The sequence below is a fragment of the Pseudomonas sp. PVC-3-1 genome (genome assembly GCF_057444315.1).
On the sequence record NZ_CM172023.1, the window covers coordinates 4,067,562 to 4,125,232 of the forward strand.

Genomic DNA, 57,671 nt, shown 5'->3' on the forward strand with positions numbered 1-57,671 from the left:
CACTGGTGCCATTGACGCGGAACCATTCGTCCTCGCCCATGACCTTCTGCAGGCCTAGATAGAAGGTGTTCGCACCGTTTTTGGCCGAGAACAATCCGGAGAAGGTGCGGTTGTCCAGGTCACCGGCGCGGGCGCTGCCGTCCTCCTTGCCCCAGAAGTAGCCGATATTCGCACCGAGCACCCAATCACCCAGTGGCTGGCTGTGTTGGAGCTGCAGATACTGCTGTTGGTAGATGTCTTTCAGCTGCGCATTCCACAGCCCGAGCAGGGTGCGGTCGCCATTGAGGCGGTATTCGCCGCCGACGAAATTGAAGCGATCGGAGGTGAAGGCCGGACGGTTGAACAGCGACATGTCTTCCATGCTGGCGTCATTGCGCGGGCTGTTCTGGCGGAACTGGCCGCCGTAGAGGGTCAGGCCGTCGATTTCCCTCGAGGTGACCTGGGCGCCCTGGAAGGTCTGTGGCAGCGAGCGGCCGTCGTCGGAACGCAGGATCGGCAGCACCACCATCCATTCGCCGGCCTTGAGCTCGGTCTTCGACACCTTGGCCTTGCCGGCCACCGCCAGGCGGCCGAAATCATCGGCGGGGCGACCGTCGTCGTGGGTTGGCAGCAGCTGGGTGCCGGCAGTGCCCTTGCCGCCGTCGAGCTTCAGGCTGTACAGCCCGAGAACGTCCAGGCCGAGTCCGACGGTGCCCTGGGTGTAGCCGGAACGGGCATCGAGGATGAAGCTCTGGGTCCATTCCTCCGCCTTGTTCTGCCGGGCTTCGCCGACGTAATTGCGGTTCATGTAGAAGTTGCGCAGCAGCAGGCTGGCCTTGGCGTCTTCGAGGAAGCCGGCATCGTCGGCGTTGGCCATAACGGGCAGGGCAGGCAGGAGGCAGGCGGTGATGGTGAGATGGGGCAGGCGGCAGATCATGGGTGTTCCCTCGGCATTCTTGTCGTTGTTCGGGGCGAACGAAGTCCTTCCGCGCGGCTCTTTTTTGGAGCGGCGGATGAAGGTTGAAGCGATCAGGGCGCTCGGAGCAGGCGATCAGCCTGGGGCGACAGGAATGTGGGCGGGGAATGTGCGAGCGATGCACGCGCGCAGGCGTGCCAGGGAGAGCGTGAGCATGTGAACGGACCTTTCTTATAGTTGTTGGCGCCACATCGAGGTGGCGGCTGGAGCCATAGTGGTGCTCCCTGACGGCCCGCCGCAATTCGCCCGAGGCATAAGCGTTCGCTGTTCGAACAGCAATTAACCAAATGGAACATTCCTACGCGAGCATTGCGCGTAGGATGCGTGACACAACGCCGTGCGGGACGCTTATCGCCCGGCCTTCCAGCGGACCCGCGAGGTGCTCCCGGCGCGGCGTGGCGGATTCTTTCTCCGGTGCGTCCTGCTAGGCTGTCCTGCTTTTCCTGTTGGCCTCGCGCCTGCCGCATCTGCCTAGTGAATCCGTGAGTCGATGAGTACCAGCCAATCGCCGTTGTCCGGCGTCCACCAGCCCTTCAAGGGCATCCTGCTCATCGTCCTGGCGACCTTCCTGTTCTCCAGTCACGACGCGCTGTCGAAGTACCTGGCGAGCATCTACCCCATCGTCATGGTCGTGTGGGCGCGCTATGTGGTGCACACGCTGCTGATGGCGGGCATCTTCCTGCCGCGCGCCGGTCTTGCGGTGCTGCGCACCCGTCATCCCTTCCTGCAGACGATCCGCGCGCTATGCCTGCTGGGCACCAGCTTCCTGTTCACCACCGGCTTGCAGTACATCCCGCTGGCCGAGGCGACCTCGGTGAACTTCCTCGCGCCGCTGCTGGTGACGGCGTTGTCGGTACCGTTGCTGGGCGAGCGGGTCAGTGCCGGGCAGTGGGCGGCGGTGCTGGTGGGATTTGCCGGTGTACTGATCATTGTCCACCCCGGTGGCGATCTGTTCACCCCGGCGGTGCTGCTGCCGTTCGGCTCGGCGCTGTGCTTCAGCTTCTACCAGTTGCTGACCCGCAAGCTCAGCCAGGTGGATAGCCCGACCACCAGCAACTTCTTCGCCGGGTTGTGCAATACCCTGATCGTCAGCGCGCTGGTGCCGTTCTTCTGGCAATGGCCGGGGCTGGTGCACGGTTTGATGATGCTGGCCCTGGGAACCTGCGGGATGACCGCGCACCTGTTCCTCACCCAGGCGTTCAAGCATGCCGCGCCGGCGCTATTGGCGCCGTTCAGCTATTGCCAGATCGTCTTCGCCGGGTTGCTGGGCTTCGTGATCTTCGGCCATACGCCGGAGCCGTCGGCGCTGCTGGGCATCGCGGTGATCTGTGGCAGCGGGCTGGCCGCGGCGTGGTTGCAGAGCCGCAAGAAGTAGGGCCGGAGAGCTTTGCCCTTGTAGGAGCGAGCTTGCTCGCGAACGGATTCACCGGCCGCTCCGGCGAGGGGTGGGTTCGCGAGCAAGCTCGCTCCTACAGAAAAGCAATAGCGCCGAGCGCGCTCACTCGATCTCGAACAGGCCGTGCCGAATCGGCCCGACCTGCAGGCGCTGGCGCACGTCGTCATCGATGCGCGGGTCGTCCGGCTGGTACAGCTTCACCTGGCGATAGGCGCTGATGCGGTTGATCTCCGGGCCCAGGTATTCCCAGACCACGCGGGTGCAGGCCGGGGTGCGGCGGTCGCCGCTGGAAACGCCGGTCTTCAGGCCGTTGAGGCGGGTGATGCGGCTCTTGAAGCTGGGGATGAGGATGGTCTGGCTCATCTCGTTGACGGTGAGCGACTCGTAGTCCATCAGAAAAACCCGGTCCTGCAGCTGGAAGGCCGCGCCCAGGTAGCGGCAGCGCACCCAGTCCTCGGCCTGTACGTCGGTACTGCTGGAGCGCTCCTGGCGTTCCTGGCGTTCGAAGAGGAAATTGCCGTCCTCTTCGTACAGGTGCACCAGCGACAACAGGATCGAGCCGGGGACCGACATGCAGTTGGAGTATTCGAAGTAGTAGCCGCAATAGCGCGACAGGTTGCCGGCATGCTCGCGCAGCGGGCGGAGCATCTCCAGCACCGGGTCATTACGCTGCACATTGCTGGGCGAGGCGCCGCGCGCGCCGATCAGCCGGGCGAACTGCTCGGGCGGCAATTGCAGCTCGTAGTCCTCGACGCCGAAGAAATCTCCAATCCGTTTGAGGTTGTACGCGGTGGGCTGGCTCTGCCCGCCCAGGTACTTGTTGAACTGTGCACGGTTGATCGAAAGCTTGCGGCAAACCTCCGAGATAGAGCGGTAGTGGGCGCACAGTAGCTTGAGGTTGGGGCCGAGGTTTTCGGACATTCGTGCCAGTTCCGGGTGATGCGACTGGCGCAATTATAGCGTCAGGTAGCATCAATTCGTAGCAAGCCGCGAAATTGTATCGAGAGGCTTCGGGCGCAACCATGCGCCCCCAGTGAGCGGGCCAGCCCCAGGCCCGTGCTCCCACAATAACAATCGAGGCCCCAGCACATGCTCGACGCGATCAACGATTTCCTCTCCGGGAAAGTCCTCATCGTCCTCATCGTAGGACTCGGTGCGTATTTCACCATCCGCTCCCGTTTCGTCCAGTTCCGCCACTTCGGCCACATGTTCGGCGTGTTCAAGGAGTCGATCCGCGGCCAGTCCGGCCAGCTGAGTTCGTTCCAGGCGCTGATGCTGAGCCTCGCCGGCCGCGTGGGCGCCGGTAACATTGCCGGTGTCGGCATCGCCGTGACCCTGGGCGGCCCCGGCGCCGTGTTCTGGATGTGGGTGACCGCGCTGGTGGGCATGTCCAGCAGCTTCTTCGAGTGCACCCTGGCCCAGGTCTACAAGCGCAGCGACGGCAACGGCCTGTACCGTGGCGGCCCGGCCTACTACATCCAGCACGGCCTGAAGCTGCGCTGGATGGCGCTGACCTTCGCGGTCCTGCTGCTGGTCACCTATGGCTTCGCGTTCAACGGCCTGCAAGCCTTCACCGTGACTCACTCGCTGCAGAACGCCTTCGACATCCCGGTGCTGTACTCGGGCATCGCCCTGGCCGTACTGCTGGCCATCGTGTTCTTCGGTGGCATCCAGCGCATCGCCGCCGTGTCCGACCTGCTGGTGCCGGTCAAGACTCTGGCCTACATCGCCGTGACCCTGTACGTGATTGTCACCCAGATCGAGCTGGTGCCGGGCATGCTGACCACCATCGTGAAGAGCGCCTTCGGCCTGGAACCGGCCTTCGCCGGCCTGTTGGGCAGCGCCATCGTGATGGGCGTGAAACGTGGCGTGTTCGCCAACGAAGCGGGCCTGGGCAGTGCGCCGAACGTGGCCGCCGTCGCCGCCGTGCGTCACCCGGCGTCCCAGGGTGTGGTCCAGGCGTTCAGCGTGTTCCTTGACACCTTCGTCATCTGCACCTGCACCGCACTGCTGATCCTGCTCTCGGGCTTCTACACCCCTGGCTTCGAAGGCGACGGCATCACCCTGACCCAGAACTCGCTGGCCGCCGTGGTCGGTGACTGGGGCCGGATCTTCGTCAGCGTCGCGCTGTCGCTGTTCGTGTTCACCTGCATCACCTACAACTACTACCTCGGCGAAAACGCCCTGCAGTTCATCGTCGGCCGCAGCCGTTCCGCGCTGATCGCTTTCCGCATCCTGGTGCTGGGCCTGATCCTCTGGGGCTCGATGCAGAACCTGGGCACCGTGTTCGCCTTCGCCGACATCACTATGACCTGCCTGGCCTTCGTCAACCTGGTGGCCCTGGCCATGCTGATCAAGACCGGCCTGCGTGTGATGCGCGACTACGACGAGCAGCGCCGCGCCGGTATCGAGCGCCCGGTGTTCGACGCCAGCAAGTTCGCCGACCTGGACATCGACCACGATGCCTGGCGCGATGCCCACAAGATCAACGCTACCGCTCCGGCCCACGGCAGCCTGCCTGCCCAGGGTTGATCCTTCCTCGGACCAAGGTCTGACATGCAAGGCCGGGACTTGTCCCGGCCTTGCGGTTTATCCTGTGAACTTTCCTATAAGAGCACTGGCATGCGTCGCGTGAAGAATCTCTTCGTCCTCTATACCGGCGGCACCATCGGCATGCTGCAGACCGCCGAGGGCCTGGCGCCGGCTGGCGGTTTCGAAGCGCGCATGCGCGAACAACTGCAAGGCCACGACGAGGTAAGCCTCGACTGGTCCTTCAGTGAACTGCAACCGCTGCTCGACAGCGCCAACATGACCCAGGCCAACTGGCTGGCCATGCGCGATGCCATCGTCCATGCGGTAGAGCAGGGCGGCCATGACGGCGTACTGGTGCTGCACGGCACCGACACCCTGGCCTACAGCGCCGCCGCGCTGTCCTTCCTGCTGCTGGGCCTGGATGTTCCGGTGGTGCTGACCGGCTCCATGCAACCCATGGGGGCGCCGGGCAGCGATGCACCGGGCAACCTGCTGGGTGCGCTGACGGCGCTGCAGCGCGGCGTCGCGCCGGGCGTCTGGCTGTTCTTCGATGGTGAGCTGATGCATGGCGCGCGCGTGACCAAGCTGCGCAGCGAAGCGTTTGATGCCTTCGCCGTGTTGCCGCGCGAGCGCACAGGTGAACGCGCGCAATCACTGCCCGCTGAACTGAGTTACCGTCAGCCGCGCCAACCGGTGAATCTGGCGGTGCTGCCACTGTTCCCCGGCCTGCGCGCGGAGCATTTGCGAGCACTGCTGAGTAGCGGCGTTCAGGCGGTGATACTGGAGTGTTTCGGTAGCGGCACGGGCCCGTCGGACAACGAAGACCTGCTGGCCGCGCTGCGCGAAGCCCACGCCCGCGGCGTGGTGCTGGCGGCGATCAGCCAGTGCCCGCAGGGGCATGTGGCCTTCGACGTCTACGCCGCCGGTAGTCGCCTGCGCGATGCGGGTCTGGTGTCGGGTGGCGGGATGACCCGCGAAGCGGCGCTGGGCAAGCTGTTCAGCCTGCTGGGTTGCGGTCTGCCGGCTGCGGAGGTGGAGCGCCTGTTCGCCCTCGACCTGTGTGGCGAGCGCGTCGACGGATCGACAGATTGATTTACCGATAAGAAGCGCGCCCCGCTCAGGGGCGTGATTCTTCCACCGGCACGTTGAGCACTTCGCGCACCAGCATGGCAATGCTGCTCACGCCCATCTTTTCCTTGATCTTGGTGCGGTGCACATCGACCGTCTTGACGCTGATATTCAGCTCACGGGCGATGACCTTGCTGGCCTTGCCGTCCACCACCATCATCAGGATTTCCCGCTCGCGCCCAGTCAGCAGGTCGAGCTTGTGCTGCAGGTTCTGCTTCTGCTCCTGCCCCGCGTGCACCTGCACCGCGCTTTTCAGCGCTGCCTGGATGCGATCGAGCATCTGCTGCGGGTTGTAGGGCTTCTCGACGAAGTCCAGCGCACCGTTCTTCATCGCCTTCACCGACATCGGGATATCGCCGTGGGCAGTGACGAAGATGGTCGGCAGGTTGATGCCCTTGTCATTGAGCATCTCCTGCAGCTGGAAGCCGCTGGTCTCAGGCATACGCACATCGAGCACCAGACAGGCGGGGAGCTTGGGGTCGTATTCGCGCAGGAATTCCTCGGCGCCGCCATAGCAAAGCGATTCGATGCTGACCGACTCGAGCAGCCAGGCGAGGGAGGTGCGCAGGTCCTTGTCGTCGTCGACGATGTAGACCACGGGTTTTCTAGCTTCCATCAGGCGTTGCCACTTTCTTTCTTATCGTTGTGAAGCTGCACGTAGGCCGCGTACGCCGGGCTTTTGCCACGGTCGCCGCAATGGCATGCCCGGAGCATACCCATAGTCGCTGATGCTGACGATAAAGAAACCACCTACATGACTAGCGGCCATCACCCTCTGGCGTGGTGATCGTCTGAATATTACGGCCTTCTGAGCTGCCCTACGCTGGCCCCATACAAGAAAGGCCGGGCGTGCCGGCCACTCCAGCACAAGGGGCGAAGAAATGGCCAATACCCTCAGCCAGACCCAGATCGACTTCCGCAATGCCATGGCGCAGCTGCCGGCGGCGGTGAACATCATCACCACCAACGGCCCGGAAGGGCGCTGCGGCATCACCGCCAGCGCGGTCTGCTCGGTCACCGATTCGCCGCCCACCGTGCTCGTGTGCGTGAATCGCGGCAGCGCTACCCATGATGTGTTCCGCAGCAACGGCCACCTGTGCGTCAACGTGCTGTGCGGCGAGCAGGAAGAGCTGGCCAAGCACTTCGCCGGGATGACCAAGGTGTCCATGGAGGAGCGTTTCGCCTGGGACCTCTGGGACGACGGCTACGCCGGCCTGCCGGTGCTGCGCCAGGCGCTGGTCAGCCTGGAAGGGCGCATCAGCGACTGCAAGGAGGTTGGCTCCCACACCGTGATGTTCGTAGAGCTGGAAAAGGTCGCCGTGCGCGAGCGCCAGGACAGCCTGGTGTATTTCAACCGCGTGTTCCACCGCGTCGACCGCGAGGCCGTGCGCTGCGCCAGCTGATGCCCGACTGATTTTCAAAACAACAAGAACGAGGTGATCGACCGTGACCCTGAAGATTTCCCAGACTGCCGATATTCAGAAGTTCTTCCAGGAAGCCAGCGGCGCGTTCAACGACGCCGGCAGTCCGCGCGTGAAGCAGCTGATTCTGCGAGTGTTGCAGGACACTGCCAGGCTGATCGAAGACATGAACGTCACCCCCGACGAGTTCTGGAAGGCGGTGGACTACCTCAACCGCCTCGGCGCCCGCCAGGAAGCCGGGCTGGTCGTGGCCGGCCTGGGCATCGAGCACTACCTCGACCTGCTGCTGGACGCCCAGGACGCGGCAGCCGGCATCGGCGGCGGCACCCCACGCACCATCGAAGGGCCGCTGTACGTGGCCGGCGCGCCGCTGTCCGAAGGTGAAGCGCGGATGGATGACGGCCAGGACGCGGGCACCGTGATGTTCCTTTCCGGCCGCGTGTTCGACCCGCAGGGCAAGCCGCTGGCCGGCGCCGTGGTCGATCTTTGGCACGCGAACACCAAGGGCACCTATTCGTACTTCGACAGCACCCAGTCCGAGTTCAACCTGCGCCGACGCATCGTCACCGACGCTGAGGGCCGCTACAAAGCGCGCAGCATCGTGCCCAGCGGCTACGGCTGCCCGCCGGATGGCCCGACGCAGGAACTGCTGAACCAGCTCGGCCGCCACGGGCAGCGTCCCGCACACATCCACTTCTTCATTTCCGCACCGGGGCACCGCCACCTGACCACCCAGATCAACCTGGCTGGCGATCAGTACCTGTGGGATGACTTTGCCTATGCGACCCGTGACGGTCTGATCGGCGAGGTGCGTTTTGTCGAGGATGCGGCTGCCGCCAAGGCGCGCGGTGTCGAACGGCGCTTCGCCGAGATCGAGTTCGATTTCCAGCTGCAGCACGCTGTTTCCGCCGACGCCGAAGACCGCAGCAATCGCCCACGCGCGTTGCAGGAGGCCTGATCCCCACGGTACCGACCTTGTAGGAGCGAGCTTGCTCGCGAACCCGCCCGGCACCAGAGCGGCCGGGTAATCTGGTTCGCGAGCAAGCTCGCTCCTACAGAGGACTCCGGTGATTGCCGGCAGAGTTGGATCCTGCGGGTATCTCCGCCGTGGGATGGGGTGGAGCGAAGCGATACTCGTCGCCCCGCTGCCGGCAGGTAGACATCGCGGACAGAGTTCGCTCCTACGCCTGGCTGTTGGCTTGGGTAGGAGCGGACTTCGTCCGCGATTACTTTCCACTCATGCCGAAGCATCGGCGCGTGCAGTTCGCGAGCAAGCTCGCTCCTACAGAGGACTCCAGAGATTGCCGGCAGAGTTGGATCCTGCTGCTAACCCCGCCGTAGGATGGGGTGGAGCGAAGCAATACTCGTCGATCCATGTACCGCCGCTGCGCGCCACCCATCCTGCGTGGGGCGATTCGTTGCGTTTGGCCTGCCTCAGCCCCGCCGTTCCCGATGCATCAGCCAGAGGAAGTACGGGCAACCGATGAACGCCGCCAGCAGGCCTGCCGACACCGGCCAGGGATAGGCAATGTTCCGTCCCAGCCAGTCCGCCACCACCATGATCAACGCCCCGGCCACGGCGCTCAGCAATATCTGCGGCGCGGCGCGGCGCACGCCCAGATGGCGGGCGATATGCGGGCCGATCAGGCCGACGAAGCTCAGTGGCCCAACGATGATGGTCGCAGTGGCGGTCAGCACCGCGGCAGTCAGCAGGATGGTCAGGTGGCTCAGGCGCAGCCGAAGGCCCAGCGCGGTGGCGGTGCCATTGCCCAGGGTCAGCAGGTCCAGCGGCCGTGCGAGCAGAACGCTGACCCCGATCATCACCGCGCCGACAACCATTCCGCTACTCGCCGACAGCACATCTACCTGATAGGTCGAGCCGGTCATCCAGCTCATCATCGCCGTCATGCGCGGATCGCCGCTGGCCAGCAGCAGGGTGCTCAGCGAGTGCAGCAGGGTGGTCAGGCACACGCCGGTCAGCAGCAGTCGCTCGGCATTGAAGGTCTTGCGCCAGGCGAACCGCAGCAGCAGGCCGAGGGTGAGCAGTGCGCCGATGCTGGCGGCCGGGACCATGTAGGCCTGCGGCTGCGGCATCACCAGGAACAGCACCAGTACGGCGATCGCCGAGCCGGAGGTTGCACCCAGCACTTCCGGGCTGGCCATGGGATTGCCGGTCAGGCGCTGCACCAGCAGGCCGGCGACGGCAAGCATGGCGCCGGCAGCCAGAGAGCCGAGCACGCGCGGCAGCCGCCATTGCAGGATCGCGTCGCTCAGGTCGGCGTCACCCCAGTGCCAGCCGTTGGCGTCCACCGCGAAGTAGATCGCCGGCAAGGTCAGCAGAGCGAGCAGGACCGCTGCTGCGATGATCAGCCGCCACGGATGCTCGCGCTGCGGTTTGGCCGGTGCCGGACGCGGGACGATGCCGCCGCTGCGCTGGCGACTGAGCAGCCACAGCAGCAGTGGCACGCTGAAGACGCCGGTGAGGATGCCAGCGGGGATTTCCCCGGCGAAGCGCGACAGCTCACGGGCGATCTGGTCCACCACGCACAGAAGTGCGGCACCAAGCAGCGGCGCCCAGATCAACCGTTGCTTGAGCGTGCGTGCCCCACACAACCGGGCAATGGCCGGCGCAGCAAGGCCGACGAAAGCCAGCATGCCCACGGCGCTGGTGACGAACGCGCTTAGCGCCACGGCCACAGCCAGGCCCATTACGCGGGTGCGCAGCAGGTTCACGCCCACCGCGGCTGCGCCTTCACCTTCCAGCCCCAGTGCCGCCAGCGGACGCACCATCAGCAGCGCCATGACCATGGCCACCGCCAGGCGCGGAGCAAGGTAAAGCACGCCGTCCCAGCCGCTCTGGTTCAGCGAGCCGGCCTGCCAGAGCAGAAGGTCGATCAGATAGTCGTGGTTGAACAGCACCAGCAGCGCGTTGAGCGACACGCAGTACAGGCTGATGACCATCCCGGCGAGGATGAAGCGCAGCGGCGACAGGGTGCGACCCCAGGCGAAAGCGAACAGCAGGCACGCCGCCAACGCAGCGCCTGTCAGGGTCACGGCTTCCAGACCGTTCACCAGCAGCGCCGGGGCAAAAATGGTTGCCGCAGAAAGGGCCAGGTTGGCGCCGGCCGAAACACCCAATGTCACCGGTTCCGCCAGGGGATTGCGCAATATCTGCTGGAACAGCGTGCCGGCCAGGGCCAGCGCGGCGCCGGCCATCAGGCTCACCGCCAGGCGCGGGTAGAAGCTGAAGTGCAGCAACACCTGGCGCACGTCATCCAGATTGGGCGACCACAGTGCCTGCCACCAGAGTTCGCGGGGCAGGGCGCCTTGCAGGCCATGGAACACCAGCAGGCCAGCGAGAATCGTCAGCACCAGCGTACAGAGCGCCGGTCCGATCGGCAGGCCGCTGCGGGGTGCGCTGAGGCCGAGAGTCGATTCAGACATGGGTGGTCTCCATGGCGCTATCGAGGTAGTCGGCGATACGCTCGGCGAGGTCCAGCACCGAAGCGGCGCCAGCGTAGGGGTAGAAGCGTTGCAGCGTCAGGGTGTGACCCTGGCGCACGGCAGGCAGGTTGGCCCAGAGATCGTTGGGTTGCCGCAGGCTCTGCAGGCGCGCCGAGGTGGTGGGGATGTCGACGTAGACCAGATGCGCATCCGGGCGCTCGGCCAGGCGTTCGATGCTGACCATGGCCAGCCCCACGGGGCCGACGGGACCTTGCCAGGCATTTTCGATGCCAAGGCGATCGAGCACGTCCTGCACCATGCTGTTCTTGCCGTACACGGCGGCGTGACGGCCGTCCTGGTTGAGCACGGCGACGCACACAGGCGGCAGGCTGCGATTCGCCAGCTTCGCGTGCAGTTCGGCCAGGCGCTGCTCGCCGGCGGCGATGTAATCGGCGGCGACCTGCACAACGTCGAGGCGCCGTGCCAGGTCGTACATGAAGTCGGTTGTGGCTTTCCAGGCGCCCTCGGGAGCGGGGTAGATCGCGACTTTCTCGGTGGGGGCAATGCCGTTGAGTCGTCGCTGCAAGGTCGGGGTCATCGGATCGCTGAGGATCAGTTGCGGCTGCAACTGCTGGATCAGTTCGAGGTTCGGTTCCCAGTACGGACCCACGTCACGCACGCTCTCGGGCAAGGCCATGGTCGGCATGCGCACCCGATAGTAGCGGTCGTCGGAGATCGCCAGGGGCGGCACGCCCAGGGTCAGCAGTGTCTCGGCGGCCACCCAGTTGAGCGCAACGATTCGCGTCAGGCGCTCGCCGGCGAATACCGGCAGCCCGGATGCGCAAGCCAGCCCGCCGATGGCGAGGCCCTGCAGCAGGTGGCGACGGGTGAGGGACATGCACTACTCCTCGCTTGAAACGACGGGCTCTTGAAGCAACAGGCTTCTGAAACCTCAGTCTTCCGAAACAACAAAGGGCTCCCTGCGAACAGGGAGCCCGGCAAAGCGGATGGCGACGGTTGCGGCCGCCGCCATCGACCGGCTTACCAGCTGTACTTCACGCTGGTCATGACGGTGCGGCGCAGGCCCGGGTAGCAGGAGATCGGACTGTCGCAGGTCGCGGCATATTCCTCGTCCAGCAGGTTCTGAGCGTTCACCGAGAGGGTCACGTTCTTGTTCAGCGGGTAGCTCACGCCGGCGTCGAACAGGGTGTAGTTGTCGACGTGGTAGGTGTTGGCGTTGTTGCCGTAGAGCGAGCCGGTGTAGCGCACGCCGCCGCCGATGGAGAGACCATCGACCGCACCTTCGTGGAAGGTGTAATTCAGCCAGCCGTTGGCCATGTGCTCGGGCACGTTGGCCGGACGGTTGCCTTCGTTGGCGTCGTTGCTCTTGGTGATCTTGGCCTTGGTGTAGGTATACGAGGCCAACAGGTCCCAGTTCTGGTCCAGCTTGGCTTTCAGCTCGGCCTCGATGCCGCGCGAGCGCTGCTCGCCGGTGGCCTCGCTGAAGCCGGTCGGAACGCCGTTGGCGTTCAGCTGGTTGGTGAGGATGTTTTCCTTGGTCAGCTCGTAGGCCGCCAGGGTGATCAGCAGGGTTTCGTCCGGCTGGAACTTCACGCCCGCTTCGTACTGGTGCGCTTCGCTGGCCTTGAAGGCGCTGCCGTCGGAGCTGATGCCGGTGTTGGGCACGAAGGATTCGGAGTAGCTGACGTAGGGTGCCAGGCCGAAGTCGGTCAGGTAGGTCAGGCCGACGCGGCCGGTGAAGGCGTTGTCCTTCTGCATGCTGTGGGCGCCGACGTGGTTGTCCAGGTCATTGCGCACGTAGTCGTAGCGGCCGCCGGCAGTGAGGATCCAGTGATCGTCGAACTTGACCTGATCCTGCAGGTAGGCGCCGATCTGCTCGATGTTCTGGTCGTAGTCGATGGACTGGATGCTGTTGCCTTTGCTCGGACGCGGCACGCTCTGGCCGTAGACCGGGTTATCCAGGTTCAGCGACGGGCCGAGGGTGCGCCAGCGGGCGATATTGGCGTCCTGCCAGCTGTAGTCCGCGCCCATCAGCAGGGTGTGCTTGAAGGCGCCGGTGTCGAAGTTGGCCTGCAACTGGTTGTCCAGGTTGAAGGTGTCCATGTGCTGGTCGAAGCGGTCCGCGGTACGGATGATGTTCCGGCCCACCTGCAGTTGCGGCAGCAGGTTATTGAAGATCAGGTCGACCTGGCCGTAACGCGCGTTCTGGCGGAATTCCCAGGTGTCGTTGAGGCGATGGCGAAACTCATAGCCCAGGGTGTACTGGTCCTGGTCGAAGTGGTTGTAGTTGTGGTCGCCCAGCAAGGTGCCGGTGGGGTGGCCGTTGACGCTGTAGTCGAAGATCGAGCCGGAGTTCCGGTCACGCAGGAAGTCGGTGAGGATGGTCAGGCTGGTGTCTTCGTCCGGCGCCCAGGTGAAGGACGGGGCGATGTAGTAGCGGTTGTCCTCGACCTCGTGGCCGTCGTCGTACTCGGCCTGGGTGTTCGAGTCGCGGGCCAGGCCCACCACGCGGTAGAGGAACTGGTTCTGCTCGTCCAGCGCGCCGCCGAGGTCGAACTGGCCCTGCTTGCGGTCATGGTTGCCGCCAGTGAGTTCGACTTCGTTGATGTGGTTGGCGGTGGGCTTCTTGCTCACGCGGTTGACGATGCCGCCGGCGTCGCCCAGGCCGAACAGGCTGGAAGACGGGCCGCGGACCACGTCGATGCGCTCGAAGGCGTAGGGCTCGCTGCGAAAGAAGGCGTAGCTGTTGTTCTGCTGACGCAGGCCGTTGAGGTAGTCGCTGGTGGCCTGGGCGTTGAAGCCGCGGATGTACAGCCAGTCGAAGCCTTTCGGATCGAGGCCATAGGCTTCTACCTTGACGCCGGGCACGTAGCGCAGCGCTTCGGTCACGGTCTGGGCGCCCTGGGCGTCCATCTGCTTGCGGGTGATCACCGAGATCGACTGGGGGATTTCCAGCAGCGGGGTATCGGTCTTGCTGCCGCTGTTGGAGGTGCGCGGCACGTAGCTGTCTTCACCTTCGACAGCGCCGGTGATGACCTGGGCAGACATGTTCAGGGTGTCGCCGCTGGCGGAGTCGGCGCCCAGCAGGGTCACGCGGCTGCCTTCGACCTGGTACTTGATGCCGGTGCCCTGCAGCAGGCGTTCCAGCGCCTGGGCTGGCTCCATCTCGCCGCGCACGCCAGGGGCGCGCAGGTTCTGCACCTGGCTCTGGTTGAAGACGATCTGCAGGTTCGACTGCGCGCCCAGGCTGGTCAAGGCGGACGCCAGGGACTGGGCCGGGATGTCGATGCGGACCGGCGTGGCATGCACGGTCGTGGCAGTCAGTACCATCCCCAGGGCTGTGGCGCGAACCAGGCGGGCCAGAGGCTTCACCTTGTGCTGGGATTGCAGCGCAGTGCGGGTGCGACTCACTTTGTTAGCTCCTATGATCTTAATGCAGTTTCTAATAAGAATGATTCAGCTTTATGTGACGCGCCGGCTGGAAAAAACCGGAAAAATCCGTTCGATCTTTTTTGTTGCTGAGTGACGACCTGGTGAAAAGCGGCCATCCGGGCCGCGCAGCCGTCAATGCATCGCTACGCCGGAGCCACCGCGAGGCGGCGTGGCGCGGTGGTCTGCAATCTCCACGATCTGCCCGGCGCGCAGGCGCAGCAGGCGATCGGCAACGCCGAAATAGCGGTCGTCGTGGGAGATCACGATGAGCGTCTTGCCCTGGGCGCGCAGCTCGGGCAGCAGCTCGGTGTAGAAGATCCGGCGGAACTCCGGGTCCTGGTCTGCCGCCCACTCGTCGAACACCAGCACCGGGCGTTTCTCCAGCCAGGCTTGTACCAGGGCCAGGCGCTTGCGCTGGCCGGTGGAGAGATCGGTGGTGGAGAACTCCTGGCCCTGCAGGCTGACCTTGTGGGCGATTTCCAGGCGCTCCAGGTAACGGCTGGCTTCGGCCGGGATGTCCTGGCTGCCCTTGAGCAGGTCCTCGAAGAGGAAGTAGTCGGCGAAGATGGTGGTGAACAGTTGCCGGTAGTCATCGCGGTTAGCGTCGCCCACCGCTTCGCCGTTGAGCAGCAACTCGCCCTCACACGGGGCGTAGAGGCCGAGCAGCAGCTTGATCATGGTCGTCTTGCCACAACCGTTCTCACCGGCGATGAAGAGGATCTCGCCTCGACTGACCTTCAGGCTCAGCGGGCCGACACCGAAGCCTCGCGCCCCGTCATCAGTGGCGTAGTGGTAGGCCAGCTCGCGCAGCTCGATGGACTGGAAGTCCAGCGACGTTCGGCCATCGTCGGCCAGTAGCAGGTTCGGCTCAGGCGAGGAGAAACGTACCGACAGCTCGGCAATCCGGCGGAACGCGACCTGGGCGCGGGTCACCACCGGCAGTTGGCCGATCAGCCCCTCCAGCGGGCCCTTCATGTACAGCAGGACCAGGATGAAGCCGGACAGCGTCGCCTGGTCGGTGCTGGGCCACAACGATTGATAGGCCAGCGCCACGCCGATGACGATGAAGAACAGAGTCGAGCCAAAGCCCTTGGCGACATTGAACAGGTTGATCGAGCGCAGCTGGATATCGCAGATTTCGTCCGCGGTGCCCTGCAGGCGTTCGCTGTAGTGCTGGAAGCGGCGAGGGCGGCTGATGCGCAGCTCCTTGGCGCCCTCGGCGATGGCGCGGTAGTGCTTCTGCAGTTCGTCTTCCTTGTCCCGCGCCTCGAAGAAGCCCTTGATGCCTTTTGCCCGGGCCACGTACTGGATCGCACTGCCGATGACGATGGCGATGGCTGTGGCGAGGAACATCGGCGGCGACAGCCAGGCCAGGTAACCCAGGCAGCCGAGCGTGGTGGTCAAAGCGACCGCCAGCGGCGCGAAGGCGAAGGCGAAATCGCTGATGGTATCGATGTCGTGGGTCAGCACCGGGATCAGCCGGTGGCTGCGGTAGCGCTCGATCTGCTCGATGGGCGCGGAAATGATCTTGCTGCCCAGGTCCTTGCGCAACCGCGCGATCACGTGCTGGCCGACGTAGTTGGTGCCCATGTCGGAAATGATCGAGCCCAGCAACGCCAGCACGCACAACCCGGTGAAGCCCAGTAGCAGGCCAGCGGGCATGCCGCCGTCGGAGTGCAGGCTGTAGTTGATGGTGGCGAGCAGCGCCGTGATCGCGGTGCCGCCGAGAATCCCCAGCAGGGTGGCGGCAGTCAGCGGCAGCCAGTGCGGCCGCAGCAGTTTGAGCATCTCGCGCAAGGCGCTTGGAGCGGGTGATTGCATCGTCTTTTCCTGAACCCGGCCTGCCGGAGGGCAGCCCGCACAACGGGGCGAGACGGCGCGCGAATCAGCAGATCATCGGCGAATCCGAATCGTTGCTATCAAGACGAATGAGCAGAAAGAAAACTGAAGAGAATTTGCGAAAAGTTCGCAAATAAGAAGATATATCCGAGTAGGGCGCTTCAGTGTCGAACTCAGTAGGCGCGGGCGCTGCCCCGTAGTGTTTGCCGGGAAAGCCAGATTCCGTCGCTCAGGGTTTTCGCGAGCAAGCTCGCTCCTACAGTCCGGGACCTGGGTGCTCCTTGTAGGAGCGAGCTTGCTCGCGAACCCGCACGGCACGCCGCTACCCGTCATGCCCGCATGGCGAGTATCAGAGCTGAACGTAACGGCTGGCGAGAACCATGCGGCCCTGATTGTCTTTGCGCAGCTCCAGCGGCAGAACCTTGGGCAGCGAATCCACCAGCGCCTGCAAATCATCGGTGCGATAGATGCCGCCGATACGCATGGCGGCGACAGTGGCATCGTCAAGGAACACCGGCTGCTTGAGGTAGCGGTTGATCAGCGGGATGGCCGACTGCAGGGTCAGGTCATCGATCACCAGCTTGCCTTCGATCCAGGCGATGGCGCCGGCGGGGGCGACCTGGGCGAGCTCGATGCGCTGGCTGCCCTGGCTGTAGCGCGCCTGCATGCCCGGAGTGAGCTGGGCGCTATTGCCGTCGACGCTGTCGGGCGGGCTGACCACCACCGAGCCTTCGAGCAGGGTGACCAGCATCTGGTGCTGGTCGGTCCAGACATTGAAGCGCGTGCCGGTTACCCGCACGTTACCGTTGTCGGTGTAGACCGAGAAGGGCTGCAGGGTGTCGTGGGCCACCCGGAAGTACGCCTCGCCGCCGCTTTTCAGCCAGGCACTGCGGCGGTCGCGGAAATCGGCGAAGAAGAGTTGGGAGTTGCTGTTCAGCTCGACTTTCGAGCCGTCCGCCAGCTCCACTTCCCGTGCTCCAGGCTGCGCCGCGTAGTAGCCGACCTTCGAGGGTAGCCAGCCGGCGGACCAACCTGCCGACCATACCGCGCCGATGGCCACCAGCACGCCAGCGGCCACGGCGGCGATGCGCTTGCCGCTGCGTGGGCGGCGGGTGCTGCGTGGGCGAATACCGCCCAGCGGCGTGGGTGCAGTCGGCGCAGGCAACTTACGCGGAGTCGGCGGCAGCAATTCCGAGAGTTGCCAGATATCCAGCATCGCCTGGTATTCCACCTCGTGCCGCGGGTCGAGCGCGAGCCATTGCGCGAACTCGGCGCGCTCGGCATCGCTGCACTCTTCGTCGTGCAGACGCGCGCACCAGTGCGCGGCTTCGGCGCTGATACGGTCATCGTCGAACGGGGCGGGGGAGCTGGTCATCAGGGATCTCGGTAAGGCCGTTTGCGGCCGATATCACACTTTCTTTTCGCGTTGATGCGAGTGATTATAAATAAGCCTGACTCGGACTGTCAGCAGGCGCCTGCAGCCTCGACTGTTTTTCATAGGATGCCCGACGGGGTGGAAAGCGCGTTCATCCGGTATTACAAGGAACTGGTCCTGTACCTCAATCGCAGCCTCGGCGACCGCCAGGCGGCTGCCGATGTGACCCAGGAGGCCTTCCTGCGCCTGCTCGACCGCAAGGGTGACGAGCATATCGAACAACCTCGGGCATTTCTCTATCGCACGGCAGTCAACCTCAGCATCGACCTGCACCGGCGCGGCCGAGTGCGTCGCACCGAAGAGTTGGAAACCCTCGACCGCGAAGGCTGCCTCGACGAGCGCTGCCCGCAAGAGGAAGCCAGCCGCGAGCAGCAACTGCAACTGCTGCAGCGTGCCCTGGGCGAACTGCCCGAGACTTGTCGCCGCGCTTTCGTGCTGCGCAAGGTCGAAGGCTGCAGCCATGTCGAAATCGCCGAAACCATGGGCATCTCCCGCGACATGGTGGAGAAGCACATCGTCAACGCAATGAAGCATTGCCGGGCGCGGCTCAGGGCCTGGAGCGGGCAGGGCTGATACCGGTCGTTGCCTATCGCCTTTGGTTCGCGAGCAAGCTCGCTCCTACGGGAAGAGCCTGGCTGCTGTTTGTAGGAGCGAGCTTGCGCGCGAACCGCATTTACATACACAGACGCATGGGCTGCGTCGGGATTTAGTCCCACGCGGCTTGCGCTCGAATTTCTGTCTCTGATGCCCGCTCGTCATTCTGAAATTTTCATGACTTAGTGAGAATCATTCTAAATTTCCCCATGCCTGTCTCGTCTCTCCAGATAACGCGCTATCGACAGCGCAAATCATGGGCGACACGCAGGATCGAGTGCCGGCCGCCAAGCGGCGGGGTGCTCCTGGCAGGGCTGAGCAGTAAGCCGCCGACTCCCGCGTGGTCACGCCCCACGGCCATCGCGATACAGGACATTGGCACCATGACCCAGATGATCACCCCGACCTACGACGTGCTCGGCATCGGTTTCGGCCCCTCCAACCTGGCGCTGGCGATCGCCCTGCAGGAGCAGGCGCGACGCGAGGGCCGCCACTACCACGCCCTGTTCCTCGACAAGCAGGCCGACTATCGCTGGCACGGCAACACCCTGGTGGCGCAGAGCGAGTTGCAGATTTCCTTCCTCAAGGACCTGGTGACCCTGCGCAACCCCACCAGCCCGTACAGCTTCGTCAACTACCTGCATGCCATGGGGCGGCTGATCGACTTCACCAACCTGGGCACCTTCTACCCGTGCCGCATGGAGTACAACGATTACCTGCGCTGGGTCAGCGAGCAGTTCGCCGAGCAGCGCGTCTGCGGCGAGACGGTCAGCCGCGTAGAGCCGGTGCAGGGCCCGGACGGCATCGAGCTGGTCAAGGTGCTGTCCACCGACGCTCGTGGTCACGAACGCTTCCGGCTGGCGCGTAGCGTCGTGGTGAGCACCGGCGGCACGCCGCGCTTCCCGTCCGCCTTCAGCCATCTGCGCGACGATCCGCGCGTGTTCCACCACGCCCGTTATCTGGAGTGCATGGCCAAGCAGCGCTGCAACCAGAACGAGCCGATGCGCATCGCAGTGATCGGCGGCGGACAGAGCGCGGCCGAAGCCTTCATCGACCTGAACGACAGCTTCCCCTCGGTGAAGGTCGACATGGTTCTGCGCGCAGCAGTGCTCAAGCCCGCCGACGACAGTCCCTTCGTCAACGAAATCTTCGCCCCGCGGTACACCGACCTGGTGTTCAACGAGCCCAAGGCCGAGCGCGAGAAGCTGATCCAGGAGTTCCACAACACCAACTACTCGGTGGTGGACCTGGACCTGATCGAACGCATCTACGGCATCTTCTATCGCCAGAAAGTGGCCGGCGTGGATCGCCACGCCTTCCTCTGCCGCCGCAATGTAGAGGCCGCCAAGGCCGACGCCGATGGCATTGAGCTGACCCTGCGCGACAGCGCCACCGGTGCGGTGGAAACCCACCGCTATGACGCGGTGATCCTCGCCACCGGCTACGAGCGCAAGTCGCACCGCGAACTGCTCGCACCGCTGCAGGACTACCTGGGCGACTTCGAAGTGGGCCGCGATTACCGCGTACTGGCGGACGAGCACCTGCACGCCGGCATCTACCTGCAGGGCTTCACCCAGGACAGCCACGGCCTGAGCGACACGCTGCTGTCGGTGCTGCCGATGCGCGCGCAGGAAATCGCCGCATCGATGTTCGAGCACCTGCCGCCGCACGAGACCGCGCACAAGCCGGCGCGCCCGCTGACCGCGGAAAGCGCCTGACCCGCAGGCCCGGACTCAATCTCCGGGCCGACTAAATTTCTGCCGACCCTGCTCGTCATACGGGCGGGGTCGTTGCATTCACGAAAGGGAACCCACCATGACGCCCAGTTTCTCGCTGCCGCTGCCTGACGGCCGCAAGCTCTCCGCCGACCACGGAACCCAACGCCTGACCTTGCTGCTCGACGGCCAACCGCTGCTGAGTGCGCAGCGCGAAGGCGAGTGCTGGCAGCTGAGTTCCGCGCCATCCCTGGAGGCGTTGTGGGCGTTGGCCTACTGGACCTTCGCTGGCGATGCGCAGAGCGAGCGGGTGCAGTTCACCGCCGCCAACCTGCCCGCCGAGGCGCTCGAAAAAGGCCTGGTGAGCCGCGATGAAGTCGGCGGTCGCCTGCAGATCGAGCGCGCCGCTTTCTGGCAACTGGGGAGTGCCTGGCACAAGGGTATAGCCAGTGCGGACTTCCCGCAGGTCTACCGCATGAGCGGTGGTCGTCGCCATCCGCTGCGCGCACCCAAGCCACAGGGCGAGGTCTATCGCCGCTTCGACGCGAAGCTCGGCCAGTGGATTTCCCTGCGCACCCTGGCTATCGACCTGGACCTCGAACGCTTCAACCGCTGGCAGAACAGCCCGCGTGTGCTGGAGTTCTGGCAGGAAGGCGGCACCCTGGAGCAGCACCGGGCCTACCTGGAAAAAGCCGCCGCCGACCCGCACACCACCACCCTGATCGGCTGCATCGACGACGAGCCCTTCGCCTACTACGAAGCCTACTGGGCCAAGGAAGACCGGATCGCGCCGTTCTACGAAGTGGGCGATTACGACCGTGGCATCCACATGCTGGTGGGCGAGGAAAGCCATCGCGGGCCGCACAAGGTAGAAAGCTGGATGACTGCCCTGGTGCATTACCTGCTGCTGGACGACCCGCGTACCCAGCGCATCGTCGCCGAGCCGCGCGCCGACAACGCGAAGATGATCGGCCACATGCAACGCCTGGGCTTCTGGCGCGAGAAGGAATTCAACTTCCCGCACAAGCGCGCCGCGCTGATGGTGCAGAGCCGGGAAACCTTCTTCGAGCGTTGCGGCCTGTGCTGACAGCGGCTCCCCGTGTGAGCGAGGGCTGCCGGTGATCGCAGCCCTCGCGCCGCTGTATTTCGGCGAGTTCGCCAGCTACCGCGAAGTGTTGGTGACCCGCGACGATCGCCGTCCTTCGATTCCGGCACGCGCCCTGCTGGAACGGGAAATGCTCGACAGCGTGCTGCGCTGCTTCGACCCGCCGCACGCCGATGGCGACCGACGCGCGCTGGCTTCGCAGTGGTCCAAGTGGTACCTGGTGCGCCTCATTCCTCCGGTAGTCGCCGCCGCGCTCGTGCTCGGCCGCACGCTGCCGCTGGCGTTCGATGACGTGGAGGTGGTACTGGACGGCCAGGGCATTCCCCAGGCTTTCAAGTTGCCGGGGGAGGGCGGGACTTTCGCCGCGCCGCCGGGCGATCCTTTCCAGCGCTTCGGCCATCTGCTGGAAGGCCACCTGCAACCCTTCATCCAGGCCCTCGCCGCCGAGGCGCGCCTGTCACCCAAGGTGCTCTGGAGCAACGCCGGCAACTACTTCGAATGGTTCATCGGCGAGATGGCCAAGCTGCCGCCGCTGGCCCCGATGCTCGGCCACGGCCGCGAACTGCTGGAGATCGAGCGCCGTCCGGACGGCACGCGCAACCCGCTTTACAAGCCGATCCAGTATGTCGAGGTGTCCTGCGAGCAACGCCCGGATGGGCTCTGGCGGCAGCGGCGGACCTGCTGCATTCGCTACCGGCTGGGGGAAATGGGCAACTGCGATAATTGCCCGCTGATCGATGAGCCGCCGCCGGAAGCGAGCGACCTCTGACGTTGCTCTTTTCCAGGAACGGAGCTTCACCGCAATCGCGGATGAAGTTTGCGTCCATTTAGTACGGATGTAGCTGCAACGGAATTCGCGGATTGGGTCCAGCCCCGCGCTCGGCCCCCCTCACCCCAGCCCCCCTCTTTCCGGGAGAGGGCTGGGGTGAGGGGGAAATCAGTGACACGGACTCTAGCAAAGCAGACAGGCGCTCCTACGGAAGCAATGTCGTGGTCAGTTGCTGTACGCCGGCGTTTGGACTTTGACCTCCTGCGGCCGGCTCAGTACATCGCGGCCCGGCAGGAACCGCCCGAATACCCGCTCCTTGCCCAGCGCCTCGGGGAAGCCGCCTTCGCGGCGATAGGCCACGCGGCCGTTGATCAGCGTCGCATCGACTGCATCGTCGTTGCGCTTCACCAGGCGCGTCAGGCCAATCACTTCCATCGGCGCCTCGCAGACCTCGTCCAGCTCGTCGGTCAGCCCGGTTGGGTTGACCACTACCAGGTCGGCGCGGTCGCCGACGCGGATATAGCCGGCGTCGATCCCGGCGAAGTCGGCGAGTTCGCCAGTCAGGCGGTGTACCGCGCGGCCTGTGTCCATGAAGCTTTCGCCGGCCAGTTGGGCATCGCGCACGTACTTGAGCATGCGCAGCGGGAAGTTGTACTGCGCGTGGGATGCCAGGTGTGCGCCGGAGTCGGCGAAGCCCGGCTGGGTCCAGGGGCTGGCCAGCAGTTTGCCCATGATCTGCGGGCGGTGGTTGCCGTAGCAGGTGGTCCATTTGAGGTTGTTGCGGTACTGGCCGGCCAGCTCGAAGAAGGCGTCCACCGGGTCCAGCCCACGCTCGCGGCCGATGTCCTCGAAGTTGCGTCCGACCAGGGACGCGTCAGGGCATTCGCGCACCCAGCAGTCGGACAGGTTGCGGTGCCACAGGCCGAGGCTGAGGGTGGCCTTGATGTCTTTCTTGAAGCGCTCGCGGAAGGCCGGGTCCTGGATGCGCGTGTAGAGCTCATCCGGGTCCTTGATGTCGCGCAGCACTTCGCCGGCGCCGAACTCCTCGAAGCCGTTCATGTTCAAGCCTTCGATACGCACGACGAAGGGCGCGGGCAGGGTCTGCCAGCGGTAGCGGCCGCGCAGCAGGCGGTTGGCGACCCAGCCGGAGGCGCGGGTGATGCGGTGCATGAAGGGCTGGGATTTCAGGTCCAGCGCGGTGAGCATCGAGCACTTCAGCGGTCGGCGGAACCAGCCGTGGGCCTGGTAGAGGAAGGCGAACACGTTGATCTTGGTGACCGCGTTGGGCGCGCCCTGCATCAGCGCGTTGCGCCGACGCAGCACGGCGAACAGGCGGGAGAATTCCTTCCAGCTGGCGAAGGTGGAGGGCAGCGGGCTGGACCAAGCGCGGTCGCCGTCCATCTTGTCCAGGCGCGTGGTCATTACCGAGAGGCCGAAGCAGCCGGCGTCCAGTGCCTGTTCCAGCAGCTCCTCCATGCGTTGCAGTTCGGTTTCGGTGGGCTTGGCGCCACTGATGGCGCGCTCCAGGCCCATCACCGTCACGCGCAGCTCGGAATGGCCGAGGAAGGAGCAGAGGTTCGGTCCCAGCGGTTGCTGGTCGTAGAAGGCGCGATAGCCCTTGGCGTCCTTCCAGGTGCGCTTGTCGCGCAGGATCGGCAGGACCTGCTCGCGGGGCACGGCTTCGACGCGGGTGAACAGGTCAGAGCAGTCCTCGGCCTCGCCCAGCACCATGCTGATCGAGCAGGAACCCACCGACACGGTGGTCACGCCATGCCGCACCGATTCTTTCAACGCCGGCGCGGCAATGGCTTCGGCGTCGTAGTGCGAGTGAATTTCCAGGAAGCCCGGCGTCACCCAGCGGCCGCTGGCGTCGATGATTTCCGGGCAGCCGCTCTCGTCCAGAGGGCTGACGCTCAGGGTGTCGATGCGACCGTCCTTGATGCCGACGTGGCGCAGGCTGCCGGGGGCATCGCTGCCGTCGAAGTACAGGCCGTTCTTGATGATGATGTCGTAGCTCACAGGAGGCTCCAGGGCGACAGCAGCAGGACGCCGCTGACCAGCAGCAGGCAGTGGATGGCGAGGCGGAAATGGCGTTCCTCGAAACGGTGGTGCAGGCGCTCGCCCAACCACACGCCGAGCAGCAGGGGCGCGTAGGCGAGCACCTGGGGCAGTGCCGGGCGCAGGCGGCCGTCGAGCAGGAAGGCGAGGGTCAGCAGGCCGTTGAGGGTGAACCAGACGCAGACCAGCGTGGCGCGCAGGCGGGTCTTGTCCAGCGGGCGCGTGGCGAGCGCATAGACCAACAATGGCCCGCCAGAGGCGAACAGGCCGTGGCAGACGCCCGCAGCGCCGGTGGCCAGGCGAACCACCCAGTTCGGCGTACGGCCGCGCTCCGGTGCACTGGCACGCAGGCGCCACAGTTCGCGGCCGGCGAACCAGAGGATCAGCACGCCGAGGCCGCGCTTGAGCGGCTGCGGGTCCAGGTGCGGCAGCAGCAGGTAGCCGACCAGCATGCCGATGAGCATTCCCGGCAGCACGGTGCGCAGCAGCAGACGGGTGTCGATCAGCCGATGGTGGCGCCAGCAAAGGTAGCCGGTCATGCCGATGTTCAGCGGCACGAGGATCGGCAGCAATGTCTCGATGGGCATCAGCAGCGCGCCGAGGGACAGGGCGATCACCACGCTGCCAAAGCCGGTGATGGCTTCCAGGGTGTAGGCCAGCAGGATGAAGCCACCCAGGGCGATGGCGGGTGCGTTCATGGTGCCGCCACAACGGCTGCGCGAGGTTCGCGGCGCGCCCAGAGTTGCGCCAGGACCAGCCCGGAGAACAGTTGCCAGCAACCCCAGAACGCCGCGATCAGCAGCATGCCGCCAGCCTGCGGAAAGAAGGTAAGGATCAGCGCCATGCCCAGCGCGGAGTTGTGGATGCCGCTTTCCAGGGTCACGGCGCGCACGTCAGCGTCCGGCAGCTTCCACAGGCGCGCGCAGGTGTAGCCCAGCAGCAGCGCCGTACCATTGAGCAGCAGCACGAGCCAGAAGAACAGGTGGAAGTAGGCCATGAACTGCTGGAAGTTCTTGGCGAAGGCCATGCCGATGAAGCCTAGCATCACCAGCAGCGACAGCTGCCGCATGGGCTTCTCCAGGCGCCGCGCCAGCTGGGGCCTGTGCCGACCAAGGGCCATGCCCAGCAGCATCGGCAGGATAAGCACCAGCACCACCACGCCGATCAGTTCCAGCGGGTCGATGTGGATCTGCGTGAGACGGTCACGCGTTGCCGGGTTAAGCCCCGCGTAGAGGGCGAAGTTCAGCGGCGTGAAGATGCCCGCGCTCAGCCCCGACACAGCGGTGACGCTGGCCGATACCGCGACGTTGCCGCGGGCCATCCAGGTCATGATGTTGGAGAACGTGCCGCTGGGGCAGGTGGCGACCAGGATCATCCCCAGCGCCAGCTCCGGGTCGATGGGCAGGAGAATGGTCAGCAGGCAGGTGGCGGCGGGCAGCAGCAGGAACTGCACCAGCATGCCGATCACCGGCGCCTTGGGCTGGCGCAGGATGCGGGTGAAGTCGTCGCGGCGCAGTTCCAGCGATACGCCGAACATCATCAGGGCGATGATGGCGTTGAGCGCGATCATCGAACTGCCGGAGAACTCGAGATGGACCTCAGGCATAGCCGTTCTCCCGCCGGATCACGGGGAATGGCGAACGGACTGCAGCCGGCGGCACGGGCGCGGCTCCGGTGGGATTAGGCATGCAAGGCGACTCTTGTTTGAATTTATCGTTGTAATTGGCAAGCATAGGGGAGCCTTGCCGCCCGGTAACGGCTCAATCGGGACCTTCACCGGTTAATTCGGGACCATGCCGCACACCATTACCGTCCATTACGCCCAGGGTATCCTGCAGGCTGCCCAGCGCCTGGGGCTGCCGGTGCCTGCCGATCTGCAGGCAGCCAGCCTGGAGCCGCGCATTCCCCTGCAACGCCAGGACGCCTTCTGGGAAGCCATCTGCGCCGCGTCAGGCGACCCGCTGCTGGGCCTGCGCCTGGGCAGTGCGCTGCAGGTCGGCCATCTGGATATGGTCGGCGCGTTGTTGATGAGCTGCGAACACTATGGCGAGGCGCTGGACGCCTTGCTCGAGTACTACCCGATCATCGCCGAGGGCAGTGAGTTCCAGCGCCAGCAGAGCGCAACGCAGGTGCGCCTGGTCTATCGGCCAAGCTATGCCGTGCGGCGCGAGGAGCGTGTGGAGGCAGCGCTGGCCAGCCTCGTTCATCTGACCCGCTGGATCACCGGTGATCGCGTCAAACCGCAGGAACTGACACTCAGTCATCGGCCACGGGGCGAGCGCGCGCGCTATGTCGAGGTGCTGCAGTGCCCGGTGACCTTCGAGAGTGCCGAGAACGCCTTGAGCTTCTCCGTGGTCGATCTCGAGGTGCCGCTGATCCAGGCCAATGCCCTGATGCGCGAGCATTTGCGCGCGCTGGCCGACGCTCAACTCGAACGGCTCGGCGCGCAAAGCCTGGCCGCTCGCGTGCAGCAGCTGTTGCGGCAGAACCCGCGATGGGGCAAGGAAAAGGTGGCCGAGCAACTGGAGCTCAGTGGGCGCCACCTCAACCGCAAATTGGCCGACGAGGGCACCAGCTTCAAGCTGCTGCGCGAGCAGGTTCTGCACGGCATGGCCGAGCAGCTGCTGCGCGAGTCCTCACGCCTGGGTGAGGTGGCCGAGCGCCTGGGGTTCTCGGACGAGAGCGCCTTCGCCAAGGCTTTCCGCCGCTGGAGCGGGATGACACCGGGGCAGTTCCGCCAGGGCCAGACCGGCCTGTAGGAGCGAGCTTGCTCGCGAACGCGTCCGCTGCGAAGTCATTCGCGAGCAAGCTCGCTCCTACAGAAAGCAGACTCCAGTGATCAGGACGCCCCCGGCAGCTTCGCGCCTTTGGGCCACAGCAGCCAGAGCTGGCCATCCTGTTTCATGTGGCCGGCCAGTTCGCCCGCTGCGTCACCGGTGCCCCAGAACAGGTCCGCGCGCACTTCCCCGACGATGGCGCCGCCGGTGTCCTGGGCGGCCACCGGGCGTACCACCGGCGCGCCGTCCGGGCGGGTGGTGGAGAGCCACATCAGGCTGCCCAGCGGGATCACCTTGCGGTCGATGGCCACGCTGTAGCCGGGCGTCAGCGGCACGTTCAGCGAGCCGCGCGGGCCCTCGTTGCTGTCCGGGCGCTGGCTGAAGAACACGTAGCTGGGGTTGCTCGCCAGCAGTTCGTCGACGCGCTGCGGGTGGGCGCGGGCCCAGTCGCGGATGCGCGCCATGCTGACTTCTTCCTTGTTCAGCTCACCCTGTTCCACCAGCCAGCGGCCCACCGGCTTGTACGGCCGGCCATTCTGGTCGGCGTAGCCCAGGCGCAGCTGGCGACCGGAGGCAAGCTGCACGCGGCCGGAACCCTGGATCTGCAGGAATTGCAGGTCCATCTGATCGGGCAGCCAGGCCAGCACGGGCGCATTGACCCCATCGCGGCGGATGCCGGCGGCATCGGCGTAGGGCACCAGGGTATTGCCCTCGAGCTTGCCGCGCAGGCGCTTGCCCTTGAGTTCGGGGTAGACGCTGTCCAGCGCCACGGTCACCAGGTCCTTGGGCAAGCCATAGACCGGCACGGTGTGCGTGGCGTCGCGCTGCTGGCTGCCGCGGTAGACCGGCTCGTAGTAACCGGTGATCAAGCCATTCTTGCTGCCCTCGCCAGAGCGCAGCTGGAAGGGCTGCAGGTGGTCCTGCAGGAACTGACGGACCGCCGGGGCCGAAGCCGGCACGCTCGCCGCGGCGGCGCAGGGTTCTGCCCAGATGTCATCCTTCTTCAGGCGCACTGTGCAGGCCGAACGCCAGGCGCTGAAGCCTTGCAGCACGTCGCTGTCGGCGGTCTGCGGCAGGTCCGACCAGTCGGCCTTGGAATAGGTGGGCGTCTGCGCCTCTTCGGGCTTCTTGCCGAACAGGCCGCAGCCGGAAAGCAGGGTGGTGAAACACAGGGTGGCGAGGAGAGGGCGGGTCCAGTGGCGGGACAAATCGGTCACGGGCGAGTCCTGGCAGGCAAACGAAAGCCCGCTAGCTTGGGCAGACGCGGGGCGTGCGTCAAACGCATCGGTCGGATTTACATGCCTTGCGACGAATCCTGAGGCGGACCGGTAGAATGTCGGCATGAATCGACTGACGGGTGGTTAGAGCGTGGAGGCAAGGCAGGGTTTCGTCCTGACGCGACATTGGCGGGATACGCCCGAAGGCACCGAGGTGGGTTTCTGGCTGGCCACCGATGGCGGGCCGCGGCATGTGCTGTTGCCGCCGCAGACCTCGGTGGCCTTCGTGCCGGCCGAACAGCGCGCCCGTGCCGAGAAGCTGCTGGCCGGCGAGCGCGGCGCCGAACTGCGCCCGCTGGGCCTGCGCGACTTCCAGAAACGCCCGGTGCTGGGCCTCTACTGCCAGCAGCATCGCCAATTGATGAACGTGGAGAAGCGCCTGCGCGAGGCCGGCGTCGAGGTCTTCGAAGCGGATATTCGCCCGCCCGAGCGCTACCTGATGGAGCGCTTCATCACTGCGCCGGTAGTCTTCAGCGGTGATTCGGATGCTGCCGGCAACGTGCTGAATGCCCAGCTGCGCCCGGCGCCGGACTATCGGCCGAAGCTCAAGCTGGTGTCGCTGGACATCGAAACCAACATCCGTGGCGACCTCTATTCCATCGCCCTGGAGGGCTGCGGGCAGCGCCAGGTCTACATGCTCGGCCCGGCCAATGGTGTCGATGGCGAGCGGGATTTCGACCTTGAGTACTGCGACAGCCGGGCCCAGATTCTCGAACGCCTCAATCAGTGGCTGGCCGAGCACGACCCCGACGCCATCATCGGCTGGAACCTGGTGCAGTTCGACCTGCGTGTGCTGCAGGAACACTCCAAGCGCCTGGAAATCCCGTTACGCCTTGGGCGTGGCGGCGACGAGATGGGGTGGCGGCAGCACGCATCGTCCAATCACTACTTTGCGGCTGCAGCGGGGCGGCTGATCATCGACGGCATCGAAGCGCTGCGTTCGGCGTTCTGGAGCTTCCCGTCGTTCAGCCTGGAAAGCGTCTCCCAGCAACTGCTGGGCGAGGGCAAGTCCATCGACAACCCCTACGACCGCATGGCCGAGATCGACCGTCGCTTCGCCGAGGACAAGCCGGCACTGGCGAAATACAACCTCAAGGACTGCGAGCTGGTCACGCGCATCTTCGACAAGACCCGCATCCTCGACTTCCTGCTGGAGCGCGCCAGCGTCACCGGGCTGCCGGCCGATCGCAGCGGCGGCTCGGTGGCGGCCTTCACGCACCTGTACCTGCCGCCGATGCACCGGCTGGGCTATGTCGCCCCTAACCTCGGCGGCAAGGCACCGGAAGCCAGCCCCGGCGGCTTCGTCATGGATTCGCGGCCAGGGCTCTACGAGTCGGTGCTGGTGCTGGATTACAAGAGCCTGTACCCGTCGATCATCCGCACCTTCCTGATCGACCCGGTGGGTCTGGTCGAGGGGTTGAACGACCCGTCCGACGAAGCGTCGATTCCAGGCTTCCGCGGAGGGCGCTTTTCGCGCACCCAGCACTGCCTGCCGGCGATCGTCGAGCGCGTCTGGCAGGGCCGCGACGCCGCCAAGCGCGACGGCAACGCGCCGCTGTCCCAGGCGTTGAAGATCATCATGAACGCCTTCTATGGCGTGCTGGGCTCCAGCGGCTGCCGCTTCTTCGATCCGCGCCTGGCCTCGTCCATCACCATGCGCGGCCACGAGATCATGCGGCGCACTCGCGAACTGATAGAAGCGCAGGGCCACCGGGTGATCTACGGCGACACCGACTCCACCTTTGTCTGGCTCGGCCGTGCCCACGACGAGGATGCAGCCGCCGAAATCGGCCGCTCATTGGTGAGCCACGTCAACCAGTGGTGGGTCGAGCACCTGCGCGGTGAATACGGCCTGGAAAGCGCGCTGGAAATTCAGTTCGAGCGGCACTTCCGGCGCTTTCTGATGCCGACCATCCGTGGTGCGGAAGAGGGCAGCAAGAAGCGCTACGCGGGCCTTGTGCGGCGCGCCGACGGCAGTGACGAAATGGTCTTCAAGGGCCTGGAAACCGTGCGCACCGACTGGTCGCCGCTGGCCCAGCAGTTCCAGCAGGAGCTGTATCTGCGCATCTTCCAGCGCCAGCCGTATCGCGATTACGTTCGCGACTACGTGAACCGCACGTTGGCCGGCGAGCAGGATGACCTGCTGATCTTCCGCAAGCGCTTGCGCCGCCAGCTCGGCGACTACGAGCGCAACGTGCCGCCCCATGTGCGCGCCGCTCGGATCGCCGACGACTACAACGAGCGCCAGGGACGCCCGCGCCAGTACCAGCGCGGTGGCTGGATCAGCTACGTGATCACGGTCAACGGCCCGGAACCGCTGGAAACGCTCGCTTCGCCGATCGACTACGACCACTACGTCAGCCGCCAGCTTCAGCCGATTGCCGACGCCATCCTGCCTTTCGTGGAGGATGACTTCAGCGCGCTGGTCGACCGGCAGATGGGGCTGTTCTGAATGAAAAAAGCCGGCGTCAGCCGGCTTTTTTCATTCACTACGCATTAGTCGCCGCGGTATTCGCAGCCGCTGGTGCAGGTCTCATGTACGCGCACCTTGGACAGCTCCGGCAGCAGCGGCTTGAGCTGTTGCCAGATCCAGCGGCAGAGGTTCTCGCTGGTGGGGTTTTCCAGGCCGGGGATGTCGTTCAGGTAGTTGTGATCGAGCTGGTCGTAGATTGGCTTGAAGATCTGCTTGATCTCGGCGAAATCGCGAATCCAGCCGGTATGCGGGTCGACCTCGCCCTCGATGTAGATGGCGGCCCGGAAGGAGTGGCCATGCAGACGACCGCACTGGTGCCCGGCGGGAACGTGGGGCAGGCGGTGGGCGGATTCGAAGGTGAATTCCTTGAACAATTCCAAAGTAGCGTGCTCTGTGACGATTGCCGGTCCTGGAGCGGGCCGGCCGGAAAATGGGCGCCTAGTCTATCACTATCGTCCCCGGCGGGCCGGCCGATCCGGCCAGCGGCTCACTTGATCGCCAGGCGCTTCGCCAGGCGGTTGAGGTTGGCTCGGTCTAGGCCCATCTCTCTCGCCACGGCCGCCCAGTTGCCCTGGTGGCGTTCCAGACTCTGGCTGATCAGGCGGCGCTGGAAGGCGTCCGTTGCCGGGCGCAGTTCGCCACTCAGCGCGGTGTCTTCGTTGTTCTCGACCTCGCTGGCGCCGGCATCGGACGTGCCGTTATGCAGGGCGTTCAGGGTGAGATCCTCGATGCCCAGGCTGAGGATGCGCGAACGCTGCGAGTGATTCGCCAGAGCCTTGAGCGAGGCCCGGCCGATCAGGTGTTCCAGCTCGCGTACATTCCCAGGCCAGGCGTAGCCGATCAGTGCCGCCTGGGCTTCGCGGGTCAGGCGCAGGCTACGCAGGCCCAGGCGTGGGCGGTTCTGCTCGAGGAAGTAGCCCGCCAGCAGCAACACGTCGTTGCCTCGCTCGCGCAGGGGCGGAACGCGCAGGGGATAGACGCTCAGGCGATGGTAGAGGTCGGCACGGAAGCGGCCAGCGCGGACTTCCTCGGCGAGGTCGCGGTTGGTGGCGGCGATCAGGCGCACGTCGACGTGGTGTTCGCGGTCCGAGCCCAGGCGCTGCAACTGACCGCTCTGCAGTACGCGCAGCAGCTTGGCCTGGATCGCCAGTGGCAGCTCGCCCACTTCGTCGAGGAACAGGGTTCCGCCATCGGCCAGCTCGAACTTGCCACGGCGTTCGCCCACGGCGCCGGAGAAGGCGCCGCGCACGTGACCGAAGAGTTCGCTTTCCACCAGCGTTTCCGGCAACGCCGCGCAGTTCAGGCTGATCAGCGGCTGGGTGCGGCGCGGCGAGTTGGCATGAATCGATTGGGCGACCAGTTCCTTGCCGACGCCGGTCTCACCAGTAATCAGCACGCTCAGGTCGCTGCCGGCCACCACCTGGATTTCATCCATCAACGCCTGGTGCGCCTTGCTCTGGCCTATCAATTCCCTGGGCTGGTCGCCGGAGGCACGCTGGTAGGCGTCGGCGCGCTGCTGCTCTTGCTCGGCACGCAGGGCCAGGTCGGTCATGCGCTGGCTGGCCTTCACTGTGGCGGCGGCGAGGCTGGCGAAGGCTTCGAGGTTGTCCAGGTCGCCGGTGGAGAATCGTTCCGGGTCCAGCGCATCCAGGGTCAGCAGGCCCCAGGGCTGTTCGTCCACCAGCAGCGGGCAGCCCAGGCAGTCATGGACTTCCAGATGGCCGTGTAAACCCTCCACCAAGCCGTCATACGGGTCCGGCAGGCCACAGTCGGCGGCGAAATGCGTCGGGCCGGGATGTTCGATGAGCGCGCGCAAACGCGGATGCTCGCTGATCTTGAAGCGGCGGCCGAGGGTGTCTGGGCTCAGGCCATCGACAGCCAGTGGCACCAGTTGGTCGCCCTCCAGGCGCAGCAGGGCGGTAGCGTCGCACGGCAGCAGGCCGCGCAGGGCTTCGAGCAGGCGGCGGTAGCGTTCGCTTTCCGGCAGCTCGCGAGACAGGTCGGCGACCAGCGGAAGGAGGGTGGCCAATAGTGGGTTGCGAGTCATATTGACCTCGATGGAGTCGTTTTGACCAGAATGGTTAAGGGTCATTATGACTCATGTTCTCTCGAAGGGCCCGTAAATACTGGATTCCCGGTTTGGCACGCTTTCTGAAGTATCTCTCGTAACAAGCACAGGCAGCCCCACTCACTGTCTGGCAAGCCCGAGGAGATCCACATGCTGTCCAACGAACACCGTACCCTGGTCAAGGCCACTGTCCCGCTGCTGGAGACCGGCGGAGAGACCCTGACCCAGCACTTCTACAAGATGATGCTCAGCGAGTACCCGGAAGTTCGTCCGCTGTTCAACCAGGCGCACCAGGCATCCGGCGACCAGCCCCGCGCGCTGGCCAATGGCGTGCTGATGTATGCGCGCCATATCGATGAGCTGGAGCAGCTCGGCCCGCTGGTGGCGAAGATCGTCAACAAGCACGTCGCCCTGCAGATCCAGCCGGAACACTACCCGATCGTTGGCAGTTGCCTGCTGCGTGCGATCCGCGAAGTCCTCGGCGAGGAGATTGCCACCCAGGCAGTCATCGATGCCTGGGCCGCCGCCTACGGCCAACTGGCCGATATCCTGATCGGCGCCGAGGAGTCGGTGTACCAGCAGAATGCCGAGCAGCACGGCGGCTGGCGTGGCGCGCGGCGCTTCCGCATTGCGCGCAAGGACGTCGAGAGTGAGGAAATCACTTCCTTCTACTTCCAGCCGCTGGATGGCGAGCCGCTGTTGGACTTCCAGCCTGGCCAGTACATCGGTCTGTCGCTGGAAATCGGCGGTGAGGAAGTGCGCCGCACCTATTCGCTGTCAGACGCGCCAAACGGCCGTGAGTACCGCATCAGCGTGAAGCGCGAACCCGAAGGCAAGGTTTCCAACTACCTGCACGATCGCCTGAACGTGGGCAATGAGCTGGACCTGTTCCCGCCGGCGGGCGATTTCGTCCTGCGCGCCGGCGACAAGCCGCTGGCGCTGATTACTGCCGGCGTCGGCATCACCCCGGCGCTGGCGATGCTCAAGCCGGCACTGGAGTCCGGTCGCGAGGTGCACTTCATCCACTGCGCCCGTCACGGCGGTGTGCACGCGTTCCGCGAGTGGGTCGAGGCGCAGTCCGACGCGCATCCGCAGCTCAAGCACTACTTCTGCTACAGCGAGCCGCGCGTGCAGGACGAGTCCCACGTCGAAGGCTTCCTCAGCCGCGAGCTGCTGGCCGACTGGCTGCCGCAGGACCGCGACCTGGAAGCCTACTTCCTGGGTCCCAAGCCGTTCATGGCCCAGGTAAAGCGTCACTTGCGCGAGATCGGTGTGCCCGAGCAACAGTCCTACTACGAGTTCTTTGGCCCGGCCAGCGCGCTGGAGGCCTGAACCTGAGCGCCGGCCCGGTGGCGGGTCGGCGCAACCCGAGGAGGTGTGTGATGGAAAGTCTTTTCGCTTGCCCGCAACGCAATCTGTCGATGTCCTGGTCGCTGTTGACCGGCGGTCTCGTGTTACTGCTGCTGGGAATCGTGGGAGCCTATTTCGTCGATGGCCAGTTGAACCTGCAAAGCGTTGTCGCAGCGCATGCCTTCACCATCCTCGGCCCGACACTATTGAAGCTGGGCTATGTGCTGCGGTTGGTAGCCCAACATCAGATGCGCAAGGAAGGCTGGGAGGCTTGCTGTGTTGCTGGTTGATCGAAAGGCTCTGCTGACGATTCCGCCCCTGTGGCGGCTGGGCTTCCGCCCGTTCTTCCTCGGCGGCGCGATGTTCGCGCTGATCGCCATCGCGGCCTGGGCGGCCGTGCTGCTCGGCGTGCTGCCGGCCTGGCAACCGCTGGGTGGCTGGCTGGCCTGGCACCGCCATGAAATGCTCTTCGGCTTTGCCGCGGCGATCATCGCCGGCTTCCTGCTGACTGCGGTGCAGACCTGGACCGGGCGCCCCGGCGTCAGCGGCAAGCCGTTGATGGTGTTGTCGCTGGTCTGGCTGGCGGCGCGGGTTGGCTGGCTCGTCGGCGCGCCGCTATGGCTGGTTACCGCGCTGGAGCTGGCGTTCATGCCAGCGCTGGCTTTCTTCATTGGCCGCAGCCTGTGGCAGGTTCGCCAGAAGCGTAACTACCCGATCATTGCGGTACTGAGCCTGCTCACGCTCGCCGATGCGCTGGTGATGGCAGGCGTGTGGACCGGCAACGATGGCTGGCAGCGCGGTGGTGCACTGGGTGCGCTGTGGCTGGTGGCGGCGTTGATGGGCCTGATCGGTGGTCGTGTGATTCCCTTCTTCACCCAGCGTGGGCTGGGCCGCACCGCCCAGGTGCCGGCCTGGAACTGGCTGGACAATTCGTTGCTCGGCGGCACCATGCTGGTGGCAGTGCTGAGCGCTGCCGGTTTCGGCCTGAACCCGCACCCACTGATGGGCATGCTGTTCGCCGCGCTGGCGGCGGGGCACCTGATCCGCCTGTGGCGCTGGTACGACAAGGACTACTGGGGTGTGCCGCTGCTCTGGTCGCTCCACCTGGCCTACCTGTGGATGCTACTGGCCCCGGCGGGCATGGCGCTGTGGAACTTCGCGCCGACCTTCAACGTCAGCCTGGCGATCCACATGCTTACCGTGGGCGGCGTCGGCGGCCTGATTCTGGCGATGATCGCTCGAGTAAGCCTTGGCCATACCGGCCGGCCGCTGCAACCGCCGAAAGTGATGTCCTGGGCTTTCGCGCTGCTCAACCTGGGTGTTGTCGCGCGGGTGTTGCTGGTGATCTGGTGGCCGCTGGAAGGCTTGAGCATCGCGGCGGCGTGCTGGGTGGTGGCGTTCCTGCTGTTCGCCTGGCACTACGGCCCGATGTTCTGGAAGCCGCGCCTGGATGGGCAGCCGGGGTAGGGCTGCCGCTGTTGGCGGCGCCGGGTAGACCAACGCTCAGGGTTGGCAACGGAGCCGCCGATCAAGATCGCGGACGCAGTCCGCTCCTACGCGCGCCGGTAACTGCGGAACGCTCTGGTAGGAGCGAGCTTGCTCGCGAACTTCCGGTGGCGGGATATGCCTAGAGCGGCTGCAGGCGCTCGCCCAGCTTGCCGCTGTCCGCCAGTTCAAGGAACTCGTCGCCCATCCGCCGGCTTTCGTCCATTGCCTTGCGCCAGTAGCGCTCGCGGCCGGCGTCGTCGCCGACGTAGCGGTGGAAGTCCTTGCGGTCCGGCAACTTGTTGTGCGGCAGGCGCGCCAGGTAGTCCTTGGACGGGGCGAGTAACAGCACATCCTGCAGGCGACCGGCATCGCCACGGCGCCAGGGCAGGCCCTTGTCGAACCAGCCGGGGATGACCTTGTCGGTGAAGTGCGGGTAGAGCACTACACCCTCGGGCTGGTAGGGCAGGTCCAGGTGATAGTCCAGCAGCCCACCGTCGCGATAGGTGCCGGGGCCGGCGCCGGGAATGTCGCGCACGCCTTCCATGACCATGGGAATGGAGCCGGAAGCGAGCAGGGCATGGCGCAGGTTGGCCAGGTCCAGGTGCAGGTAGCGCGAGGGGAAGTCCGACAGCGCCTCCAGCGGTGGCGCGCGTCGGGCGTCGTGGATGATCAGCCGTTCGAAGTGCCGGTGCAGGTGGCGGCGGCCGACCAGATTGTCGCGGATCACTGCGCCCAGCCCGAGGCCGAGGCTGGTCTTGCCGTCCTGCGCAAGGCGGCCATGGCTCTTCACCACCACCACGTTGAGGCGGTACCAGGGGTTGTCCAGCACGCTGGCGTCGTGGCCATCGAGCAGGTCGTCGAGCATCTTCGCGCAGCTTTTCGATACGTCGCTGATGCCCGCATTACGGGCGAAGCGTTGCTGGGTGTAGAGCTCGCCCAGGCGGCGAATGCCTTCGGCCGGGTCGGGCAGGCAGGCGCTGGCGAAGCGCCAGGAGCCGATGGAAGCACCGATCAGCGAGCGTTCGCGCGGTGCGCGCGGCAGCCACTCACCGAACAGGGCGAGGTCCAGGCCCTGGATGCCGAGCGCCTTCGGGCCGCCAGCGGCACCGGGAAGGATTCCTACATCGGCAGGGACCAACCCCCGTTCGCGAATGCGCTGGAGCGCGCGGCTTCCGGCCTTGAGGGTGAGGGCGGATGTCTTGATCAGGATGGCGGTCATGCGGATCTCGCTGTGGCAGGCCGCGATTATAGAGCCTGTATGCCAGGAACAAGGATACTTCACCGGGTGAATGATCTTTGCTGATTCAGCTTCAATTAAGTCCTTCACCTTAATCTGACAGCAGTGAAATTCTGACGAGGTAAGCTCATGAAATGGCTGCTGATCCTGACAACGCTCTCCGCGCTGCTGCTGGGCGCCGGCGTCGCTACAGCCCACGACATCGGCCCGGACGAAGCGCTGCGTCTGCGCGATGCGGGCACCATCCGCAACTTCGAGGAGCTCAACCGCACCGCGCTGGCCAAGCATGCCGGTGGTTCGGTGTACGATAGCGAGCTCGAGCTGGAACATGGCCGCTATCTGTACAAGGTCGACATCAAGGACGCCCAGGGCGTGAAGTGGGATGTCGAGCTGGATGCGGTCACCGGCGAAGTCCTCACCGATCACCAGGATGACTGATGAAGACCGTTCTGCCGCGCGTGGCGCTGCTCGGCCTGGCGCTCGCCGCCATTGCCGGCGTCGCGCAGGCCCATGACCTCAGCCAGGACGAAGCCCTGCGCCTGAGCAAGGAAGGGGTAATCCGCCCCTTCGAGGAAATCCTCCCCGCTGCGCTGAGCCGCTACCCCGGCTCGCGACTGCTCGAAGCCGAGCTGGAAAAGGAGCACGGCAACTACATTTATGAAGTGGAGTTGCTGACCGTTGACGGTGTGGTGCGCGAACTGGAACTGGATGCCCGCGATGGCCGCATCCTCAAGGATAAGGAAGACGACTGATGCGCCTGCTGCTGGTGGAAGACCATGTACCCCTGGCCGATGAACTGTTGGCGACCCTCACCCGGCAGGGCTACGCGGTGGACTGGCTGGCCGACGGTCGTGATGCCGCCGTGCAGGGCGCCAGCGAGCCTTACGACCTGGTGATCCTAGACCTCGGCCTGCCGGGCCGCCCAGGGCTGGACGTGTTGCAGGAGTGGCGCGGCATGGGGCTTTCGATTCCGGTACTGATTCTCACCGCGCGCGGCTCCTGGGCTGAACGCATAGATGGACTCAAAGCCGGTGCCGACGATTACCTGACCAAGCCGTTCCATCCTGAGGAACTGTTGCTGCGCATCCAGGCGCTGCTGCGCCGCGCCCGCGGGCTGGCCAACCAGAGCCAGCTGGAAGTGGCCGGCCTGAGCCTGGACGAATCGCGCCAGTGCGTGCAGCAGGGCGGCAAGGAAGTTGACCTGACCTCCGCCGAGTTCCGCCTGCTGCGTTACTTCATGCTGCACCCCGGCCAGTTGCTGTCGAAGTCGCACCTGGCCGAGCACCTGTATGACGGCGAGACCGAGCGTGACTCCAATGTCATCGAAGTGCACATCAACCACCTGCGCCGCAAGCTGGGCCGCGAGATCATCGAGACCCGTCGTGGCCAAGGTTATCGCTTCACCGGCAATGGTATTGCCCGTTGATGTCGATCCAGCGCCGACTCGGACTCGGGCTCGGCGTAGTGCTGGTGGTGGTTGGCCTGGTGCTGGCCCAGGCGGGGCTCTGGCTGTTCGACCAGGGCTTGCGTCGCTACCTGGTGAATGGGCTGCAGGACGAGGCGGAAAGCCTGCTGGTGGGAATCACCCGAGGTCCGGCTGGGTTGCAGTTGGACGGCCAGCGCGTCGATGCGGCCTATGAGCGGCTGTTCTCCGGGCGCTACTTCGTCATCCGCTTCGACGACCAGACCTGGCGTTCGCGCTCGCTGTGGGACAACGAACTGAAGCTGCCCTCGCACAAGGGCCTGGCCAAGTCGCTGGAGAAAGGCCCGGAAGGCCAGCGCCTGCTGGTCTATCGCGGCGATTACAAGCGCTACGGCAAGAGGCTCAGCATTGTCGTTGCGCAGGATTACACGCCCGTTCTCAAGAGTTTCAATCGCCTGCGCAACATCGGCCTGGGCGCCGGCGCGCTTGCCTTGTTGCTGGTCCTGGTGTTCCAGGGCTTCACCGTGCGCCGCGCCTTGCGTCCGCTGGAGCGCGTGCGCCAGCAGATCGCCCAGCTACAGGAAGGTCAGCGCAGCCAGCTGGACAGCCAGGCGCCGCGCGAGCTCGAGCCGCTGGTGGAGCAGATCAACCATTTGCTCCAGCACACCGAGGACACCCTGCGCCGTTCGCGCAATGCGCTGGGCAACCTCGGCCACGCGCTGAAGACGCCGCTGGCTGTACTGATCAGCCTCGCAGACCGCGAGGAGCTGCGCGACCACCCCGAGTTGCGCCGGGTCCTGCAGGAACAGTTGGAGCAGATCGAGCAGCGCCTGGCCCGCGAGCTGGGGCGTGCGCGGCTGGTGGGCGAGGCGCTGCCCGGCGCGCACTTCGATTGCGACGCCGAACTGCCTAGCCTGTGCGACATGCTCAAGCTCATCCATGGCGAGCACCTCGCCATCCACTGGCAGGCGCCACCTGCCACGCGCTTGCCGTATGACCGGGAGGACCTGCTGGAGATGCTCGGCAACCTGCTGGACAACGCCTGCAAATGGGCCGACGCCCAGGTGCGGTTGACCGTGGAGAAGGGCGCGGATACTTACCGGCTTTGCGTGGACGACGATGGCCCCGGTATCGCCGAGGATCAACGTGACAGCGTTCTGGAGCGCGGCACGCGCTTGGATGAGCAGGTCGCCGGGCACGGCTTGGGCCTGGGCATCGCACGGGATATCGCGGCGGCCTGCGGTGGCAGTCTGAAGCTGGACGGCAGTGAGCTGGGCGGGTTGCGCGTGGTGGTGGAGCTGCCGCGGCGCGCGGTGTGACTATCAGCTGCACCCGGCTTTCGTAGGAGCGGACTCCGTCCGCGATTGGCTCCGTGCCGTGCCGTGCCGTGCTGCCGTGCGGTTCGCGAGCAAGCTCGCTCCTACAAGGAAACACCGGCGCCTCTCTGTAGGAGCGAGCTTGCTCGCGAACCTGATCTGGCGCCGGCCTTGCCGGCGGATCGCGGAGAAGCTCCGCTCCTACGAGAGCATACGTGCGGACGTCAAACGCGGAACTGATCCATCAACCCCTGCTGATGGTTCGCCAGCTTGTTCAGCGACTGGCTGACCTGCGCCGATTCCTGCGCCTGGCTCGACAGCGACTCGGTGACATCCCGGATGCCAGCGACGTTACGGTTGATCTCCTCGGCCACCGCGCTCTGTTCCTCGGCGGCGCTGGCGATCTGCAGGTTCATGTCGGTGATCACGCCTACCGCGTCACCAATGCGCTTCAGCGCCGCCACGGCCTGTTCGACCTGATTCACGCTGTCCTGCGCCTGGCGGTGGCTGTTGCTCATCGCGCCGACCACATCGCGGGTGCCGTTCTGCAGGCCTTCGATGACCTGGCGGATTTCCTCCACCGAATCCTGGGTGCGCTTGGCGAGGTTGCGCACCTCGTCGGCAACCACCGCGAAGCCACGACCCGCTTCACCGGCACGGGCCGCTTCGATGGCGGCGTTGAGTGCCAGCAGGTTGGTCTGTTCGGCGATGCCACGGATCACTTCCAGCACCGAGCCGATCTGCTCGCTGCTCGCCGCCAAACCTTCCACCTGGCTCATCGCGCTGCTCATGTCGCTGGCCAGTTCGTCGATCAGGCGGGTGGTGTTGTCGATCACGCTGAGGCCGTCGCGGGTCGCACCGTCGGCGCCGCGCGCGGCGTCGGCGGCCATGGCGGCGCTGTTGGCGACGTCATGGGCGGTGGCGCTCATCTCCTGGGAGGCGGTGGCGACCTGGTCGACTTCGCGGAATTGCTGCTGCATGCCGGCGCTGGTCTGGCTGGCGATCTCCGAAGACTGGTCGGCGGTGGCGCGGGCGTCATGCACCGAGGATTTCACGTCGCGGATGATTGGCTGCAGCTTGTCGAGGAAGCGGTTGAACCAGCCGGCCAGCTCGCCGAGCTCATCCTTGCCGGCGTAATCCAGGCGTTTGGTCAGGTCGCCCTCGCCGCTGGCGATGTTGCGCAGCATGGCGGCGACGCCGAGGATCGGGCGGGTCACGCCGCGCGCGGTGAGCCACATGGCGAACAGCCCGATCAGGATGGCGATGAGACCGAAGCCGAGCTGCGAGACGGTGCCCTGCACGCGCTGGTTATCCAGCTCGTTCTGCAACTCGATGGCCGGGCCGAGCAGGACATTCTGCGGGACTTCCAGCAGCACGCCCCAGGGCTTGGAGCCGGGAATCGGTTGCAGCGGCTCGACGACGCGCAGTTGGTCGTCGTGGCGGAACACCTGCTCATGGTTGGCAGCAATAGCCTGCAGCAGCTCCGCACCTTGTTTCGGGTAGACCTCCTGTAGCTTCTTGCTCAGTTTGGAGACATCGGCGCTATGGCCGGCGAGCAGGCCGGCGGCGCTGACGATGCTGACGCGGCCCTGGCCGTCATAGAGTTCCTGGCTGCCCTCTACGGCGATTTCCTGGAGCTTCTCCATGCTGATGTCCAGGCCCATGACGCCGATGACCTTGCCGTCGAGTTCCAGCGGGAAGGCGATGCTGGTCATCAGCATCTTCTTCTTGCCCACTTCATCGAAGTACGGGTCGAGCACGCAGGGCTGTCCGGTCGTCTTGGGGCAGGTGAACCAGGCGTTGTAGGCGCTGCCGCTGGGACCGGGGCTGGTGTCCTGCAGCAGCGACTCGGCCATGGCCTCGGATTCCAGGTGGCCCGGCGTTGCCTGGGACCAGTAGATGGAGAAACGACCGGCATCGTTGCTGCCCAGCTCGCTCTGGCCGGCGAAGAGCTTGTCCTTGCCATCCAGCGCGTCGGGTTCGAAGGCGACGTAGAGGCCCAGCAGTTCCGGGTTGCCTTCCAGTGCGGTCTTCACCTGGCGGGTCAGGTCTTCGCGCAGGTCATAGGCATCGAGGAAGCGCTTCTGCGCCTGGTCGCGCAGGAACAGCACCTGACGGGAGAAACCCTTGCCGTACTGGTAGGCATCCATGATGTAGCGCTGGATGCGCATGGCCTGGACTTCGCCACGCGACTGCAGGCGTGCCTTGGCCGCTTCATCGAGCATTTCCGTGCTCGATTGCTTGACCAGTGCGGTGCTGGTTTGTGTGCGGTAGACGGACAGGCCGCAGAGCAGCGAGACGACGCCGAGCAGGCAGAGCCCGGCAAGCAACGTGATCTTCCACTGGATGGAGAGACGGCGCAGCAACATGGAGAGGGGTCCTTGTTTTAACGAAACCTCGGGAATGCCAGGTATATCGGCCTTTCCCGCATCTTCTTGACCCGTGACGGGGCGAAACGCCGGAAAACAGGCGATTCTGGCGTGCCGTTACGACGGGCGGCAGAAAGCCAGGCAAAAAGCGTGCGCACTGCGCAGAAATTCTCGCCAGGCGATTTCGGAAACGTCTTGATTCGACAAGGGTTTTGACACCCCCGCAAGGGTTTGGCAGAGTGCGCGCCTTTTGCCCGCGCGCTGGCGCGGCGATCCGTGAGAGGAGTGGAGTAGATGAATGCGGTGCTGATCGCCATTGGCCTGATGCTGGTGCTGAGCCTGTGTCGCGTGCATGTGGTGGTCGCACTGATCGCCGGGGCCGTTGCTGGTGGCCTGCTCGGCGGCCTGGGCATGGACGGCACGCTCAAGGCGTTCAACGAAGGGCTGGGGGCCGGCGCGACGGTGGCACTGTCCTACGCCATGCTGGGTGCCTTCGCCGTGGCCATCGCGCGCTCCGGAATGGCGCACGCCCTGGCCGATCGCGCCCTGTCGATGCTCGGCCGGCACGAGGCGAACGGTTCCAATGGCTTCAAGTGGATGATGGTCGGCCTGCTGCTGGTGGTGGCGATCTCCTCGCAGAATGTCCTGCCGATCCACATCGCCTTCATTCCGCTGCTGGTGCCGCCGCTGCTCTACGTGCTGACGCGCTTGCAGATCGACCGCCGGCTGATCGCCTGCGTCATCACCTTCGGCCTGATCACGCCCTACATGTTCCTGCCGGTGGGCTTTGGCAATATCTTCCTGAACCAGATCCTGCTGGCCAACGTGGCTCGCGCGGGTGTCGACGTGCAGGGCATCAACGTCACCCACGCCATGCTGATCCCCGCGCTGGGCATGGTCTGCGGCCTGCTGGTCGCGGTGCTCTTCAGCTACCGGCGCAAGCGCGAGTACGACCTGGAGCGCATCGAACAGGCTGAGCGGGTCGACACGCCCTACAGCAAGATGAGCCTGCTGGTGGCTGGCGTCGCGGTGGCAGCGGCCTTTGCCGTGCAACTGCTGCTGGACTCGATGATTCTCGGTGCGCTGGTGGGCTTTCTGGTGTTTTCGCTGTCCGGCGTGGTGCGCTGGAAGGAAGCGGATGATCTGTTCACCGAAGGCATGAAGATGATGGCCATGATCGGCTTCATCATGATCGCCGCCCAGGGCTTTGCGGCGGTGATGACCGCCACCGGGCAGGTCGCCAGCCTGGTGGACAGCGCCGCTGGCTGGATTGGCAGCAGCAAGGCGCTGGGCGCCTTCATGATGCTGCTGGTGGGCCTGCTGGTGACCATGGGCATCGGCTCGTCCTTTTCCACGGTGCCGATCATCGCCGCGATCTTCGTGCCGCTGGCGGTGCACCTGGGCTTCAGCCCGCTGGCCATTGTCAGCATCGTGGGTACGGCGGGCGCACTGGGCGATGCGGGCTCTCCGGCGTCGGATTCCACCCTTGGCCCGACCTCCGGCCTGAACGTCGATGGCCAGCACAACCACATCTGGGACACCGTGGTGCCGACCTTCCTGCACTACAACCTGCCGCTGCTGGCGTTCGGCTGGGTGGCCGCCATGGTGCTCTGAAAAACGGCCAGCAAGGCTTTGGCGCGCGGCAATCGCGCGCTGAAAGTTGCACTTGGCGGGTCAACTGCTGACTAATGAGCAGGTTTATCCATCCTTGGACCCGCTCATGTTCGAATCGAAACTGGAATACCGGACGTTCCTCGCCCTGCTGCTGGTGGTGACACTCGCCTTCGGCTGGATCCTGCTGCCGTTCTACGGGGCAGTCTTCTGGGGCACCATTCTGGCGATCATCTTTGCCCCGTTGCAGCGCCGCCTGCGGGTGAAACTCAACGGGCGCAACAATCTCGCCGCGCTGATTTCCCTCGCCGTGTGCTTCCTGATCGTGATCCTGCCGGTGACCTTCATCGCCGGCGCGCTGGTGCAGGAAGGCGCAACCGTCTACCAGCGACTGAAGTCGGGTGAGCTGAATTTCATCTCTTACTACCAGCAGGCGGTCGCCGCGCTGCCGGGCTGGGCCCACCAGTTGCTGGAACGCTTCGATCTGGCTGACCTCTCCAGCCTGCAGGAAAAACTCTCGGCAGGGGCGATGCAGGCCAGCCAACTGGTCGCCACCAAGGCGTTCAGCATCGGCCAGAACACCTTCGAGTTCGTCATCAGCTTCGGCATCATGCTCTACCTGTTGTTCTTCCTCCTGCGCGATGGGCCGACCCTGGGCAAGCGGATCAAGCAGGCTGTGCCGCTGAGTGGGGAACACAAGCAGCACCTGTTCACCAAATTCACCACGGTGATCCGCGCCACGGTAAAGGGCAACATCGCCGTCGCTGCGACCCAGGGCGCGCTGGGTGGGCTGATTTTCTGGTTCCTCGGCATCCAGGGTTCGCTGCTCTGGGGCACGCTGATGGCCTTCCTCTCGCTGCTGCCAGCCATCGGTGCCGGATTGATCTGGGTACCGGTGGCGGCCTACTTCCTGCTCACCGGTGCGATCTGGCAAGGCGTGGTGCTGACGCTGTTCTGCGTCGTGGTGATCGGCCTGGTGGACAACATCCTGCGCCCGATCCTGGTTGGCAAGGACACCAAGATGCCCGACTACGTGGTGCTGATTTCCACCCTTGGTGGCATGTCGCTGTTTGGCCTCAACGGCTTCGTCATCGGGCCGTTGATCGCGGCACTGTTCATGGCGTCGTGGGACCTCTTCACCGGGCGTGAAGGCGAAGCGCCCAAGCCGGCGGAGTAAGGCGCCGGATCTGTAGGAGCGAGCTTGCTCGCGAACCGGGCCCCGCAGCGGGTTCTGTTCGCGAGCAAGCTCGCTCCTACGAAAAGCCGAGCCGCGCTAGGAGGAACTCCGGCCAATAAAAAACCCCGCCGAAGCGGGGTTTTTATTGCCTGTCGATCTTAGCCGGCGATGGCTACCAGCCCGCTGTGCTGGAGGATGTCCAGCAGCGGTTGCGGGTAGACGCCGAGGAAGAAGGCGAGCAGGGCGATGGCTACCAGCATGATGCCGCCGGCGCGCTGGGCCCAGTCCAGGGGCGCGTCGTGGCGCTTCATGTTCGGCTCGACCAGGAACATGGTCACCATTACGCGCAGGTAGTAGAACAGGCCGATGGCGCTGCCCAGTACCAGGGCGCCGACCAGCCACCAGTGCTGGGACTCGACGCCGGTTGCGACGATGTAGAACTTGCCGATGAAGCCGGCGGTCAGCGGGATGCCGGCCAGGGACAGCATCATCACGGTCATCACCGCGGTCAGCACCGGACGGCGCCAGAACAGGCCGCGGTACTCGAACAGTGCGTCGGCGTCGCGGCCGCTGTACGGGGTGGACATCAGGGTGACCACGCCGAAGGCGCCCAGGGTGGTGACGACGTAGGTGGTCAGGTAGACGCCGACTGCTTCCACGGCCAGGCCCTTGCTCGCCACCAGGGCGATCAGCAGGTAGCCGAAGTGGGCGATGGACGAGTAGCCCAGCAGGCGCTTGATGTTGCTCTGGGTCAGCGCCAGCAGGTTGCCGATCAGGATCGAGGCGATGGCAATGACCGCGATGGCGTCATGCAGCAGACCGTTGTTCAGGGCCGCCGGAGCGATCTGGAACAGGCGCAGCAGCACGGCGAACACGGCGACCTTGGCGGTAGTGGCCAGGAAGGTGGCAACCGGGGCCGGGGCGCCTTCGTAGACGTCCGGGGTCCACAGATGGAACGGCGCGAGGGACAGCTTGAAGCCCAGGCCGACGACCATCATGCCGACGCCGATGGACAGCAGCGGGCCATGGCTGGTGCCTTCCGCCAGCGATGCACCGATAGCCGAGAAGCCCAGGCTGCCGGATTCGGCATAAAGCAGGGCCATGCCAAACAGCAGGAACGCGGAACCAGCGGCGGACAGTACGGTGTACTTGATGCCCGCTTCCAGGGTGCGCTTGTTGAAGAAGGCGTAGGCCACCATGCCGTAGACCGGCACCGACAGCAGTTCCAGGCCGATGAACAGACCGGCCAGGTTCTGCGCGCTGACCAGTACCAGGCCGCCCGCGGTAGAGAGCAGCAGGAGCAGGTACAGTTCCTCGCGGTTGCCCGGGAAGCTTTCCATATAGGCGTGGGCGAGGGTGGTGCAGGCCAGGGCGCCGATCAGGATCAGGGCCATGTAGAAGCAGGCGAAGTTGTCGACCACCATGAGCGGGGTGACTTCGATCGGGGTGACTTTCAGCACCGGGATGATCGACAGCAGGGCCAGGTTCAGACCGATCACCGAGAGGGTGGCGGTCATCGAGTGGTTACGCTTCCAGGCTACCGCGAGCATCACCACCACCAGGGTGGCGCTGGTGATGAGCAGTGGCAGGAGCGCGATGAAGTGTTGAATCGTGAAGGTCATTTCGCGCTTACCGTGCTGCCAGAGTGGAGAGGGCGGCACCCAGCCATTGCTGGACGCCGTGCATGGTTGCCGCGGAGGTGTCGAGGACCGGCTGCGGGTAGACGCCGAGCACGATCAGCAGCACCGCCAGGCCGAGCACCATGAGCAGCTCGCGGGCGTTCAGGCCGGCGATGGCGGTGTCGGACTTGGCCGGGCCGAAGTAGGCGCGGTGGATCATGATCAGCGAGTAGACCGAGCCGAACACCAGGCCGAAGGTGGCGATCACGGTGATCACCGGAACGACCTTGAAGCTGCCCAGCAGGATCAGGAATTCGCCGACGAAGTTGCCGGTGCCCGGCAGACCCAGCGACGCGGTGGCGAAGAACAGGGCCACGGCTGGCAGGTACGGGATGCGCGACCACAGGCCGCCCATCTTGCGCATGTCACGGGTGTGCAGGCGCTCGTACAGTTGGCCACACAGGATGAACAGCGCAGCGGCGGAGAGGCCGTGGGCGATCATCTGCACGACTACACCCTGCAGCGCCTGGGGGCTGCCGGAGTAGATGCCGATCATCACGAAGCCCATGTGCGACACGGAGGAGTAGGCCACCAGACGCTTGATGTCGGTCTGCGCGAACGACAGGAAGGCGCCGTAGAATATGCCGATCAGACCCAGGGTCATGGCGATCGGGGCAAACTCGGCCGAGGCATTGGGGAACAGCGGCAGGGCAAAGCGGATCAGGCCGTAGGCGGCGGTCTTCAGCAGGATGCCGGCCAGGTCCACGGAGCCAGCGGTCGGCGCCTGGGCGTGGGCATCGGGCAGCCAGGAGTGCACCGGCACAACCGGCATTTTCACCGCGAAGGCGACGAAGAAGCCGAGCATCAGGATCCACTCGGTGTGCGGCGGCAACTGGGTCTTCAGCAGGTCGGCGTAGTTGAAGGTCAGCACGCCGGTGCTGTTGTAGTGCACGAATACCAGACCCAGGATCGCCACCAGCATCACCAGGCCGCTGGCCTGGGTGAAGATGAAGAACTTGGTGGCGGCGTAGATGCGGGTCTTCTTGCCATCGTCCGAGCTATGACCCCAGAGCGCGATGAGGAAGTACATCGGCACCAGCATCATTTCCCAGAAGAAGAAGAACAGGAACAGGTCGACGGCGAGGAACACGCCGATCACACCGCCCAGAATCCACAGCAGGTTCAGGTGGAAGAAGCCGATGCGGCGCTGGATCTCGTTCCACGAGCAGAGGACGGACAGCACGCCGAGCAGGCCGGTCAGCGCGACCATCAGCAGGGACAGGCCGTCCATTGCCAGGTGGAAGCTGATGCCGAAACGCTCGATCCAGGACAGCTTGAATTCCAGTGTCCACTGCGGCTCGCCACCCGGCGCCGGGGCCAGCTGGAAGTCGCCGGTGTGCCACACCCACAGGCTCAGGGCCAGGGTGAGGACCATCGATCCCAGGGCGACCCAGCGAGGCAGGGTCTTGCTGGTGTACTCGGCGATCCAGCAAAGGAAGCCGCCGATGAAGGGGATCAGGATTAGCCAGGGCAGAATCATGTCGGGCTCAATCTCTTTCGTGAATTCATTAAGCCAGCAGCAGCGCGCCGAGGAGCAGCGCGGCGCCACCCACCAGGGAAGCGGCGTACCAACGCAGGCGGCCGTTCTCGGTGAGGCTGAGGAGTTTGTTGCCACCGCGGGCGGTGAGCGGAACCAGGACCAGGGTCTTGTCGATCGGGTCCGCGGCCAGCAGGCGGCAGATCAGCAGGTAGGGTTTCACGAACAGCTTGTCGTACAGCCAGTCGAAGCCCCAGGCGTGGTACCACCAGGTGCCGAAGAAGCGGCCCGGTGCGCTCTGGGCGACGGCGCTGACGAAGCGGCGCTTGCCGAGGAACAGCAGGCCCGCCAGCAGGATACCGGCGATGGCGATGGCGCCCGAGGCGATTTCCAGGCTGTGCTTGGCTTCACCACCGGCGTGGCCGGCGCTTTCCGGCAGGACGCCGGCCAGCGGCGGAGTGATCAGCGCGCCGATGAAGGTGGAGAGCACGATCAGGACACCCAGCGGCAGCCAGTGGCTGATGCCATGGCCAGCGTGCGCTTCGGTCTTCGCTTCGCCGTGGAAGGCGATGAAGATCAGGCGGAAGGTGTACAGCGAAGTCATGAACGCGCCAACCAGACCGGCGATCAGCAGGTTCTGGTGACCGCTGGCGAAGGCTTCCCAGAGGATCTCGTCCTTGGAGTAGAAGCCGGCGGTCAGGAAGGGCAGGGCGGACAGAGCGGCACCACCGACCACGAAGCTCGCGTAGGCCAGCGGCAGTTTCTTCCACAGGCCACCCATCTTGAAGATGTTCTGCTCGTGGTGGCAGGCGACGATCACCGCACCCGAAGCAAGGAACAGCAGGGCCTTGAAGAAGGCGTGGGTCATCAGGTGGAAGATCGCGCCACCCCAGGCACCCACGCCCAGGGCCAGGAACATGTAGCCGATCTGGCTCATGGTCGAGTAGGCGAGGATGCGCTTGATGTCGGTCTGCACCAGCGCGGCGAAGCCGGCCAGTACCAGGGTCACGGCGCCAATGATGCCGACCAGCTCCAGGACGTTCGGAGCCAGCTCGAACAGGCCGTGGCAGCGGGCGATCAGGTAGACGCCCGCGGTCACCATGGTGGCGGCGTGGATCAGCGCGGAGACCGGAGTCGGGCCGGCCATCGCGTCGGCCAGCCAGGTCTGCAACGGCAGCTGGGCGGATTTGCCGACGGCGCCGCCGAGCAGCATCAGGGTCGCCAGGTTGATCCACAGGTCGCCCTTGGCGAAGTGCTGCGGAGCCAGGACCAGCAGTTCCTGGATGTTCAGTGTGCCCAGGTGCTGGAACAGGATGAACATGCCGATGGCGAAGAACACGTCACCCACGCGGGTCACGATGAAGGCCTTGAGCGCCGCGTTGCCGTTCGGTACGTGGTTGTAATAGAAACCGATCAGCAGGTAGGAGCACAGGCCCACGCCTTCCCAGCCGAAGTACATGAACAGCAGGTTATCGCCCAGCACCAGGAACAGCATGCTGGCGATGAACAGGTTGGTGTACGCGAAGAACCGCGAGTAGCCGGTTTCACCGCGCATGTACCAGGAGGCGAACAGGTGGATCAGGAAGCCGACGCCGGTGACGACGCCGAGCATGGTGACCGAAAGCCCGTCCAGGTAAAGGGTGAAGTTGGTCTTGAAGTCGCCAACGCTCATCCATTGCCACAGCACCAGGCTGTAGGCTCCACCTTCGGGCGGGTTGCTGTGGAAGCTCCAGATCGCCCAGAAGGCGGAGAGGGCGGCCAGGCCCACGGAGCCGACACCGACCAGTGCCGAGAGATTTTCCGACCACTTGCCGCGCGAGAACGAGAGCAGCAGGAAGCCGACCAGGGGGAACAGGAAAGTAAGGGGCAGCAGGTTCATCCGCGCATCTCGCTGGCAGCGTCGATATCGAGGGTATGGAAGCGGCGATACAGCTGGAGCAGGATCGCCAGGCCAATGCTGGCCTCGGCCGCAGCCAGGCTGAGCACCAGGATGAACATCACCTGGCCGTCAGGCTGGCCCCAGCGGGCGCCACCGACCACGAAGGCCAGAGCAGCGGCGTTCATCATCACTTCCAGGCTCATCAGTACGAACAGGATGTTGCGTCGTACCATCAGGCCCACCAGGCCGAAGCAGAACAGCACACCGGCGAGCGCCAGTCCGTGTTCGAGAGGGATTGCATTCATGGTGTTAGTCCTTCGCTTCGTGGCGGCCGAGGTGGTAGGCGGCGACCAGTGCCGCCAGCAGCAGCATCGAGGCCAGTTCGACGACCAGCAGGTACGGGCCGAACAGGCTGATGCCCACGGCCTTGGCGTCCACGGTGGTGTGGCCGATACCGATACCGCTCGGGGTGCGCGAGAGCATCCACAGCAGTTCGACCAGCAGCACGGCAGCCAGGGCGCCGGGGCCGATCCAGACACCGGGCTTGAGCCACTTGCGTTCCTGCTCGGCAATCGCCGGGCCGAGGTTGAGCATCATGACCACGAAGACGAACAGCACCATGATCGCGCCGGCGTAGACGATGATTTCCAGGGCGCCGGCGAACGGAGCGCCGAGGCTGAAGAAGGTCATCGATACCGCCAGCAGCGAAATGATGAGGTAGAGCAGGGCATGCACCGGGTTGCTGTTGGTGATGACCCGGAAGGTTGCCAGCACGGCGACGCCGGCGGCGAAGTAGAAAGCGAATTCCACGCGACGTCTCCTTACGGCAGCAGGCTCTTGACGTTGATCGGTTCGGCCTCGTTCTGCGCGGCGCCTTTCGGCTTGCCGGCGATGGCCATGCCGGCAACGCGGTAGAAGTTGTAGTCCGGGTTCTTGCCGGGGCCGGAGATCAGCAGGTCTTCCTTCTCGTAGACCAGGTCCTGGCGCTTGAACTCGCCCATCTCGAAATCCGGGGTCAGCTGGATCGCGGTGGTCGGGCAGGCTTCTTCGCACAGGCCGCAGAAGATGCAGCGGGAGAAGTTGATGCGGAAGAACTCGGGGTACCAGCGACCGTCTTCGGCCTCGGCCTTCTGCAGGGCGATGCAGCCAACCGGGCAGGCTACTGCGCACAGGTTGCACGCTACGCAGCGCTCCTCGCCGTCGGGGTCGCGGGTGAGGACGATGCGGCCGCGGTAGCGCGGCGGCAGGTACACGGCCTCTTCCGGGTATTGCAGGGTGTCACGCTTGCGGAAGGCGTGACCGAAGATCATCACCAGGCTGCGCAGCTGGGTGTAGGTGCCGTGCACCACGTCGAAAATGTACTTGATCATGGTCGTACTCCTTACTGGGTCGCCAGCACGACAGCGCCGGTCACCAGCAGGTTGATCAGGGTCAGCGGGAGGCAGAACTTCCAGCTGAAGGCCATCACCTGGTCATAGCGCGGGCGTGGGATGGAAGCCCGCAGCAGAATGAACATCATGATGAAGAAGCCGGTTTTCAGGGCGAACCAGAAGAACGGGATCTGCGGCAGGATGCCGAAGGGACCGTGCCAGCCGCCGAAGAACAGGGTCGCCAGCAGCGCGGACACCAGCACGATGCCGATGTACTCGCCGACGAAGAACATGCCCCATTTCATGCCGGCGTACTCGATGTGGTAACCGTCGGCCAGTTCCTGCTCGGCTTCGGGCTGGTCGAACGGGTGACGGTGAGTCACGGCGACGCCGGCGACGAAGAAGGTCATGAAGCCGAAGAACTGCGGGATGATGAACCACATGTGCTCGGCCTGGTAATCGACGATGTCGCGCAGGCTGAACGAACCGACCTGGGCGACGATGCCCATCAGCGACAGAGCCAGGAACACCTCGTAGGAGATGGTCTGGGCCGACGCGCGCAGGCTGCCGAGGAGGGCGAACTTGTTGTTGCTCGACCAGCCGGCGAACAGCACCGCGTAAACGGTCAGGCCGGCCATGGCGAAGAAGAACAGGATGCCGATGTTCAGGTCCGCCACGCCCCAGGTCGGGGTGATCGGGATGACAGCGAAGGCCACCAGCAGCGCACCCATGGCAATCATGGGCGCGAGGGTGAAGATCATCTTGTCGGCGAACGGCGGGGTCCAGTCTTCCTTGAAGAACATCTTCAGCATGTCGGCGCCGAGCTGGAAGGCACCGAAGGGGCCGACCCGGTTCGGACCGTAACGGTCCTGCCAGAGGCCGAGCAGACGACGCTCGACCCAGCTGAGCAGCGCGCCGCAGACGACCACGGCGAGCAGGATGACGATGGCCTTGATGACTTCGATGATGATGTCGACGACGGCGGGTGTCAGCCAGCTCATGCTCATCAAACTCATTGCGCAGCCTCCTGCAGACCTTCAGCCACGGCGCCGATGACACCGGCGGGAATGCCTTGCAGACCGATCGGCAGAGCGACCAGACCGGCGCCAAGCTCTTCGCTCACACGCAGCGGCAAACGCAGTTCCTGGCCCTTGACGGTCAGGCGGATGATTGCACCTTCGTTGACGCCCAGGCGGTCAGCCTCGGCCTTGGCCAGGGTGACGTAGGTCTGCGGGATGCGTTCCTGCACCGGAGCGGCTTTCGAGGAGTTCTCCTCGCTGCCGAACAGGTGATAGAAGGGCACCACCTTGAACTGGCTGGCGGCAGTGTGGAACGGCGCAGGAATCTCGCTGAACCACAGGGCCTCGCCCTTGGCCTCGATCAGGCGTACGCCCGGATCGCCGGCACGCAGGTGGCCACCGACTTCGTCCTGGAACTTGTTCCAGGCCTGCGGGGAGTTCCAGCCCGGAGACCAGGCGAACGGAATCTGCTGACGAGGTTCGCTGCTGCCGGCGTAACCTTCCATGGAGAAGGCGAACGCGGAGTCGATGTCCTGCGGCTGACGCGGCTCGCTGACATTGATGTTGGCGCGCATCGAGGTACGGCCGGAGTAGCGGTGCGGTTCGCGCGCCAGCTTCAGGCCCTTGATGCGGAACGCGGCGTTCGGCGCGGCTTCGCGGATGCCGGCCAGTTGCGGCTTGGCGGCGACGACGGCGTCGATCACGTGGTCCAGCTGGGTCCAGTCGACACGCTTGCCTTCGAGGGTACTGTGCAGGGCGTGCAGCCAGCGCCAGCCTTCGCGGACCAGGTTGTCGGCGTTGTAGTAGGTCGGATCAAAGACCTGGAAGAAGCGCTGGGCGCGACCTTCCTGGCTGACCAAGGTGCCATCGCCTTCGGCGAAGCTGGCGGCCGGCAGCAGGACGGTGGCCTTGGCGCTGGTGGCAGTCTGCTGGTGATCGGCGACGACGACGATCTTCGCAGCGGCCAGGGCGGCATCGACAGCGGCGGCGTCGGCGCGGCGGTACAGGTCGTTCTCCAGGATCACCACGGCATCGGCGGCGCCGGAGGTCAGCTGCTCGAGAGCGGCTTCCACGGAGTCACCGCCGAAGAGGGCCAGGCCCAGGCTGTTGGCTTCCGGAACCACCAGACTCAGGGAGCCATTCTTCTCGCGGTTCTTCAGCGCGCTGGCGATGTTGGCCGCGGCTTCGATCAGGGCGTTGCTGCCCAGCGAGGTGCCGGAGATGACCAGCGGACGCTTGGCGGCGACCAGGGCATCGGCGATGCGCTGGGCGAGGGCGGCGGCTTCGGCGTCGAGGCCGGCAACGGCCGGGGCGCTGGAATCGATGGCGTGGGCCACGGCAAAGCCCAGGCGAGCCAGGTCTTCGGTGGCAGCGTGCACGCACTCGGCGGCGACATCGTCCAGGCGGGTTTCATCGAGGCTGGCGATGAACAGCGGGTTCATCTCGTGCTGAGCGATGGTCTTCACCGCGGCGTCGAGCCACGGCTGGATCTTCATCGCGGCGGCCATGTCCTCGCCCTTGCCTTTTACCGACTGGCGCAGGGCCAGGGCGATACGGGCTGCGGTCTGGGTCAGGTCTTCGCCGAGCACGAATACCGCGTCGTGGTCTTCGATGTCACGGATGGTCGGCACCGGCAGCGGGCCGTCCTGCATGACTTTCAGCACCAGCTGCAGGCGTTGCAGTTCGTCAGCGCAGATGCCGCTGTAGAAGTTCTGCGCGCCGACCAGTTCGACCAGGGCGTAGTTGCTTTCCAGGCTGGCACGTGGCGAACCGATGCCGATGACCTTGCGGCCCTTGAGCAGGGCTGCGGTCTGGTCCAGGGCGCCATCCAGCGAGAGCTTCTGCTTGCTCAGCATCAGCTGTGGCTGACGCGGGCGGTCTTCGCGGTTGACGTAGCCGTAGCCGAAGCGGCCGCGGTCGCACAGGAAGTAGTGGTTCACCGAGCCGTTGTAGCGGTTCTCGATGCGGCGAATTTCACCGTAGCGCTCGCCGGGGCTGATGTTGCAGCCGCTGGAGCAGCCATGGCAGATGCTCGGGGCGAACTGCATGTCCCACTTGCGGTTGTAGCGCTCGGAGTGGGTCTTGTCGGTGAACACGCCGGTCGGGCAGACCTCGGTCAGGTTGCCGGAGAATTCGCTCTCCAGCACACCGTCCTCGATCCGGCCGAAGTAGACGTTGTCGTGCGCGCCGTAGACGCCCAGGTCGGTGCCGCCGGCGTAGTCCTTGTAGTAACGGACGCAGCGGTAGCAGGCGATGCAGCGGTTCATCTCGTGGGCGATGAACGGGCCGAGCTCCTGGTTCTGGTGGGTGCGCTTGGTGAAACGGTACCGGCGCTGGTTGTGACCGGTCATCACCGTCATGTCCTGCAGGTGGCAGTGACCGCCTTCCTCGCAGACCGGGCAGTCGTGCGGGTGGTTGGTCATCAGCCATTCGACGACGCTGGCGCGGAACTGCTTGGCCTCTTCGTCTTCGATGGAAATCCAGGTGTTGTCGGTGGCGGGAGTCATGCAGGACATGACGAGACGACCGCGTTTGTCGTTCTCGTCGGTGTACTGCTTGACCGCGCACTGGCGGCATGCGCCGACGCTTCCGAGCGCCGGGTGCCAGCAGAAGTAGGGGATGTCGAGACCGAGGGAGAGACAGGCCTGCAACAGGTTGTCCGCTCCATCGACTTCTAACGTCTTGCCGTCTACGTGGATCGTGGCCATGGGTCTAAGTCTTCGTTGGCCCGTTGTCAGCGGGCGTGGCTAATAGAAATCACGGTTTCATCGGGCCGGCGGTACGCCGCGGCACAACAACGAAACAACGCCGGGCGCAGCGCCCGGCGATCAAAGCATCAAGCGCCGACGGTCTGCGGTGCTTGTACGGCCTGAGCCTGGCGGGAAATGCCCGCTTCGAACTCAGGACGGAAATACTTCAGTGCGCTGCCCAGCGGCTCGACGGCACCTGGTGCGTGGGCACAGAAGGTCTTGCCCGGGCCGAGGAAGTTGACGAGCTGTTCGAGGGTTTCCAGGTCGCCCTGGGCGCCTTCGCCTTTCTCCAGTGCGCGCAGTACCTTCACGCTCCACGGCAGGCCGTCGCGGCACGGAGTGCACCAGCCGCACGACTCACGGGCGAAGAACTCTTCCATGTTGCGCAGCAGGGAGACCATGTTGACGCTGTCGTCCACCGCCATGGCCAGACCGGTACCCATACGGGTGCCAACCTTGGCGACGCCGCCGGCGTAGAACAGCGCGTCCAGGTGTTCCGGCAGGAGGAAGCCGGTACCGGCGCCGCCCGGCTGCCAGGCCTTGAGCTTGTAGCCATCGCGCATGCCGCCGGCGTAATCCTCGAACAGCTCGCGGGCCGGAAGGCCAAAGGGCAGTTCCCAGATGCCGGGGTTCTTCACCTTGCCGGAGAAGCCCATGAGCTTGGTGCCCATGTCTTCGCTGCCCGGACGGGCCAGACCCTTGTACCAGTCCACGCCGTGCTCGACGATCGCCGGGACGTTGCACAGGGTCTCGACGTTGTTCACGCAGGTCGGCTTGCCCCAGACGCCAACGGCGGCGGGGAAGGGCGGCTTGGAGCGCGGGTTGGCGCGACGGCCTTCCAGCGAGTTGATCAGCGCAGTCTCTTCACCGCAGATGTAGCGGCCGGCGCCGGTGTGCACGAACAGCTCGAAATCGAAGCCGCTGCCGAGGATGTTCTTGCCCAGCAGGCCGGCGGCCTTGGCTTCCTCGATGGCGCGGTTCAGGTTGCGAGCCGCGTCGACGTACTCGCCGCGCAGGAAGATGTAGCCGCGGTAGGCCTTGAGGGCGCGCGCGGAGATCAGCATGCCTTCCACCAGCAGGTGCGGCAGCTGCTCCATGAGCATGCGGTCCTTCCACGTGTTGGGCTCCATCTCGTCCGCGTTGCACAGCAGGTAGCGGATGTTGAGGGATTCGTCCTTGGGCATCAGGCCCCACTTCACGCCGGTGGGGAAGCCCGCACCGCCGCGGCCCTTGAGGCCGGAGTCCTTGACGGTCTGGACGATGTCGTCGGTGGCCATCTGCGCCAGCGCCTTGCGCGCGGCGGCATAGCCATTCTTCGACTGGTACTCCTCCAGCCAGACCGGAGCGCCGTCGTCACGCAGGCGCCAGGTCAGCGGATGGGTTTCGGCCGCGCGCGCGGTGCGGTTGGGCGTGCCGTAGGAGGTGAGGCGACTCATGCGTAGGCCTCCAGCAGTTTGGCGACGCCGTCGGGACGCAGGTCGCCGAAGGTGTCGTCATCGATCATCATCGCCGGTGCCTTGTCGCAGTTGCCCAGGCAGCACACCGGCAGCAGGGTGAAGCGGCCGTCGGCGGTGGTCTGGCCGAGGCCGATGCCCAGCTGCTTCTGGATCTCGCCAACCACGGACTCGTGGCCGCCGATGTAGCAGACCATGCTGTCGCAAACGCGAATGATGTGGCGGCCGACCGGCTGGCGGAAGATCTGGCTATAGAAGGTAGCCACGCCTTCGACGTCGCTGTCGGGGATACCGAGGATGTCGGCAATCGCCGGGATGGCACCGTCCGGCACCCAGCCGCGCTGCTTCTGGACGATCTTCAGGGCTTCGATGGACGCCGCGCGGGAGTCCTCGTAGTGATGCATTTCGTGCTCGATGGCCGAGCGCTCGGTTTCGCTGAGTTCGAAACGATCAGTCTGGATTAGGGTACTCATGATCAGCGGTCCACGTCGGCCATAACGAAGTCGATACTGCCCAGATAGGCGATCAGGTCAGCGATCATGCTGCCGTTGATCACCGACGGAATCTGCTGCAGGTGCGGGAAGCTGGGCGTCCGGATGCGGGTCCGGTAGCTCATGGTGCTGCCATCGCTCGTCAGGTAGTAGCTGTTGATGCCCTTGGTCGCTTCCACCATCTGGAAGGCTTCGTTGGCCGGCATGACCGGGCCCCAGGAAACCTGCAGGAAGTGGGTGATCAGGGTTTCGATGTGCTGCAGCGTGCGCTCTTTGGGCGGCGGCGTGGTCAGCGGGTGGTCGGCCTTGTACGGGCCTTCGGGCATGTTCTTCAGGCACTGCTCGATGATGCGCAGGCTCTGGCGCATTTCACCCATCTTGACCATGCAGCGGTCGTAGGCGTCGCCGTTGGCCGCCAGCGGCACTTCGAACTCGAAGTTCTCGTAGCCGGAGTAGGGGCGGGCTTTACGCAGGTCGAAATCACAGCCGGTGGCGCGCAGGCCGGCGCCGGTGGTGCCCCACTCCAGCGCTTCCTTGGTGTTGTACTGGGCAACGCCGATGGTACGGCCACGCAGGATGCTGTTCTTCAGGGCGGCGGTTTCGTACTCGTCCAGGCGCTTGGGCATCCAGTCGAGGAATTCGCGGACCAGCTTGTCCCAGCCGCGCGGCAGGTCGTGGGCGACGCCACCGATGCGGTACCAGGCCGGGTGCAGGCGGAAGCCGGTGATGGCTTCGACGACCTTGTAGGCGCGCTGGCGGTCGGTGAAGGTGAAGAACACCGGGGTCATCGCACCCACGTCCTGGATGTAGGTACCCAGGTAGAGGAGGTGGTTCAGGATGCGGAAGAACTCCGACATCATGATGCGGATGACGTCAACGCGCTGCGGCACCTTGATGCCGGCGAGCTTCTCGACCGAGAGCACGTACGGCAGGTTGTTCATTACACCGCCGAGGTAGTCGATACGGTCGGTGTAGGGGATGAAGCTGTGCCAGGACTGACGCTCGGCCATCTTCTCGGCGCCACGGTGGTGGTAGCCGATCTCCGGAACGCAGTCGAGGATCTCTTCACCATCCAGCTGCAGGATGATGCGGAACGCACCGTGCGCGGAAGGGTGGTTCGGGCCGAGGTTGAGGAACATGAA

The 57,671-nt window shown here is 65.1% G+C and carries 47 protein-coding genes (2 of these 47 cut by a window edge); 20 read left to right on the forward strand and 27 right to left on the reverse strand.

What is annotated here, in order from left to right:
* Positions 1–916, reverse strand: partial view of an OprD family porin gene (locus tag AC2T4A_RS18820; protein ID WP_486741510.1) — the 5' portion only. The gene continues 335 nt to the left of window position 1, outside the view; the window shows 916 of its 1,251 coding nt (coding positions 1–916); the start codon lies at positions 914–916; its stop codon lies beyond the left edge, outside the window.
* A 529-nt stretch (positions 917–1,445) separates the two neighbouring features.
* Here AC2T4A_RS18820 and AC2T4A_RS18825 point away from each other — a divergent pair.
* Entirely contained in the window at positions 1,446–2,330 is an 885-nt protein-coding gene (locus tag AC2T4A_RS18825) for a DMT family transporter (RefSeq protein ID WP_416750558.1), read from the forward strand.
* Between the two features lie 123 nt (positions 2,331–2,453).
* Here AC2T4A_RS18825 and AC2T4A_RS18830 read toward each other — a convergent pair whose 3' ends face one another.
* The gene (locus AC2T4A_RS18830; protein ID WP_416750556.1) at positions 2,454–3,272 is read right to left on the reverse strand and encodes a helix-turn-helix domain-containing protein; all 819 of its coding nucleotides are present in this window, start codon (positions 3,270–3,272) and stop codon (positions 2,454–2,456) included.
* 168 nt (positions 3,273–3,440) lie between these two features.
* On the opposite strand from AC2T4A_RS18830, the gene AC2T4A_RS18835 reads away from it, so the two are divergent.
* Positions 3,441–4,883, forward strand: coding sequence for an alanine/glycine:cation symporter family protein (locus AC2T4A_RS18835; protein WP_478379826.1), 1,443 nt, complete (start codon positions 3,441–3,443; stop codon positions 4,881–4,883).
* Positions 4,884–4,973: 90 nt separating this feature from the next.
* Entirely contained in the window at positions 4,974–5,975 is a 1,002-nt protein-coding gene (locus AC2T4A_RS18840) for an asparaginase (protein ID WP_486741511.1), read from the forward strand.
* A 25-nt stretch (positions 5,976–6,000) separates the two neighbouring features.
* Here the strand turns inward: AC2T4A_RS18840 and AC2T4A_RS18845 are convergent, their stop codons facing one another.
* Complete coding sequence (locus AC2T4A_RS18845) at positions 6,001–6,627, reverse strand: response regulator transcription factor (RefSeq protein ID WP_486741512.1); 627 nt, start codon at positions 6,625–6,627, stop codon at positions 6,001–6,003.
* A gap of 265 nt (positions 6,628–6,892) precedes the next feature.
* On the opposite strand from AC2T4A_RS18845, the gene hpaC reads away from it, so the two are divergent.
* Positions 6,893–7,414, forward strand: a complete 522-nt coding sequence (gene hpaC, locus AC2T4A_RS18850; RefSeq protein WP_024767261.1) for a 4-hydroxyphenylacetate 3-monooxygenase, reductase component — start codon at positions 6,893–6,895, stop codon at positions 7,412–7,414.
* A gap of 43 nt (positions 7,415–7,457) precedes the next feature.
* Positions 7,458–8,390, forward strand: coding sequence for a catechol 1,2-dioxygenase (gene catA / locus AC2T4A_RS18855; protein WP_486741513.1), 933 nt, complete (start codon positions 7,458–7,460; stop codon positions 8,388–8,390).
* 476 nt (positions 8,391–8,866) lie between these two features.
* On the opposite strand, the gene fhuB is transcribed toward catA, so the two are convergent.
* From fhuB to AC2T4A_RS18880, 5 genes are all read right to left on the reverse strand, one after another.
* Positions 8,867–10,876 carry a Fe(3+)-hydroxamate ABC transporter permease FhuB gene (fhuB, locus tag AC2T4A_RS18860; RefSeq protein WP_486741514.1) on the reverse strand — a complete coding sequence of 670 codons (2,010 nt, stop codon included), beginning with the start codon at positions 10,874–10,876 and terminating at the stop codon, positions 8,867–8,869.
* Entirely contained in the window at positions 10,869–11,774 is a 906-nt protein-coding gene (locus tag AC2T4A_RS18865; protein WP_486741515.1) for an ABC transporter substrate-binding protein, read from the reverse strand. Before AC2T4A_RS18865 ends, fhuB begins: the two co-directional genes overlap by 8 nt.
* Before the next feature lie 143 nt (positions 11,775–11,917).
* The gene (locus tag AC2T4A_RS18870; RefSeq protein WP_416750540.1) at positions 11,918–14,308 is read right to left on the reverse strand and encodes a TonB-dependent siderophore receptor; all 2,391 of its coding nucleotides are present in this window, start codon (positions 14,306–14,308) and stop codon (positions 11,918–11,920) included.
* Positions 14,309–14,461: 153 nt separating this feature from the next.
* Positions 14,462–16,150, reverse strand: a complete 1,689-nt coding sequence (locus tag AC2T4A_RS18875) for a cyclic peptide export ABC transporter (RefSeq protein ID WP_486741516.1) — start codon at positions 16,148–16,150, stop codon at positions 14,462–14,464.
* 367 nt (positions 16,151–16,517) lie between these two features.
* The gene (locus AC2T4A_RS18880) at positions 16,518–17,543 is read right to left on the reverse strand and encodes a FecR family protein (RefSeq protein ID WP_416750536.1); all 1,026 of its coding nucleotides are present in this window, start codon (positions 17,541–17,543) and stop codon (positions 16,518–16,520) included.
* A gap of 126 nt (positions 17,544–17,669) precedes the next feature.
* On the opposite strand from AC2T4A_RS18880, the gene AC2T4A_RS18885 reads away from it, so the two are divergent.
* The 4 genes from AC2T4A_RS18885 (at position 17,670) to fhuF (ending at position 21,786) form a co-directional block, all read left to right on the forward strand.
* Positions 17,670–18,176 (forward strand): sigma-70 family RNA polymerase sigma factor, encoded by a 507-nt coding sequence (locus AC2T4A_RS18885; protein WP_486741517.1) that lies wholly within the window; start codon positions 17,670–17,672, stop codon positions 18,174–18,176.
* Between the two features lie 404 nt (positions 18,177–18,580).
* Complete coding sequence (locus AC2T4A_RS18890) at positions 18,581–19,915, forward strand: lysine N(6)-hydroxylase/L-ornithine N(5)-oxygenase family protein (protein WP_486741518.1); 1,335 nt, start codon at positions 18,581–18,583, stop codon at positions 19,913–19,915.
* A gap of 97 nt (positions 19,916–20,012) precedes the next feature.
* Positions 20,013–20,999, forward strand: a complete 987-nt coding sequence (locus AC2T4A_RS18895) for a GNAT family N-acetyltransferase (protein WP_486741519.1) — start codon at positions 20,013–20,015, stop codon at positions 20,997–20,999.
* A 31-nt stretch (positions 21,000–21,030) separates the two neighbouring features.
* A complete protein-coding gene (gene fhuF, locus AC2T4A_RS18900) occupies positions 21,031–21,786 on the forward strand; it encodes a siderophore-iron reductase FhuF (RefSeq protein WP_486741520.1) in 756 nt (251 codons plus the stop codon).
* Between the two features lie 225 nt (positions 21,787–22,011).
* On the opposite strand, the gene AC2T4A_RS18905 is transcribed toward fhuF, so the two are convergent.
* From AC2T4A_RS18905 to AC2T4A_RS18915, 3 genes are read right to left on the reverse strand one after another with little or no spacing between them, the layout of a single operon-like run.
* Positions 22,012–23,805, reverse strand: a complete 1,794-nt coding sequence (locus AC2T4A_RS18905; RefSeq protein WP_486741521.1) for an N-acyl-D-amino-acid deacylase family protein — start codon at positions 23,803–23,805, stop codon at positions 22,012–22,014.
* The gene (locus tag AC2T4A_RS18910; protein WP_486741522.1) at positions 23,802–24,542 is read right to left on the reverse strand and encodes a sulfite exporter TauE/SafE family protein; all 741 of its coding nucleotides are present in this window, start codon (positions 24,540–24,542) and stop codon (positions 23,802–23,804) included. Before AC2T4A_RS18910 ends, AC2T4A_RS18905 begins: the two co-directional genes overlap by 4 nt.
* Positions 24,539–25,450: a bile acid:sodium symporter family protein gene (locus tag AC2T4A_RS18915; protein WP_486741523.1), complete on the reverse strand. Its 912-nt coding sequence runs from the start codon at positions 25,448–25,450 to the stop codon at positions 24,539–24,541. The genes AC2T4A_RS18910 and AC2T4A_RS18915 overlap by 4 nt, the downstream gene beginning before the upstream one ends.
* A 187-nt stretch (positions 25,451–25,637) precedes the next feature.
* Between AC2T4A_RS18915 and qhpR the strand changes: the two genes are divergently transcribed.
* Positions 25,638–26,603: an AraC-like transcriptional regulator QhpR gene (gene qhpR / locus AC2T4A_RS18920; RefSeq protein ID WP_478379892.1), complete on the forward strand. Its 966-nt coding sequence runs from the start codon at positions 25,638–25,640 to the stop codon at positions 26,601–26,603.
* Positions 26,604–26,683: 80 nt separating this feature from the next.
* Here the strand turns inward: qhpR and mltA are convergent, their stop codons facing one another.
* Positions 26,684–27,838, reverse strand: coding sequence for a murein transglycosylase A (gene mltA, locus AC2T4A_RS18925; protein WP_486741524.1), 1,155 nt, complete (start codon positions 27,836–27,838; stop codon positions 26,684–26,686).
* Positions 27,839–27,989: 151 nt separating this feature from the next.
* Here mltA and AC2T4A_RS18930 point away from each other — a divergent pair, with 151 nt between their 5' ends.
* Positions 27,990–30,350, forward strand: coding sequence for a DNA polymerase II (locus tag AC2T4A_RS18930; protein WP_478379894.1), 2,361 nt, complete (start codon positions 27,990–27,992; stop codon positions 30,348–30,350).
* A 44-nt stretch (positions 30,351–30,394) separates the two neighbouring features.
* Here AC2T4A_RS18930 and queD read toward each other — a convergent pair whose 3' ends face one another.
* Both queD and norR read right to left on the reverse strand, forming a co-directional pair.
* Positions 30,395–30,751 carry a 6-carboxytetrahydropterin synthase QueD gene (gene queD / locus AC2T4A_RS18935; protein WP_017516521.1) on the reverse strand — a complete coding sequence of 119 codons (357 nt, stop codon included), beginning with the start codon at positions 30,749–30,751 and terminating at the stop codon, positions 30,395–30,397.
* Between the two features lie 107 nt (positions 30,752–30,858).
* Positions 30,859–32,418 carry a nitric oxide reductase transcriptional regulator NorR gene (gene norR / locus AC2T4A_RS18940; RefSeq protein ID WP_486741525.1) on the reverse strand — a complete coding sequence of 520 codons (1,560 nt, stop codon included), beginning with the start codon at positions 32,416–32,418 and terminating at the stop codon, positions 30,859–30,861.
* 171 nt (positions 32,419–32,589) lie between these two features.
* Between norR and hmpA the strand changes: the two genes are divergently transcribed.
* The 3 genes from hmpA to AC2T4A_RS18955 are packed head-to-tail and all read left to right on the forward strand — an operon-like array spanning position 32,590 to position 35,256.
* Positions 32,590–33,771 (forward strand): NO-inducible flavohemoprotein, encoded by a 1,182-nt coding sequence (gene hmpA, locus AC2T4A_RS18945; RefSeq protein ID WP_486741526.1) that lies wholly within the window; start codon positions 32,590–32,592, stop codon positions 33,769–33,771.
* A 50-nt stretch (positions 33,772–33,821) separates the two neighbouring features.
* Entirely contained in the window at positions 33,822–34,079 is a 258-nt protein-coding gene (locus AC2T4A_RS18950; RefSeq protein WP_416751884.1) for a transmembrane sensor/regulator PpyR, read from the forward strand.
* Positions 34,066–35,256, forward strand: a complete 1,191-nt coding sequence (locus AC2T4A_RS18955) for an NnrS family protein (RefSeq protein WP_486741527.1) — start codon at positions 34,066–34,068, stop codon at positions 35,254–35,256. The genes AC2T4A_RS18950 and AC2T4A_RS18955 overlap by 14 nt, the downstream gene beginning before the upstream one ends.
* Positions 35,257–35,416: 160 nt before the next feature.
* Here AC2T4A_RS18955 and AC2T4A_RS18960 read toward each other — a convergent pair whose 3' ends face one another.
* Positions 35,417–36,496, reverse strand: coding sequence for a patatin-like phospholipase family protein (locus AC2T4A_RS18960; RefSeq protein ID WP_416751888.1), 1,080 nt, complete (start codon positions 36,494–36,496; stop codon positions 35,417–35,419).
* Positions 36,497–36,643: 147 nt separating this feature from the next.
* Between AC2T4A_RS18960 and AC2T4A_RS18965 the strand changes: the two genes are divergently transcribed.
* The 4 genes from AC2T4A_RS18965 to AC2T4A_RS18980 are packed head-to-tail and all read left to right on the forward strand — an operon-like array spanning position 36,644 to position 39,256.
* Positions 36,644–36,952, forward strand: coding sequence for a PepSY domain-containing protein (locus tag AC2T4A_RS18965; protein WP_416751889.1), 309 nt, complete (start codon positions 36,644–36,646; stop codon positions 36,950–36,952).
* Complete coding sequence (locus AC2T4A_RS18970; protein ID WP_416751891.1) at positions 36,952–37,266, forward strand: PepSY domain-containing protein; 315 nt, start codon at positions 36,952–36,954, stop codon at positions 37,264–37,266. The genes AC2T4A_RS18965 and AC2T4A_RS18970 overlap by 1 nt, the downstream gene beginning before the upstream one ends.
* Complete coding sequence (locus AC2T4A_RS18975) at positions 37,266–37,940, forward strand: response regulator transcription factor (RefSeq protein WP_416751893.1); 675 nt, start codon at positions 37,266–37,268, stop codon at positions 37,938–37,940. The genes AC2T4A_RS18970 and AC2T4A_RS18975 overlap by 1 nt, the downstream gene beginning before the upstream one ends.
* Positions 37,937–39,256 (forward strand): ATP-binding protein, encoded by a 1,320-nt coding sequence (locus tag AC2T4A_RS18980; protein WP_486741528.1) that lies wholly within the window; start codon positions 37,937–37,939, stop codon positions 39,254–39,256. Before AC2T4A_RS18975 ends, AC2T4A_RS18980 begins: the two co-directional genes overlap by 4 nt.
* A gap of 221 nt (positions 39,257–39,477) precedes the next feature.
* Here AC2T4A_RS18980 and AC2T4A_RS18985 read toward each other — a convergent pair whose 3' ends face one another.
* A complete protein-coding gene (locus AC2T4A_RS18985; protein WP_486741529.1) occupies positions 39,478–41,622 on the reverse strand; it encodes a methyl-accepting chemotaxis protein in 2,145 nt (714 codons plus the stop codon).
* 294 nt (positions 41,623–41,916) lie between these two features.
* On the opposite strand from AC2T4A_RS18985, the gene AC2T4A_RS18990 reads away from it, so the two are divergent.
* Together AC2T4A_RS18990 and AC2T4A_RS18995 are read left to right on the forward strand one after the other, a co-directional pair.
* Positions 41,917–43,236 (forward strand): Na+/H+ antiporter family protein, encoded by a 1,320-nt coding sequence (locus AC2T4A_RS18990; RefSeq protein WP_416751511.1) that lies wholly within the window; start codon positions 41,917–41,919, stop codon positions 43,234–43,236.
* Between the two features lie 106 nt (positions 43,237–43,342).
* Positions 43,343–44,410 carry an AI-2E family transporter gene (locus AC2T4A_RS18995; RefSeq protein ID WP_416751509.1) on the forward strand — a complete coding sequence of 356 codons (1,068 nt, stop codon included), beginning with the start codon at positions 43,343–43,345 and terminating at the stop codon, positions 44,408–44,410.
* Between the two features lie 158 nt (positions 44,411–44,568).
* Here AC2T4A_RS18995 and nuoN read toward each other — a convergent pair whose 3' ends face one another.
* The 11 genes from nuoN to nuoC form a co-directional block, all read right to left on the reverse strand.
* On the reverse strand, positions 44,569–46,032 hold the full coding sequence (gene nuoN / locus AC2T4A_RS19000) for an NADH-quinone oxidoreductase subunit NuoN (RefSeq protein ID WP_416751507.1): 1,464 nt from the start codon (positions 46,030–46,032) through the stop codon (positions 44,569–44,571).
* Positions 46,033–46,039: 7 nt separating this feature from the next.
* On the reverse strand, positions 46,040–47,569 hold the full coding sequence (nuoM, locus tag AC2T4A_RS19005; protein WP_017517118.1) for an NADH-quinone oxidoreductase subunit M: 1,530 nt from the start codon (positions 47,567–47,569) through the stop codon (positions 46,040–46,042).
* 28 nt (positions 47,570–47,597) lie between these two features.
* Positions 47,598–49,445, reverse strand: coding sequence for an NADH-quinone oxidoreductase subunit L (gene nuoL, locus AC2T4A_RS19010; protein ID WP_054909447.1), 1,848 nt, complete (start codon positions 49,443–49,445; stop codon positions 47,598–47,600).
* Positions 49,442–49,750, reverse strand: coding sequence for an NADH-quinone oxidoreductase subunit NuoK (nuoK, locus tag AC2T4A_RS19015; protein ID WP_017517116.1), 309 nt, complete (start codon positions 49,748–49,750; stop codon positions 49,442–49,444). Before nuoK ends, nuoL begins: the two co-directional genes overlap by 4 nt.
* Positions 49,751–49,754: 4 nt before the next feature.
* Positions 49,755–50,255 carry an NADH-quinone oxidoreductase subunit J gene (gene nuoJ, locus AC2T4A_RS19020; RefSeq protein WP_017517115.1) on the reverse strand — a complete coding sequence of 167 codons (501 nt, stop codon included), beginning with the start codon at positions 50,253–50,255 and terminating at the stop codon, positions 49,755–49,757.
* 11 nt (positions 50,256–50,266) lie between these two features.
* Positions 50,267–50,815 (reverse strand): NADH-quinone oxidoreductase subunit NuoI, encoded by a 549-nt coding sequence (gene nuoI / locus AC2T4A_RS19025; RefSeq protein ID WP_045214743.1) that lies wholly within the window; start codon positions 50,813–50,815, stop codon positions 50,267–50,269.
* 11 nt (positions 50,816–50,826) lie between these two features.
* Entirely contained in the window at positions 50,827–51,816 is a 990-nt protein-coding gene (gene nuoH / locus AC2T4A_RS19030; protein WP_416751526.1) for an NADH-quinone oxidoreductase subunit NuoH, read from the reverse strand.
* An 11-nt stretch (positions 51,817–51,827) separates the two neighbouring features.
* Complete coding sequence (gene nuoG, locus AC2T4A_RS19035) at positions 51,828–54,542, reverse strand: NADH-quinone oxidoreductase subunit NuoG (RefSeq protein WP_486741530.1); 2,715 nt, start codon at positions 54,540–54,542, stop codon at positions 51,828–51,830.
* Between the two features lie 128 nt (positions 54,543–54,670).
* Positions 54,671–56,020, reverse strand: a complete 1,350-nt coding sequence (gene nuoF / locus AC2T4A_RS19040; protein ID WP_045214748.1) for an NADH-quinone oxidoreductase subunit NuoF — start codon at positions 56,018–56,020, stop codon at positions 54,671–54,673.
* Positions 56,017–56,517 (reverse strand): NADH-quinone oxidoreductase subunit NuoE, encoded by a 501-nt coding sequence (gene nuoE / locus AC2T4A_RS19045; RefSeq protein WP_169887231.1) that lies wholly within the window; start codon positions 56,515–56,517, stop codon positions 56,017–56,019. Before nuoE ends, nuoF begins: the two co-directional genes overlap by 4 nt.
* Positions 56,514–57,671: the 3' portion of an NADH-quinone oxidoreductase subunit C/D gene (nuoC, locus tag AC2T4A_RS19050; RefSeq protein WP_045214752.1), read on the reverse strand. 624 nt of this gene lie beyond the right edge of the window; 1,158 of the gene's 1,782 nt are visible here — the last part of the coding sequence; the start codon falls outside the window, past its right edge — the gene reads right to left on this strand; its stop codon occupies positions 56,514–56,516. The genes nuoE and nuoC overlap by 4 nt, the downstream gene beginning before the upstream one ends.

Bases quoted from the DNA above. Each gene is read 5' to 3' on its own strand.
- AC2T4A_RS18825 (WP_416750558.1), top strand. From the start codon at position 1,446: ATGAGTACCAGCCAATCGCCGTTGTCCGGCGTCCACCAGCCCTTCAAG.
- AC2T4A_RS18830 (WP_416750556.1), bottom strand. From the start codon at position 3,272: ATGTCCGAAAACCTCGGCCCCAACCTCAAGCTACTGTGCGCCCACTAC.
- AC2T4A_RS18835 (WP_478379826.1), top strand. From the start codon at position 3,441: ATGCTCGACGCGATCAACGATTTCCTCTCCGGGAAAGTCCTCATCGTC.
- AC2T4A_RS18840 (WP_486741511.1), top strand. From the start codon at position 4,974: ATGCGTCGCGTGAAGAATCTCTTCGTCCTCTATACCGGCGGCACCATC.
- AC2T4A_RS18845 (WP_486741512.1), bottom strand. From the start codon at position 6,627: ATGGAAGCTAGAAAACCCGTGGTCTACATCGTCGACGACGACAAGGAC.
- hpaC (WP_024767261.1), top strand. From the start codon at position 6,893: ATGGCCAATACCCTCAGCCAGACCCAGATCGACTTCCGCAATGCCATG.
- fhuB (WP_486741514.1), bottom strand. From the start codon at position 10,876: ATGTCTGAATCGACTCTCGGCCTCAGCGCACCCCGCAGCGGCCTGCCG.
- AC2T4A_RS18865 (WP_486741515.1), bottom strand. From the start codon at position 11,774: ATGTCCCTCACCCGTCGCCACCTGCTGCAGGGCCTCGCCATCGGCGGG.
- AC2T4A_RS18875 (WP_486741516.1), bottom strand. From the start codon at position 16,150: ATGCAATCACCCGCTCCAAGCGCCTTGCGCGAGATGCTCAAACTGCTG.
- AC2T4A_RS18880 (WP_416750536.1), bottom strand. From the start codon at position 17,543: ATGACCAGCTCCCCCGCCCCGTTCGACGATGACCGTATCAGCGCCGAA.
- AC2T4A_RS18885 (WP_486741517.1), top strand. From the start codon at position 17,670: ATGCCCGACGGGGTGGAAAGCGCGTTCATCCGGTATTACAAGGAACTG.
- AC2T4A_RS18890 (WP_486741518.1), top strand. From the start codon at position 18,581: ATGACCCAGATGATCACCCCGACCTACGACGTGCTCGGCATCGGTTTC.
- AC2T4A_RS18895 (WP_486741519.1), top strand. From the start codon at position 20,013: ATGACGCCCAGTTTCTCGCTGCCGCTGCCTGACGGCCGCAAGCTCTCC.
- AC2T4A_RS18910 (WP_486741522.1), bottom strand. From the start codon at position 24,542: ATGAACGCACCCGCCATCGCCCTGGGTGGCTTCATCCTGCTGGCCTAC.
- AC2T4A_RS18915 (WP_486741523.1), bottom strand. From the start codon at position 25,450: ATGCCTGAGGTCCATCTCGAGTTCTCCGGCAGTTCGATGATCGCGCTC.
- qhpR (WP_478379892.1), top strand. From the start codon at position 25,638: ATGCCGCACACCATTACCGTCCATTACGCCCAGGGTATCCTGCAGGCT.
- norR (WP_486741525.1), bottom strand. From the start codon at position 32,418: ATGACTCGCAACCCACTATTGGCCACCCTCCTTCCGCTGGTCGCCGAC.
- hmpA (WP_486741526.1), top strand. From the start codon at position 32,590: ATGCTGTCCAACGAACACCGTACCCTGGTCAAGGCCACTGTCCCGCTG.
- AC2T4A_RS18950 (WP_416751884.1), top strand. From the start codon at position 33,822: ATGGAAAGTCTTTTCGCTTGCCCGCAACGCAATCTGTCGATGTCCTGG.
- AC2T4A_RS18960 (WP_416751888.1), bottom strand. From the start codon at position 36,496: ATGACCGCCATCCTGATCAAGACATCCGCCCTCACCCTCAAGGCCGGA.
- AC2T4A_RS18965 (WP_416751889.1), top strand. From the start codon at position 36,644: ATGAAATGGCTGCTGATCCTGACAACGCTCTCCGCGCTGCTGCTGGGC.
- AC2T4A_RS18970 (WP_416751891.1), top strand. From the start codon at position 36,952: ATGAAGACCGTTCTGCCGCGCGTGGCGCTGCTCGGCCTGGCGCTCGCC.
- AC2T4A_RS18975 (WP_416751893.1), top strand. From the start codon at position 37,266: ATGCGCCTGCTGCTGGTGGAAGACCATGTACCCCTGGCCGATGAACTG.
- AC2T4A_RS18985 (WP_486741529.1), bottom strand. From the start codon at position 41,622: ATGTTGCTGCGCCGTCTCTCCATCCAGTGGAAGATCACGTTGCTTGCC.
- AC2T4A_RS18990 (WP_416751511.1), top strand. From the start codon at position 41,917: ATGAATGCGGTGCTGATCGCCATTGGCCTGATGCTGGTGCTGAGCCTG.
- AC2T4A_RS18995 (WP_416751509.1), top strand. From the start codon at position 43,343: ATGTTCGAATCGAAACTGGAATACCGGACGTTCCTCGCCCTGCTGCTG.
- nuoN (WP_416751507.1), bottom strand. From the start codon at position 46,032: ATGACCTTCACGATTCAACACTTCATCGCGCTCCTGCCACTGCTCATC.
- nuoM (WP_017517118.1), bottom strand. From the start codon at position 47,569: ATGATTCTGCCCTGGCTAATCCTGATCCCCTTCATCGGCGGCTTCCTT.
- nuoL (WP_054909447.1), bottom strand. From the start codon at position 49,445: ATGAACCTGCTGCCCCTTACTTTCCTGTTCCCCCTGGTCGGCTTCCTG.
- nuoK (WP_017517116.1), bottom strand. From the start codon at position 49,750: ATGAATGCAATCCCTCTCGAACACGGACTGGCGCTCGCCGGTGTGCTG.
- nuoI (WP_045214743.1), bottom strand. From the start codon at position 50,815: ATGATCAAGTACATTTTCGACGTGGTGCACGGCACCTACACCCAGCTG.
- nuoH (WP_416751526.1), bottom strand. From the start codon at position 51,816: ATGAGCTGGCTGACACCCGCCGTCGTCGACATCATCATCGAAGTCATC.
- nuoG (WP_486741530.1), bottom strand. From the start codon at position 54,542: ATGGCCACGATCCACGTAGACGGCAAGACGTTAGAAGTCGATGGAGCG.
- nuoF (WP_045214748.1), bottom strand. From the start codon at position 56,020: ATGAGTCGCCTCACCTCCTACGGCACGCCCAACCGCACCGCGCGCGCG.